Raw genomic sequence first — 47,215 nt, forward strand, 5'->3', positions numbered from 1 at the left:
CGCAAAAAAAGGCTCCAGTAAACTAAATCATATTTTCACAGGATAAAATCTAAAAATAAGAAATAAAAGTAAGATTTGTTTAAATAACATACTATATGCCCTCAACAATTTTGGTTTGGAACGAAGTCAAAGATTCGATTTTCACAAAAAGCATCCAACAATTGAAATTCTTCCCCTGTAAATAGTAAAGCCTTTGGAATTAGCGATTCCAAAGGCTTTTTCTATATGAAAAAAGTAACAAATTTAACACTCAACATGAATCAATTACAAAGTCTTTACGGTAAACCTTATATAGTCGCTACTCTGGATTTTTCACGTCTAATCGGAGCGGGCTTGACTCCCAGCGGAATCAGCGATTCATACTCTTCTCCACCTAATTGCTTTTTATGTTCAGCCTTTGCCTTTTTGATGAGTTCAGTGTTCTGCATTACTTCAATAGCTGAGGAAGCAATGACTTTTCCTGCTAACAACATGCCTTTGTGGGCAATGGAGGTTTTTCCTTGTGCCACCAATTGCCAAGTATGTGGCTGAGTTCTAAACGCACATGTCGTTACATAAATTTGCCCTGTAGGCACTATCCAGCTTACATCACCAACATCCGTAGACGCTGCAATAAAGTCAGGTTCAAGCAAATACTCGTTAACTTTATCCGATAGCACTTTTCCGTTATGATTACGGATTACTTTCTTTTCTTCTTCTGAAAAAGTAGCCTGAATAGATTTAGAGAAATCATTCTCTTCTTGGGTATAAGATTCAGCTCCGATTTGCTTGAAATGATTGTGCATTAAAGACCCCAAGGTGATGTTGGGAATCAAATCCGCAGAAGCCGAATCAATTTGAATGTCCACTTGTGTTCCTGTCATCATGGATGCTCCCCGGGCCACATCCATCTTTTATTGAGAGAGCTGCAAATATCTGCGCCATTCATATTTTGAATGAAAGAACTGCCATCGAAACGGAACATCGAATGAAAGGAGAATTGCTTGAAGAGATATTACGACAGCCACGTCAAGATTTCTATGTCACCAACAAACTTTCTTATCTAGGTTACAACCTCAATAAACCTCATTATGTGTTCGTTTTTCAATTACAGAATCAACATATTATGAATGAGGGTGACGACTCATTATCCAATGCTAGGAATCTGATTGCTGACATTCTGAAAAAACAGACAACCCATGCTGAAGAACATATTTTGGTTTCAAATCAATTTGTTCAGGTCCATGCGTTAATACCCGAAGATTTATTAGTAAAACGGAAACTAACTATTACACAATACGGAAATGAACTATTAGGAGAAATCAGGAGTCAAATTCCTTCTTTACAACTTTTTATTGGTATTAGTAACCTTTGTCAAGACATCAATAGTTTTCATCAAGGATTTAAGCAAGCAAACAAGGCCATCGAAATTGCACAAATTAAAAGACAAAAACAACGAGTGATCCTATTTTCTGAATTAGGTCACATATCAATCTTATTAGACGCAAGAAATCCAAAAGAATTAGAGAATTATGCCAATGGAGTCTTAGGTCCTGTCTTCGATTATGATACGCAAAATTCGACGGAGTTATTGAAAACACTATATTTTTATTTGAGTAACGAGTGTAATTTACATAAAACCGCACGCAAAATGAACTTATCAATAGGAGGAATGCGTTATCGCCTGACTCGACTAAAGGATTTATTCGGGATCGACTTAATGAATTCTTCTACTCGGAGTGAGGTTCAATTATCCTTAGACATCTATATCGCGTTTGGCAAAACTTCTTTTGCTAAATGAGAAAAACAAAAGAACTAATCCATTTGTTAAGTTGTATACGATAAAACTACATATATAGTAAACGCTCAAAAAAACAATACAGGCATCTTTATTTAGACCCGTACTATACCAGATGAAAAGTCACTTTCGTTGCAGCTAAAATGATACAATCTTGCCACCAACGATCATACTATTCCACCTTATGAGTGTTTAATCGCTGCTAACGCTAATAATATCCATATAACATAATTCGATCATGTACATGACTCGACTGGGATCTATCAACATGCAGATGATACCACGTACGAATTCTCTGGACCCTGACCTATGGATATATGTATACAATAACGAAGTTGATGCAATCAATGGAAAAACAAGACCATTATGATTGATTGGCTTCTCAAACATTAAACAAACAAATTAATGAACAATCAACTATTGATACTATACTAATTAGTAAAAAGCCGGCAATCCTATCAGAGGAAAGCCGGCACAAAGCGCTGTAATTTAAATCAGCCTATCCTAATATATTTATTTTGATTTATAAAGGCGTAATCGTTCTGAAAGATTAGGATTCTTTTTAAAAAAAGACTACCATTGGCAGCCTTAATGAATTTATTTATCATATGGTCAAACTAACCATTGCAACACTAGACTTTTGAGATCCATGGTGAATAGACCGTAATCAATGACGACCATTTCATCATTCTCGTTATATCCGACATTATCCAAACGCAAATCTATTGGTATAATACCGTACCTCAGGAATTTTAATCCCAAATTGATCAGTTTCGTATATTCCTTGATTGCTAACGGCACATTCGTGTCCACCTTCTTCATGATAATCCAGCCCGTCCCATGCTCCTTAACCGGACATATATACTTTTTGACTTCCTCATTACAGTTATTATATATATAGGCTTCATTTGCATTGCTTATTAATCCTACTTCTGACAATGCAATTTTTAAAATATAGCCATTATTTAAATCATAGACGACTCGGTTAAAACCATGCCCGATCATTTTATATTTGAATTTCAGAGTTTTTTTAGCAGTAACCATTTGTTGATCTGCCGTATTGAGAAATTGGAATGTCCCTATTTGAGATATCCAAGACTCAATGGCTTTTATCTCTTGCCGGGACAGCATTTTACTTTTATTCGGCTGGTATAGCCCTTCCTTACCAAGGTTAATAATTGGCCACATTCTCTAAACGTCTCCTTTTTAATTTTTTTTCTAGAGTGATGGATTTTCCAAGGAGATGAAAAAACAAGTACATGGAAGAATCAATAATAAGCAAAAGATTTTGATTAGGCTGTTATTGGAAATGAGTAATTGTATAGTTTTTAATGTCAAATAGTGGGAAAGATATTCTATTTGCCGTTCCCAAGTCACTTTCATCATCCACGGATTTATTAACAAGCATGTTCTCAGATTCTCAAGATTTTTCCTTCGATATATATAATATGACTTTCATATAAAAACGGCTTGTACTATAGCTGAAGATACTGGCAAAAAGTCTACACTTTATTCGAATGAAGGATGGAGAGAGAGAAAACGGCTTATTTTTGAAGTCTTCTTAAATAAATTCAAAAACCCCGGGGTGGTTTTTAAAGACCAGATCCGGGGTTTTCTTCTTTTCATTTTGTTTTCATTTTGTTTTCATTTTTGATAAGTATGCTTCAAGAATTATGCTAATAAGTCAACATCATTTGGTTGCTCCATATGTTTATTCTTTTTAATGGAAAGCGCAGCAATTATTGAAATTGCGGAACATGCGATTAAGAACCAAAAAGCCCCATTGTAGGATCCTGTAAGGGTGATGATAAAGCCCATGACAAGAGGTGATATGAAGCCTGCTGCCTGTGCCCCCATATTAATCACTCCCATCGCAGAACCGATAACCTTTTTAGACATGATTTTATGCGGCAAAGCAAATGCAACTGTAAAGGCAAAGCTCTTAAAGATCATACAAAGATTCAAATAAACCATTGCAGCTACTAAGGAGTTCGATGTAAACATCAAATATAGGAATATCCCTGACATAAGCATGCCAAATGCCGCATAATATTTTTCCAAATTATTAAAATACCGGTCAAGAAGCCAGCCACTGAACAACATAGCAACTCCCGTTGAGATACCCGGTAACGCTGCATATAAACCCATGGACAAGAGATCCATCCCTCTAGCTTCCATCAAATAGGATGGAATCCAGGAAGAAAGTCCCCAGTTTACTATTCCGGCAGCAAACCACATGACAGTTATTTTCCACAATCCAGAATTCACCAACAATTCCTTCATTGGCACGCTATTCTCTATTAATGCCTTGTTTGTTACAGTGCTTTCTTTTGGTTTAAAAAACACCCAGAATGCAATCGTTAATAATATTCCTAGCAATCCAATTACATAAAACATGTTTCTCCAGCCCATAAATAATATCATCGGCGCAGCCACCAATGGGGCAAGTGCCATCCCAAAATAATTGGAAGACATTAAGTAAGCAGAAGCCTTTGGCCTTTCATCCCGGGGAAAATAATCCGCAATTCCCTTTTGGGAAGCTGAAGGATACCCTCCTTGTCCAAGACCAAAGAGAAAACGTATGATAAGTAACGAAATAAGAGACCAAGCAAAACCAGTAAATACGGTAAAAACCGACCACACTATGATGGACCATATTAAGACTTTTCTCGAGCCCAGTTTGTCTGTCATCCATCCTCCTGGTATTTGCATGATCGCATAGGATAAGAAGAAGCTACTTAAAATTGCCCCGACAGCAGCAGCATCCAAATTAAATTCTTCCTTAATAGATACAACAGCCACACTCATGACCATCCGATCCAAATAATCAACCAGATAACCAACAAACAGTAAAAATAATATAAAGTGCTTATTTTGGGACACTCCAATGGAACGCTTCATCTTATTCCTCCCTTTTCTACTCATTTTTCGCAGGCAAATTAATTGGAATTATTTATCGACCCTGAAATGTTCCCACTGTATCAGTTTTTGAACTTTGAATACTTTTAATTACTTTGCCATCTCGTGCTCCTGTGTATTCCCCCTGGTAAACGGTTAATTTTCCGTTTATATAAACTGCAAGAATGCCTTCTGGCTCTGATAGCGGATTCTCGAATGTAGCTAGATCTTTAATTTTTTCGGGATCGAATATAACAATATCTGCCTGATAATCCGTTTTTATTAGCCCCCTATCCTTTAATCTCATCAGCTGCGCAGGAGCACCTGTCATTCGACGAATGGCTTGTTCAAGTGTCAAAGCACCTTCTTCCCTAACATATTTTCCTAATACTCTCGGAAATGTCCCATATAACCGAGGATGCGGCTTTCCACCAAAAATCCCATCAGATCCTACCATTTGCAGTGGATGACACATGCCCAGCAAAACATCTTCTGCAAAACCCCAATGAATAACCATGGCTACATTTCCCTTTTCCTCTATCAGAATATCAAATGCGGCATCTTCAGGGGGCTGCTGCCTGATTTCTGAAATTTCAATCAGATTTTTACCTTCTAAGCTTTTATTAGAAGTAGTTTGAACGGATGTAATAACGATATTTTTCCAGCCACAATTTAAAACCCAATTTTCATATTCTGTGTTTGTTTTAAATTCTTCCGTGATTCTTTTTCGGATTTCTGGAACACCCAATCGAATCAGCATTTCTTCCGTTCCCCCTGAATGCATCCAAGGCGGAAGTATGGCATGAAAAACGGTTGAAGCGGCTGAATATGGATATTGATCAAAGGTAATTTCAATCCCTTCCCGTCTAGCGGCATTCATCTTGTCCAGGGCTTTCTTAAATTTATCCCGATTTCCCTGGCCGATTATCTTAAAATGGGAAATATGTAATCGTACACCGGATTGTCTGGAGGCATCTATGACTTCATCCAAAGCTGTTAAAGAGTGAATGCTTTCATTGCGAATATGGACAACGAAACAGCCGTCATATTTCGCAGTACTCTTACATATTTCAATTAATTCTTCCTTATTGGAAAAAACGTTTGGGGGATATACCAAACCTGAGGACAAGCCTACTGCTCCTGAACGCATTCCTTCCTCGACCAGCAAACGCATTTTTTCCAATTCTTGTTTAGTAGCCGCTCTATCCTCAAATCCCATAACCAAGGAACGGACCGCGCCATGAGGTACTAGGTAAGCAGCGTTGCCTATCATCTTTGACTTTTCTAGAAATGAAAAATATTCATCAATGCTATTCCATGGCCACTCCCCTATATCGCCATTTAGTCCACTTAATTGTTTTTGCCATAACGGCTTTGTTTTTTCTGATACAGGAGCGACAGAAATGCCATCCTGTCCAAATAATTCTGTAGTCACACCCTGAAGTGCCTTGATTTTATGAACTTCCGGAACGGTGCAAAGCAAATCAGAATGGACATGAGGATCAATAAACCCTGGGGAAACTGCCAACCCATTGGCATCGATAGTTCGTACAGCTTGTTCACCGCTTAAATTCCCCATAAAAACAATTTTTCCATCCTCAATTCCAATGTCCGTTTTCGTCCAGGGGTTGCCTGTTCCATCATAAACCCTTCCATTTTTAATTATTACATCCAGCATTTGAACACATCCTTTATATGTTAGTTAGACTAATAGATTATTTAAAATAGAATCAAAAGGGTAAATAGGTCTGCTTATATTCTTGTAATCAAAGGTTGATAGCTTTGCACTGCTTAACCCTGGCGAGTCAACCGTTATAATTTCTTTAGCAATAGGCATGAAGGCTGCCCGGAAATGGTGAGATGATTTCAATCCAACAATACTTGATTTTTCAACATCTATTCCATGAAGGAGGAAAATTTGTTCGTCAAATGTCTGTGAATTTACAGAGCATATAACGATATCCACGTTTCCAACCACTAATCTTGCACTTCTCCCCAGGTTCACTTTGCTTCCTTTCCACATCGGTGAGGACTGAATAAACTTGCCATCAGATAGACTTTTTACATACGCTGATAATTGTAGAGGGTTGCCGTGTAATGTATCTGTTTTACCGCCTAATACGACTTGAATTAGGGAACCTACACCTTCTTTATGGGCCATTTCCGCTACTCCTGGATCAAAAATAAATCCAAAGCAGCTATTTGGAATGTTTGCTTCAATCATTTCCTGCAATAAAAAGGTGCCATCTCCTGGTGTACCCGCACCAGGATTATCGGAAGCCTCATTAATGATGATGGGCATTTCCTTCTGGGAGGAAGCATATGTAATGGCTTTCTTTGGTGAAGGCAATATAGGAAAAAATTCATCTTTCTTCTCAAAAATTCTAACAGCTATATCATCTGAAATTTTTTGTGCTAATGAGGGTTCATTGTTCGTAATGGCAATTACTGAAACTCCTGCGTGAGGGATATCTGAATATGGGAAGCCGTGAAATAAGGTACAATCAAGCACCTCAGGATGCTTTTCCCATTGCTGGCACCATTCATTGATTTCTTTAATTGGAGAATAGTAGGAAGTAGTAGTAGGAATAAGTAATGGTAATTTAGTTAGAGACATTTCCGGGTTAACTTTACCTTGAATGATACGAGCAGTAACATCAATCGCTTCTATCCCCCTTTCATAGGAATCCGTATGAGGGTAATCTATATTGCCGAGTAGTACATCTGCTTCTTTAACCATGGTTTCCGTAATATTACCATGCAGGTCCAAAGCAGCTACGATTGGTATTTCTGATCCCAAAATGCTTCTTAATTCCGATAAAATCTCACCTTCAATATCGTCAATTCCTTCTGCTACTCCTGCTCCATGAAGAAATAGACAAATCCCGTCCAGTTTGCCCGAATTCATAATGCTTGATATTAATAGATTTTTTGCTTTTTGAAACGTTTCCGGTGTTATCGTTCCTGATGGATTGGCCATGGCTGCAAAGGTCGGCACAATTTCAATCCCTATCTCTTCTCCCCGATGGATCATCCCACCCAAATAATCCAATACACCAGTGTGCCTATCGAGAAGTTCCTCTCCTTGGGTCCATTCCCATACTTTAAATAAGTCTACTGTCGTTCTTACTCGAGAAAACGTATTCGTTTCATGAGCCAACTGACCAATTGCTATTCTCATTAAATTACCCCTTTCTTCACAAGTATTAATAATAAAAATCCTATCTGACTGACTCCTTAAAAAATTGAAATTCATACAGCTGTCTTGGTCTCCCCCGGTGTATGGGCTGTTCCTCACCAACGATGACAGCTAGATTCGTATTCTCAAGAGTATTCAGGATTCTCCTTGCACTCCTAATGGTTAAACCTAGTCCGTTAGCAAGATCATTTGCTGTGATGCTTTTATTGCCGAAGCACTCACAAAAGGAAAGTAATTTGTTTATGGTTGCAATACTGAGTCCAGCTGTTTTTGCTAAATTCATTAGTTTTGGGTCATCACTCCGCAAGGAATATTTCAATCTCCCATCTTTTCCGACAGGACCAAATACGGTTCCATCCATGTCAACCACAAAACAGCTCGGTTTATTCACTTTGGCTTTCATAAGTGCCTTACGAGCACTCACTTCTGCTTCGTTTGCTGTATGTCCAAACCCAATCCCGATGGTGGTCTCTACACCAATTTTCATGGCTATCTCATCTAATAACGGAGCTTTTTTATATTTTTGGGTCGTACTTTCAATGGCGCCACGTGTGGTTATAAATCGAACTACATCTCGTTCTGACCAGTCAAAAATAGCCTGGGCCTCTTCGCAAAAATCTATAAGGAGGTTTTGCAGTTCAGCCTTTTTACGCTGTTCTCCATATTCTGATAAGGGCTTATTTATAGAAGAAAGCAAATTATTAAAATGGAGGATTCCGATGGCAATTTGTGTATCGCTTTGAAGCAAGGCCTTCCCCTCTAAAAGAACATTATTCAGACTACTTCGAATTGCAGACATAGTAGGGAGAACCCTAAATACTAGCACCCCTAGCCCTTTTAACGATTCGTATACGGAATTAACACACGTAACGGCCACTTGTGTTTGCTTATTCTTCCACAGTTCATAATGAAAATGGACCAATTCATCGGCTTTTTGACCGGTTTTAAGAAATATCTTTTCAGGATATATTTCTAAATCCTCAAGACATTCTTTTACTTCTCTATTTGGTAATGTGTCTATGCTGATCCTCAACGGTGCTTTTATTGGATTAAAAGTAGTTTCTGTAATAATCTTAAAAAGAGTCCGATATAAAGATGTGCCTGTCGATGGAATAAAAACCATTGGCTTAGTAATATTTTGATTCTTTGCTATTTGATATGGGATAATGCCTAAAAAGAATAAAACATCCGCCTCGTCGACTCTTTTATTAATCACATTCATTGTTTCCTGTTCATGATTGTAAGGAGCAGGTAACAAGGTAATGTCGGAGTATGATTGGCCGATGGAAATCACTAGTTCTACTAAATCAATAGGACCTATAACTAATACTTTTGTATTCATTCATCCTCCACCTTTATTTTCAAATAATACTGAATAGTAAGTTTTTATTATTGTTTATAACTTTAACTACCTAAATATTAAAAGTAAATGTCTGTTAATGGACCGAAAATACGTTTTTTTGAGCAGTCAGTTATTTATTTGACCTTTCTCCATTCCATTTCCACCAGAGGATACTATATTTACGTACGTTCAGTTCATTAATAGACCTGGACCCTTTTGGATCTATTATTCATATCATACGTTAATTGGGCGATATTGGAGAAAGCATGTCTATTTGCCACATATCATTGTTTATCAAGACCTAAATTCTTAAAATATAGATACATTAAAGGACATTACATTATTCTTACACAATCGCGCTCGATTGAGTAAGAATGCTTAAAGTAATTTATGGATTTGAATTTGTTGCCATACAATTTTATAATTGTGTGAAAAAAGGATGAGGATTGTGCCTATTAATTCGTTTGAAGATTATGCAATGACATGGAAGCCGACATTAAATCGAGAAGATAGACCGATTTATCAGGCATTAGCTAAGCAGTTAGAATGTGACATTAAAGAGGGACGCTTAGTTCCAGGCACAAAACTTCCACCGCAAAGAGAATTAGCAGACTATTTGGATGTGAATCTAAGTACAATCTCAAAATCATTTAAATTAGCTGAGTTAAAAGGACTGATTAGTGCAACCATTGGTAGTGGCACTTATGTTTCATATGATGCGATTTCGAACGCATACTTGCTTTCAGAAGAAAGGCCAAAACATTTAATTGAAATGGGCGCACTGCTATCAGATCGTGTATCATATGGACCTTTACATGACTTACTGCAATCCATGTTACAAGAACCCGATGGTGCGAGATGGTTTGGGTACAGCCGGCCAGGTGATTCAATTTGGCAAAAAGATGCAGGCGTCAAATTATTAAAATATGTCGGTCTTGAAACGACTAGAGAGCATATCTTACTGGCTAATGGCGGACAAAATGCCATCACTGCAACACTTGCAGGTCTTTGTCAGCATGGAGACCGGATTGGTGTCGATCACCATACATATCCAGGCTTAAAGACAGCTGCCGCGATGCTGGGCATCCAGCTTGTACCGATTCGGTCAGAAACTGATGAAATGAGTCCGGAAGCACTTCTTTATGCATGCAAAAATGAAAACATTAAAGGCTTATATATTATTCCGGATTACCAAAATCCGATGACGTATACAATGAGTGTTGAAACTCGCAAGGCTATTGCGGAGATTGCCATAAAGTATAATTTATTTATTATTGAAAATGGAATGTTTCATTTATTCCAAGATAAAGTATTGCCGCCCGTAGCAACATATGCTCCTGGGCAAACGATTTATGTCGCGAGTTTATCGAAATCGATGGCACATGGACTCCGTCTTGCTTATTTGACTGTACCTTTCAACTTCCTGGATGCTATTCGTAAAGCTCTTTATAACTTAAATATTTCCGTATCGCCACTATTTGCGGAGTTAGCAGCACGAGCAATTGTATCGGGTCAGTTTGAAAACATTGTTGCACTTCATAAAGAGGAAACTAAAGCTCGCAATCAATTGGTCAATCATTATTTAGATAAGGAAAATTGTTTAGGCGGAGAAACAGGGATGTTTCGCTGGTTACATTTGCCGAACCATTTTACAGGGGACCAATTTGAACAAGTAGCTGAAGCACAGGGGGTACAAGTTTATAGTGGTGGGCGATTTGCGGTAGGTAATGTTGCACCGGCAAATGCCGTGCGTTTAGCGATTTGTGCGCCAGAAACGAGAGCAGAACTTGAAAAAGCGCTTATTATACTAAAAAAAATAATTGAAACGTGAAAGGAATATTGTTTGCCATACAATTATAATATTGTATGGTTTTTTTATGCGTGTTATGATAATTCAAATTTAGTAGGAGGATATCGTGCATCGATACAGTAAAAAAAGCGAAACAGCTAATGATCGTTAAACATTATGATTAAAAGGAGCATTTAGACATGCGAAATCAATTTGCGAAGAGAGCTAGTTTGGTTAAATCTTCTGAAACGCGTGAAATCTTCAAGGTCACAGAAAGGCCAGAAGTGATTTCTTTTGCAGGAGGTTTCCCGGCTCCGGAACTGTTTCCGGTAGAGGAACTACATGTGGCATGTGAAGCCGTTCTTAAAGAAGATGGCCCTACTCCCCTTCAATACAGTACAACAGAAGGATATATCCCGCTTAGAAACGCGATCATTAAGCGGATGGATGCGATCGGGTATTCAAGCGCATTTACAGCAAATCTTGATTACGTCAGGTTCCCAGCAGGCTATTGACCTGACAGGAAGGCTCTTTCTTGACGAAGGGGATACCATCATTTGCGAAAGCCCCACATACCTGGCTGCGGTCAATGCCTTTAAAGTTTGCCTGCATCGATCAATTTTCCCCTGAGAATATCTCCTACAGCAAGCCGGAAGGCGGGTTATTTATTTGGGTAGAGCTTCTTGCTTCTGTTGATCCAAGTAAAATCTTTGTGGAGTGCTTGAAAAATAATGTGGCTATTGTTCCTGGTATTCCATTTTTTCCAAATGGTACACAAAAGAACACCTTGCGGCAAAATTACTCGAATACAACGAAAGAACAAATTAGGGAAGGTATAAAACGTATTGGTTAGGTCTTGCATCATGAATTAAAGAAAGTAACAATATCTTCTTAAGTATGACGAGGCAACCTAGCTTCTGTCTTTGCAGCGCTATATGAAGGAATGCTTTACTTGTCACTATCAAAATCCATTAATAGAAATAGGGGGAATTATGATGCCATCATCAAATACAAACTTAAATACTTGGAAGCCATTTTCAACATCACCGCCACCACCGTTTACTCGATTTGTTAAATCAGTACTGAATAAGCTTATATTTAAAACAGATTAAGAATCTGCGGAATATAAGCTGTTTCGCAGATTCGAAGGAGTAGACGATGAAATCTAACATTCAGTTTATATTATCCATGATAATCTTTGGTACGATTGGTTTAGTTCAAAGATACATTGATTTATCTTCGAGTGAAACAGCTTTACTAAGTAGTTCAATCGGATGTCTATTTTTAATGTTCGTATTTTTTATGATGAAACAATCCATTTCGTGGAAATTGGTGAAAGCTAATGCTTCCATCTTATTTCTTTCTAGTATTGCATTAGGAGGGAATTGGATTTTTCTCTATCAATCTTACGATTATACAACCATCACTAACGCAACATTAGGGTATTACTTTGCACCTGTGTTTGTCATGATTCTCTCACCAATTATCCTTAAGGAACAATTACCTATCAAAAAGATTGTTTGTATTGGTGTTGCGATATTAGGTATGTTATTGATTGTTGGAAATGGCATAAGTGCATCTGGAAAAGGTGATCTGCTTGGGATCTTATTTGGATTAGTTGCAGCTGCATTTTACGCTGCATTAATGTTATTAAACAAATTTATTCAAAACATGGCCAAGTTAGCGATTACAATCATCCAACTTGGAACAACTTCTTTACTTCTCTTACCATATGTGCTTTTTACTGAGGGATTTAGTATCTTGGAAGTACCAAGATCATCCATTCCCTTTATAATACTGTTAGGGATTGTTAACACTGGTATTGGATTTTGGTTATTTTTCTCAGGTATGCAAAAGTTAAAGGGACAGAGTATTGCTATGCTAAGCTATGTAGATCCATTTGTAGCTATACTAATTTCTGCTGTTATCTTGCAAGAGCAAATGACATTTGTTCAAATGCTTGGTGGTACATTGCTTTTAGGTTCAACATTTGTTAGCGAAAATAAATCTATAAGAAGGGCTATTATAAAAAATGATTTTAATCAATAAGTAAGGAAGAAGGTTTTTAAAATGGAGAATTATTTACTCTTTATCTTTACAGCCATTCTAATCATTATAATGCCTGGTCCAGGCTTTGCATTAGTAACAAAGAATACCCTTTCACATGGGAGAGAGGGAGGCTTCAAAACAGTTTTAGGTACAGTTTCTGGAATGATAATTCATACACTAATGGCAACATTAGGACTTTCTGCTATCCTGATGAAATCAGCTATGCTATTTTCTATTATTAAATATGCTGGAGCAGCTTATTTAATTTATCTAGCAATCAAATCAATTAAAAATGCTTTATCAAAAAGAGCTATCACATCAGATATAGAAGGTATAAAAACTAATGTAAGTGGTACAGCAAAATGTTTTAGACAAGGATTTATTACAAGCATTTTCAACCCGAAAACAACCGTTTTTTTTCTGAGCTTCTTACCCCAATTTATTTTAGATAATCAAAGTCACTTTTTCCAGTTTCTTTTATTTGGACTCACTTTTACATCACTTACAGGTATTTGGTACTTACTCTATATCGTACTAATACGACAGCTAAGAATGTACTTAAAAAGAGAGAGTGTTAATAGAGCTATAGAAGGTATTACGGGTACAGTATTGTTAGTATTCGGTGCAAGGTTATTCTTAGAAAAATAACGGTGATATTTATTAATTTGAGAAATAATCAATCTAATATATGGTTGATTATTTCTCTTTTACATTTAGGGTATCAGCATTCAAAACTTTCTAAGAAGGATAAGATATCATTATGAATCTCTTCTTTCTCTTGACCTACTATCATCAAATGTCTGAATTGGATAACCTTTTACACTTCTATGATGTGTAGATACCTTTATATATATTTAATTAGCACTTTCTCTTTATAATGTTTCATCTAACTCTCCATAATATGAAACAAGATACCAATCCAAGTAACCTATTACTTCAGTTCTTACTGGGGAAATTAATGCCTTCCTGGCATAAAAAATGCCCGATTCCAAGATTAGAATCAGACATTTTATTAAGCTATTAAAATTAAGGTAAAACTGTGCTGCTCTTTTGACATCAAATACAGCGTAGACACCTTCATTATTCGTTCTATAGTCGCCATAAGCTCTTTCAATGTTTCGTTTCCTTGGTTTTAAGTTAAATACGAGTAGCACGATCACAAAAACTTAATGGAATTTACCACTTAATCTAAAACCAATTTCTGCAACTAGAGTTGATAGTAAAAATGTTCCTGTATATACAACTAGAGAGATAACAACTATACGCCATCCTAATTTTTTAAATTCTTTCAAATCTTTCCCGAAAGAAAGGCCAGCATAAGCCAAAATAGGTGTTGCCAAGGCCATAAAATTAACTTGTTCTGTTACTTTAATGATTGATGCGTTTCCTGGAAAAATCGGAGTTGTAACCAATAAGGCTAACATAGAAACCCAAACAACAATTGGTAGTTTAATAGGGGAGATTTTTGCGAAAAAGAACCCTAATATCGTTACAGCAACAATAATCATCATACCTGGTAAGGCGTCAATTGGTGAAACATCGTATCCAACCCAATTTCCCATAATAGCTATTATACCAATAATTATAAAAGTCAATATTTTATCTTTCATATAAATTCTCCCCTTTATGTCCTATGCTCCAATATTTTTCATTTGATCTTTTTTTGACTTTCGCCCTAAAATAGGCTCAAATTTTTTGTATAAATAGTTTGTTAAAGGAAGAGAAAAGAATACACATATATACGTTCCTAAAATTGTTGTAATTAAGTTAGCAGCACCAGCAAAAACTGCGATATCCTTTGCGGATTCTGGGAATATAACAGCTAATGCTCCTGACATGGCAGCCATCATACTACCTGAACCTACACCCGCACCCATGGCTAGTGAAATTGGATGAAACCAACCAGTTTGAGCCAAAAAGCTTGCTAACACTGACAGATATAAAGCCCCAAACAAAGTACCACAAACATATACGCCTAGTGCTCCCCGTCCTTCTGGTGAATCCGAGCCATATTTTTCAGCAATAATGGCTAAGTTAGGTTCTCTATCGATTGAAAAAGTAGCACCGACTGCTTCTCTTTTCATTCCAAGTAATAAAGCAATTGGTAAACCTAATAGGATTGTCCCTGCGAAATGTCCCACTTCTTGTAATCCTAAAGAAATCCCAGCATCAAATATCTTCGGCAATGAAGGCCCCATTAACATTCCCAATTTGGCTACAAAAAGCATGAATGAAATTCCTAAAATATTGGCCGCTACATTCATTTCCTTCATTTTTAAAATTTTTAAAGAAGGTAAACTAATAATGGCTCCGATAATTAATGCATACAACATTGGAAATAATGCAATGGCTCCAATCCCAATGTTAAACGTTTTTACGCCAATAAATTCTGTAACACAAACTAATATCAAAACAAATAAATGAATTTTCCAATTACGCAGAGAATTTCCTTCCACTTTATTACACTCCTTTTCTACAAATTATGCTGATTCTAAAAGGAAAACCAACACTATTTTTGCTTAGTATTTTTAAATTTATTGAATTATTTCAGTCGTATTTATAGCTAGTCCTACGATAAGGGAAATCCCTTGGATCATCGCTTTTTCATCCGGTAAAAATACGTCACTATGCAGCTTCATCGGATCCTCTGGGTTTTCTCCTACTCCTAAGAAGACAAATGTACCCGGGACTTTTTCTAAATAGAAAGCAAAATCTTCACTTGCCATACTTGGTTTAGTCAACCACTGCACTGAGTTTTCTCCAAATAAATCAGTAGCAATAGCAGCAGCATGTTCATTAAATTTTGGATCATTCATTGTAACAGGATACCCCACTGTAAAGTTATAGTTTATTTCAACTTCTAATTTAAGTGCGGAAGCCACTCCTTCGATAATTCGTTGAATACTTGCAGCCACTTCCTTCCGAGTGTTCGCATTAAGTGTTCGTACAGTTCCTTTAAAACTTGCTTTTTCAGGAATAATATTATAGCCATCCCCTGCTTCAATTGTTCCGATTGTTATAACAGCAGAATCTACTGGATCTGTTTCTCTGCTAACAATTGTTTGTAGCGCTGTTACAACATGAGCAGCACCCACAATAGCATCTACTCCTTGATGCGGTGCTGCCCCGTGACCTTGTTTACCTTTTAATACAACATCAAAAGAATCCATACTTGCCATTATCGCACCATTTCTAAAACCATATGTTCCAGTAGCTAGTTCAGGCCAAACATGAAAAGCAAAAGCATGGTCAACGGGAGGGTTGCTTAACACACCTTCTTCAACCATCATTATTCCTCCGCCTTTCATCTCTTCAGCAGGTTGGAAAATGAATTTTATTGTACCCGAAATATGATGCTTATTTTGAGACAAAATATTAGCGGCAGATAGTAACATGGCGGTATGCATATCATGTCCGCAAGCATGCATAACTCCAGGATTTTTTGATTTGTAGCTTACATCTGTTTTCTCCTGAATAGGTAAAGCATCAATATCCGCTCGTAAAGCAAGCACAGGCCCCTCTTTATCTCCATGAAGAATACCCACTACTCCTGTCTTAGCTACTCCGGTTGTCACTTCTATTCCAAGCTCTTTTAAATAATTCGCAATTATTTCAGCCGTTTTATGCTCTTCAAATCCAAGTTCAGGATTTTCATGGATCATTCTTCTTAATCTCACAGCTTCTTCATATATTCCAGATGTTTGCTCTACTATTTCAGTTGACTTTATTGAATTTGACATTTTTTTGATACTCATCATCATTCATCCCCTAAAGAAAATTAAATACAAAATATTCTAACTATAATAATAATATTTCAGTTTGAAAAACTTTCATTATAATAAAAAAATGATTGTTTCGAAAAAACCTTATTATTTGAAAATTCTTAATAGATATTGTTATACTACCATTTCAAATATTGACTGTAAATATTGAAAATACAAAAAAATATTATTCTCTATTAGCGAGTGTTCCAGAAGAAGAACAAAGAGCCAAGATGTTCGAGGAACAATAGTCTTGAGGGCCGGATTTGCACAAGATAAGGAAAACTATGAAACCGATCCATCAATCATAGGAAAGTGTTTGCTTTTTGAGGAAGTGCACGACTTTAGCAGAAGATCATAAAAAAGCGACACTACGTTATTGAAGTATCGCACCTGTATGTTGAATTATGAAAAATACAAAAATGGAAGTAGAGATTATGGCAGTTGTAAATGGTCATGCGAATGGAGGTCGAAGCGTTTATTTAAGTGAAGATCTAGATCTAGATCAGTATGCATCATTCTTTAATCTTGAATAGTTTTCATCACCCTTCTCCTCCATAGGTAATACCTTTTTCTTTATCTACTTATTTCCATGTAAAAAAACCTGACCTTAATGTCCAGAAGTCATTTTAATGCCTACAGCCCCTGCAATAATACACATCATAAATAGGGTTAATCTTAAACTTCTAGGTTCATTAAAGAAGATCATTCCTGCTAAAACACTTCCAACAGAGCCAATACTGGTCCATATTGCATATGCAGTCCCCACTGGAATTGAAGTTAATGACAAAGATAGAAAATAAAAGCTTAAACTCCCCAAAAAAAGACAAGCTACAGAGGGAAGCAATTTTTTAAACCCGTTTGCACGTTTCAGGCTTATAACACTACCAATCTCGGCAAATCCGGCAATAAGAAGAAAAAACCAAGCCATTGAATCACCCCCTAACCTTAAATAAATCATTTCATTTCCTTTAATGTTTTGGTTGTGCTGGGTTGATTTTTATTCCAATTATCCCTAATATCATTAAAGCCATAAAAAATACTTTCAGTGGATTAATGGTCTCTCCCAAAAAAAGCATCCCAATTACTACCGTTCCCACCGTTCCCAATCCAGTAAAAATGGAGTAACCAGTTCCTAAGGGAATTGAATGTAAAGCTTTTGAAAGTAAAAAGAAACTAAAGATTATAATAACTACCGTTACTATACTAGGTATAATTTTGGTGAATCCGTGTGAATATTTAAGACCGATTACCCAGACGATTTCCAAAAGCCCCGCCATTATGATATATATCCATGCCATTTTATCGCTCTCTCCTTCGGCGTTGACACTTATTTTTGAACCACGAAGGTATCCATATATCGATAAATCGCATAAGCTACCCCATTCTCATCATTTTTAAGGGTTGTCGTTGTACAAACAGCTTTTATGACATCTTTCGCATTTCCCATCGCTACGCTGTATCCAACTTTCTGGAACATGGATAAATCATTGTTGCTGTCCCCGATTGCCATAGCCTGATCTAGGGAGCCATTCAGCAAGGAAGCCAATTTTTCAAGGGCCATTCCTTTTGAAGCTCTTTTACTAGTCATTTCAATGTTGTGATCAGCAGATGAAACAACCATCAACTCATCAAACTGTTTGAATTGGTTCCATGCTTCCTCTAATTTCTTTTTATCAAAAGAACATGCTAATATGTTATAGAATTCTTCCTCCTGTTTTAAGATATCATGATAGTTTTCAACTAAAACATATCCAAACTGGTCAAATTGCCTTTCCGCTACTTCAACTAATTCTTTCATATCTGTATTCAAATCGGCGCTTTTCAAACTTTTAATCTCATTATGGAAATGCTCTCTTCCCTTTTTAAGAGTATAAATGGCTTTATCAGTAAACACTTCGTAATAATAATTCCGTTCATCTAACCATTGGAGAATAGCTTCGACACGATCTTTAGTTATCGTAATAGAAGAAATGCACTTTCCACTTTTGGAATGAATAGTTGCGCCATTTGTCCCGATTACAAATGGGGAAATCCCGGCTTTTTCACAAATTGTTTGAACGTCAAAATAAGCCCGTCCTGTTGAAATAACTACTTCAAAGCCTCTATCTTGGGCATATTGAATCGCCTTTATATTTTCTTCACTAATTTCATTCTGGTCGTTTAATAATGTTCCGTCTAAATCTATCGCAATGAAACTCATGCTATATAGCCCCTTTTCTCATTCTATCTATTAAATTCTCTTTCTAGCTTTTATACCTGCTATCAATAAAAATCCAATCAAAAAGAGAGAGAACTCCCTCATCCAGCTCGATATGTCCTTTTATGGATTGACTATGCTTGAATCCAATTGATCTCCTCTAATTTCGAATGATTTCTCCATTCCTCTGGAAATGGTTGCTCGCAGACAATCACATCGACTTTTTCTAGAGGACAAACTTTACTAAATGTGTCGACACCAATTTTAGAGTAATCCGTTAGCAATATAACTTGCTTTGATACCTCGACCATCTTGCGTGAAACTAATGTTTCATGTAAATGATAATTACTAACCCCACTTTGAATAGAAACACCACCAGCTGAAATGAACGCTTTATCAATATTAAATTGATTTAACATTTGTTCAGTGAGACCGCCGCTTATAGATTGATGCTTTGGATCAATTTGTCCTCCTAGTAATAGAATTTGTCCTGTAAACTTATTTTCATTGAGCAATTCGGTTAACACAGACGACACAGGAAGAGAATTGGTTAAAATCGTAATGTCTATTTTATTTTCGATACACTGCGCAAATTCAAGCATGGTTGTCCCTACATCAATGGCAATCACATCTCCGTTAGAAATGAGTTCTACTGCTTTTTTCCCAACCTTAATTTTCGCTTCTTGATTCACCGTTGTACGCTGTGTAAATGGAGGCTCCTCAAATTCAAAGACTGTTTTAATCGCTCCACCGTAAACCCTCTTTAAAAGTCCTTTTTCTTCTAATATCATCAAATCGCGTCGAATCGTTTCCTCTGAAACATTAAATTGATTAACTAATTCCATTACTTTTACTTTTCCCATTTTGTTAAGTTCTTTTAAAATTTCATTCTTTCTTTCTTCTGGCAAAACAGACATATTTCTTCCCCCGTGATCATTAATAATTTATAAAATAATGCATTCTTTCTTCGGTACAAGAATTTGAACACGTGCTCCTTGCTCAAACATTTCCCCTCGGTGGTGAAGATAATCTACAAGGAAAGCGGACTCCTCTGTTTCTACTTCATATCTTAAAACATTCCCTGTCATAGAAACATCTTTAATAAACCCTTTAATTCCCCAGTTCTCTTGTATATCCAAGCTATCCTCACCAACAGAAACTAATTGTAAAACTTCAGGACGAATGGCGACTTCATTCCCTTTTAATTCTGTGCTGCGAACAAGTTTATGGAAAACTTCCATATTACAAACATTATAATTTCCGATAAATTTTGCAACAAATGTATTGACTGGAGAAGTATAAATTTCTGATGGAGAACCGGATTGTACAACTTTTCCTTTATTCATGACAAAAATTCGATCAGACATCGTCATTGCTTCTTCCTGATCATGAGTAACAAAAATTGTTGTAATATCTAATTCTTTCTGTATTCTCTTTAATTCTTTTTGCAAACTTTTTCTAATTTTAGCATCCAATGCGCTTAACGGCTCATCCAAAAGCAGTACTTTTGGCTCCATGACAAGCGCACGGGCAAGAGCAACCCTCTGCTGTTGTCCACCAGATAACTGATGAGGAAACGACTCTTCTTTTCCTATTAAATCAACCATATCAATCATATTTTTTACTTTTGATTTAACATTTTTCACCTTCTTCATTTTAAGGCCGTACGCGATATTGTCAAAAACGGTCATATTCGGGAAAAGTGCATAAGACTGAAATACCATACCGACTTCACGCTGACGCGGTGATAAATTAGTAATATCATGTCCATCAATTAAGATTCTTCCTACATCAACACCTTCAAGCCCCGCAATGGAACGTAATAATGTACTTTTCCCGCATCCGCTTTGCCCAAGAAGTGTAGCAAATTCTCCTTTTTTTAATGTTAAAGAAATGTCATTTAGAACGACTTGATTTTCATACCCCTTGGTCACTTGATTGATGGTTACATAACTCATTACTTTTCACCTTCTATAGCAGTATTTTTATTACAGTATTTTTTTTTAAAAAATGAAAGAATTCGCTTCTTATTTGACCCGACAGGATTTTTTTCGTTTCTAAACGTAAGTTTTAATACAATCCCCGTTAAAAGTAAAATCATTGAATAATAGGTAATAACAATTGCACTTGTTAAGTGACCACTACTGTTTAGTTTGTCGGCAAGATAAATTTGAATGGTTTCAAATCGGCCCCCGACAAGCAAATTAGCAAAAGCAAACTCACTAAATAAAAGAGCGACTGATAATAAGGTAGACACTAAAATACCAGATATAATATTTGGAAACACCACTGTGCGAAACGACTGGAATTTTGTAGCACCGAGTAATTCAGCTGCATCAACAAGCTGCACAGCATTAATCGTACGAAGACTGCTACGAATACCTTGATACATAAATGGCAGAATCGTTATGAAATAGGCACCGATTAAAATCCAAGGTGTTCCGGCAATTTGAATCGGTCCATCTGAATATACCTTGATTAATCCTACAGCTCCAACAATGGGAGGAATTCCATAAGGAAGCATAGCTGCTGCTTGAAGTAATCCTTCCCATTTACTGAAATATACCGTGATGATAAAGATAGTCGGAAGCATAATAACAACACTAAGACCTACAGACATGACAATTAAAAACAGCGTTCGTCGAAAAGCATCATAAAACCGTTCATCTTGAAATAATTCAATATACCAATCCATTGTATAACTCTCAGGTAAAATGGTATGATCCCATTTACCGGCAATCGAGAATAAAAATGTTCCTACAAGCGGAATTAATAAATACATAACTAGTAACCCAACAATCACTTTATGAAAAGTCAATGAAGATTTCATCGTAAATCCCTCCTTATGCGGCGCATCATTCGTTCATTGAACCACATCGCCCCTATCATTGTCGCTGCTAGAAGAACTCCCATCGCACTACCTAGCTGCGGCTTTAATGCAACGTCACTAGCAACTAGAGAGGCAATTTGCAATGACAATAAGTTATAGTTGCTGCCTACTAATGCATAGGCTGTAGCGTAAGCTCCCATCGAATTAGCAAACAAAATACTGAATGTACCTACAATACTAGGTAAAAGAACTGGAATCCCAATGTGAAGCCAAAATGATAATGTTGACCCTCCTAATAATGAAGAAGCTTCTTTCCATTGTTTCTTAATTCCTTGATAAGACGGGTAGATGAGCATAATAGCAAGCGGAATTTGAAAATATATATAAACAAGAATGAGGCCTGTCCATGAATATAAATTAAAATCCGCAAACACATCCCCACCAATCTTTGAAAAAAGCAACGTAAACAACCCATTGTTTCCAAGTAAAATAATAAATGAAAATGAAAGGGGAATCCCCTCAAAGTTCGACGTCATATTGGCAATCATCAGTAAGCGATTTTGTATTTTTTGTGAGAACTTTGTAATCGAATAGGCTGCAATGACTGCTATAATCACAGAAGTTACAGCAGAAAACAAAGAAATGACAAGGCTATTTTGAATGGCTTGTAAGTAAAATTCACTTTTAAATATGGTGATATATTGATCAATCGCAACTTGAATTCCATCGTCTGCATAAAAACTATTTTTAATCATTGCCACTAATGGGCCTATTTCAAATCCAATCACAAACATAATAAATGGCAGTAAAAGAGCTAATAAGTAAATTTTTTGTTTTTTTATTTTTCGCAAGACTTCTCGCTCCTCTTTGTTCTTTAACAATTTAGGAATTGGTTTAACAGTACGTTCGTTAAACCAATTCCCGTCAACTTTCATTCTTCATTTTAAAGTTGAATAGTGTATCTTTATTAAAGGGTATTTTTTCCTTTCAGACCTGGAAATTGATATGAAATCATTTTATTGGACGGCTCAATATTTAAAAGTTCACAAACGAGCGGTGCAAAAGCTAATTGCGGAACTACTTCACTGTAAACACCAGGCTCCACTTTTGGACTCATGATAAAGAGCGGTACATCACGCTCACCATCAGTTATGCCGCCATGGTTGCCATATTCACTCATGCCATGATCAGATGTAATTAAAATGTGGTAACCTTCTTTGATCCAAATTGGCAAAAGTTGTGCCAACAAGCTTCCCATTTTTAAGATTTGTTCACGATATTCTTTCGATTCCGAACCGAAAATTTCTCCTTTTACATCTACACCGAGCGGATGAATATATAAAAAGTGTGGGGCATACTTTCTGCGCAAAGCTTCTGCATCCATTAACACATGACTGTCTGGATAGTCATCATCCCAATAAAATTTTCCATATTGAATCGGCTTAGACTCATCCTCTTGCTCACGATCTTCAATAAAATGGAATGGCGCGCGATTATAAAGTTCGCTTACCCAGTAATAAGATACCGTTCCGTTTCTTAAGCCGTTTTCTTTCGTAAGATGAAAGAGACTTTTCTCAGTAGATAAGCGAACGGCTTGATTGGACGTAATTCCGTTCACTGATGCCGGTGTACCCGTTAGTAACACTTCATATAATGGACGGGAAAGACTTGGGAGTTCCGACTTTACTTTGTAAAGTGCTGCCTGATTTGTTTCAACTAGATGTTGAATAAATCCAAGAGCCTCACATGCTTTATCATATCTCATACCATCAACAATAATTGCTATTACTTTATTTGACATGGACTAACACCTCTTCTTGCCAAAGCTGTGGTAATTTCTTAGCCGTTTCTTCCCAAGCTTTGTAATCTTCAATTGGTTTTGCATTTGTGTACTGTTCTTCTGGAACCATTTTTTCAGCTACTTCTTTCGGTAGTTCTACATCGCGAATTGGACGGGCAAATCCTTTAGCTAAGTTAATTTGTCCTTCATCGCTTAAGATATATTCTCTAGTTGCCATCGCAGCATGCGGATGCTTTGCATTTTTGTTAATAATAGTTGCGTAGCCGCTTACTACTGAACCTTCACGTGGAATGGCGACGTCAAATTGATCGCGGTTAATTTGGTCAGCGTAACCAAGAGCATTGAAATCCCAAACAAGGGCAACTTCCACTTCCCCTTTTTCGATGTTTGCCGGCTTGGCATCAGTTAAGCTGAGGCGGCCTTGCTTGGCAAGCTTAGCAAAATAGTCAATTCCTGGTTGGAGATTTGTTTCATCACCACCGTAAGCCTTTGCGGCAGCAAGAACGGCCATTTGGTTCTGTGTACCACGCTGAACATCTCCAACTGTTACTTTATAATCTCCTTTTAATATGTCATCCCATGATTTTGGCGGGTTATCTACTAATTCTTTATTAGTTAAGAATGCAATCGTTCCTTGGTATCCAACAACCCAATCTCCATTGTCATCTTTTGCCCAGTCAGGTACCTCGTCCCAATAGGAAGTTTTATATGGCATCGTTAATTCTTTTTGTTCCGCGATGGGCCCAAAGGAAACACCTACATCGCCGATATCAGCTGTTGCATTCTTTCCTTCAGATTCCATTTTGGCAATCTCTTCGGCACTGGATAAATCTGTATCATTGTGTTCCAATGTATATTTTTTCATCACTTCATTCCACGTTTCTCCCCAGTTAGCCCATGAATCTGGCATACCCACACTATTAATTGTCCCCTCTTCTTTTGCCTTTGTTTCAATTTCTTTCAGGGTTAACGAACTTGGATCCTTAACAACTGGAGCAGCCTCCTCTTTAGTAGATCCACAAGCAGCTAATCCTAGTACACTCACTCCTAACATCACAGCTTGAATAGACTTGTAACAATTCTTCTTGAATGTGTAATTCATAAAAAGTGCCTCCATTTAATGTGGAATTTTTAATGTTTATTACGGTTTATTACGGTTTAATCATAATCAATCAATATAATCCCCACATTAATCCAATGTTAAGATTTTGTAAATCAGGTCTTTATTTGTCCAATTCATAAGCTTTTATTTTCATACAATTGAAAAGGATAGCTAATGGTTTCGCGGGATTTGGTAGGTTTACATTTTGCATCGCATCGATGGCAAGCTCCTTAGCTTGTTTTTTATTCAATGAGGTATGAGACCTAATCGATTAAACAAATTGATTGCCAATTGTAAAAACAGGCGTAAATGCATTCATCGGATTTTGCATAATAAAGGCGATGTCCTTGCCTAGAATTTCACGCATTTATCATCTAAGCCATTCAATTCACGTCCATGTATGGTAAATGCGGCCTTCTATTGTCGATGTTTTCCGGTCAAGTAGCTGAAAATGGACATACTTGTAACGGTTTTACCACTACCACTTTCCCCAACAAGACCCAGTCCCTTCCCTTGTTTAAGTTCAAAATTAATATCCTGAACAAGGGGGGACCTAAAGTTACCTGAATGGTAGCTGGCATACGAAATGTAGCCTCGTCCCAGTTAACCCCAAAAGTTAGACACTTCATTTCAATAAGCAGCCTTGAGGGCATGAACCTGGTAATCTACCGGGTCATGCCTTTTAATTTCCTCAGATACCCAACCCCACCATTTTCCGAAAAATGGTATATTATAGTTTATGACATCAATGGAGGAAGACAGGGAGTGATGAAGTATCCGTAATAGATGGATCATTTCAACAATTGTTGGATTATTGCTTATTTTTTTAAGTGTAATTGCCTTCAATTATTTCGAGAGCGATAAAACTGAAAAAGGGGAAAATGTGGAAGACAAGGAGCCCAAAATTCCTGAGGTGCAGGAATATGGAGGTACCCATCTTGAAAGAGTCGGCGATAAGGTTCGCCAAAAAAATTGGGGAACATTCACATTACTTGAAACGAAGTCTATTAATGAGTCATTTGAATTGGCACCCATGGTCATTACAATCAAGGATATCCGCCGGATTCGATTATCTTCACTCACAGATGAAGTAAAGGAGGAGCTCAAGCCCTATACGGGATTGAGTTTTGATGAGGCCTATTCGATATATTATAAAGAGAATTTATCCATGGAGGAAATCGATCAAAAGGCTGCGTTTTCTCAAACGGATATTGATGAAGCGGTTACTTATCTAGAGATAACTTATTCTATTGAAAATAAAGATTCGAAGGAACTTCAGTTCTTCAGCATGGAAAATGTTACTTTCAATAATGACCTTACATATGATGTGCCATCTAAAAATTTCATCCTTTCCGGAGATACGTTTATGGGGACAAAAAAAGTAAGTCGATCAGATTACCAACCAGGAGAAACACGAGAAGGCACAATTGGATTATTAGTTGATTCAGAAGAAAACATCGAGGAGCTCGATTCCTTTGCATTCACTACCGATGATATAGCGGATGGTGAGACACATGAATTATTGGTGGATGGCACTTCATTTGAAATTCCCCTAAAAGAAAAGTAGTTTTAACGAGTATGATAGAAAACCCTAAATAAGGGGAACCTCGAAAAAAGGTTTCACTTATTTAGGGTTTCATATGAGCTCCCTTAGTATAACTGATACTTATTTCTGCGTTACTTCCTCCATTAATATTCTACGCAATATTTTCCCTACAGCTGATTTTGGCAGTTGTTCCCTGAACTCAAAACTTCGCGGCACTTTGTATCTGGCCAATCGCTGCACGCAAAACTCCCTGATTTCCTGCTCCGTGACTGACTTTCCTTTCTTTAAAACTATGGCCGCATTAATCGTTTCCCCGCGGTATGTATCCGGAATTCCATATACACATGTCTCTTTTATAGCTGGATGCTGATAAATGATATCTTCCACTTCGATTGGATAAACATTATAACCGCTTGCTATGATCATATCTTTCTTTCTTCCTACTATATAAAAATATCCTTCTTCATCCATCGTCGCGATGTCCCCCGTGTATAGCCAGCCGTCACGCAAAGCAGTTACCGTTTCCTCAGGATTATTCCAATACCCCTTCATTACCTGAGGTCCTTTAATGATAAGTTCGCCTATTCCCCCTGTTGGCAATTCATCTGTCCCTGTTTTCAAATCAACGATTTTGGCATCAGTATTAGGATATGGAATTCCAATACTTCCTGGTTTTTTTTGTCCCATTACAGGGTTCCGGTGTGTTGTAGGTGAAGTTTCAGACATGCCGAACCCTTCCGATATCGAAATGCCTAATTTTTTTTCGAATTGATGGATGATTTCTATCGGGAGTGGGGCTGAACCGCAGCTGCAGTACTTTAAGCAACTTAAATCATCCGCCGTTAAATCCGGATGATTCAATAAGGCGATATACATGGTCGGGACGCCTGGGAAAATCGTTGGCCGATGTTTCCGAATTAAATCTACCACCTTGTTTATTTCGAATTTTTCTAACGTGATATAAGTCGATCCGGCATATATGGCACTATTCAATCGTCCATTACCAAACACATGAAATAATGGGGTCAATCCAAGCATTCGTTCGCCGGGTCTTTGGAGTTGAAGGGAATTTGCCGTAAAGGAAAAGTCTTGAAAAACATTGGAAACCAAATTAGAGTGCGTGAGCATGACTCCTTTTGATTTACCTGTAGTCCCACCTGTATATTGAAGTACAGCCAAAGCTTCCTCAGGGTCGATGGCCAATGCTGGAAGTACCATATCCACCCTGGATAAATCCGGTTCACTTTTTAGTATTGTTTCCGCAGAAATAAACGTTAACTTATCAGAAAAACCAGCCAGCACTAATTTATCCAGTTGTTCCTCACGGCCAATGAACCAGGTCGCTTCTGAATCACTTAAAATATATGCTAATTCACTTGACTGGTACATGGGGTTTACTTGAACGACCACACCACCCATACGATGTATGGCATAATAGGCAATGATATATTCTAGACAATTTGGCAGCATGATTGCTATCCGATCATTTAATTGAAATCCCTGATTGGATAAATCCACGGCAAAACGATCTGATGCATTCTTCAATTCCAAATAAGTCAGTTCCCTCTCTCCATCTATGACTGCTTTGCAGGTAGGGTAATGATGGGCCGAACGCTCTAAAAGTCCGTATAATGACAATGAGGGAATCTCCATTACAGAAGGGGTTCCTTTTGGATAAAATTCATGCCAAATTTTAGTCAATTTCTTCACACCTCATTCTTTCTGTTAAAATGACTCGTTTTTAACGCTTTTCTCTTTATTTTGTCATCCTTGCCTCATTTATCACGAATGATTTTGAATATCCCAGTGCCTTTTGCAATGATATTGCCTTCAGCGTCTTTTATCTCACCTTCAGTAAAGGCAATTTTGTACCCTTTTTGCAGGACCTTTGCTTCTGCAAATAATTCTCCGCTCGATATGCTGGCTAAATAATGTACATTTAAGCTTGTCGTCACAACTTTGGATTTAGTCACGGAGCGGGTCACCATTCCAAGTATGGTATCCAGCATGGTAGCATGAATACCACCGTGCAGGGTTCCATTAACATTAAGTAAATGATCTTCAATGTTTAGCTTTATAGTAACATTGCTTTCCTCAAACCGAATGATTTCAAACCCTATATGTGAAAAGAATGCACTACTTTCGAATTGGTTGCGTATATCCTCCACTTCAACAGGCAAATTATTCCTCCCCCTCACTTTTGCGCGATCCAATTTATACCGAAAGGAGCAGAACCGCATAGGGTTTCCACTCCTTTATATTCCTGGAGATCTATATCGTTTCAATCATGATCGCCATTCCCTGTCCCCCGCCAACACAAAGTGTAGCAATTCCATATCTTTCTTTCCTTCGAATCAGTTCATATATTAATGTCGTCACGATCCTTGCACCCGTAGATCCGACTGGGTGTCCGAGTGCTATGGCCCCACCATTTACATTAACCTTGTTTTCATCAAGTGATAAATCCCTGATTACTGCCAATGCCTGTGAAGCGAACGCCTCGTTTAATTCGAAAAGCCCAATTTCTTCTACTTTTTTCCCGGTGCGCTCCAAAAGTTTTCCGACGGCTGGTACAGGACCAATTCCCATCACTTCAGGAGAAACTCCCGCAGTGGCCCAATCGACAATCTTTGCGATTGGTTTTACTTGTAACCGTTCCGCTTCACTAGCTTTCATTAATACCAATGCGGCAGCTCCATCATTACGGCCACAGGCATTCCCTGCGGTGACGGTTCCATTTTCCCTGAATGCCGGTTTTAAGCTTGCAAGCTTTTCGATGGTGGTATCCGGGCGTGGATATTCATCCGTTTCAATGGTAACCGCAGACTTCCTGTCAGAGACCTGGACAGGAACGATCTCTTCCCTGAACTTTCCTTCTTCTATCGCTTTTGCCGCTCTTCTTTGACTTTCGACCGAAAAGGCATCTTGTTCTTCCCTGGAAATATTGTATCGCTGTGCGACATTTTCAGCGGTGATTCCCATCCCTAAACCTTTTCCATAAATTTCTTGAGGCTGTTGTCCAGCTTCAGTATTGGAATCTACAAGTTGGGTCCGATCTCCCCCAAATCGGGCACTTCTTAAATAAAGGGGGGCACGGCTCATACTTTCCGTTCCGCCGGCAACGACAATATCGGCTTGGCCGGAGCTTATTTGCTGTGCTGCTGAAGTGATGGCCTGCATTCCCGATGCACATAATCGATTTACTGTAAAAGCTGGAGCAGAATCGGGAATCCCTGAACGCAGTGCAGCCACTCTCGCCACATTTGAGGATTCAGTCGTTTGCCTAACCTCCCCAAAAATGACTTCATCCACTTGTTCAGCCACTATATGGGCCCTTTTGATTGCCTCCTTGATGGCAATACTCGCCAAATGACCGGAACTCAATTCCTTAAATGCGCCCCCATATCGTCCTATCGGTGTTCGTACAGCACTCACGATTACAATATCTTCTTTCATCTCGTTTCTCCCCCTTGAAGTTCCTTATACTAATTTCAAAGAATATCCTTCAACACGCTATGTAGAAACCGGTTAGCACTCTTCCAAGACATTCCTTGCAATGATTAAGCGTTGAATTTCATTCGTTCCTTCATATATTTTAGTTATGCGGGCATCACGATAAAAACGTTCAACTGGATATTCGGCCATATATCCCATGCCGCCATGAATTTGAACCGCCTTATCCGCTACCCGATTAAAAACGTCAGAAGCAAACAGTTTTGCCATTGATGCTTCCTTGATCACTTTTTTTCCTTCATCAATCTTTTGTGCCGCCATCATCGTCAATGCCCTTGCAGCTTCCGTTTCCGTCGCCATATCAGCAAGCATCCATTGAATCGCTTGGTTGTCTGCGATTGGTTTGCCGAATTGAATGCGCTCTTTCGCATATTTACCTGATAATTCAATCAATTTCCCGCATGATCCCACAGCTCTTGCAGCCAGCCCTACACGCCCTTCACCTAAAATTTTAAGGGCAGAGATATAACCCATGCCAACTTCACCGATAACATTTTCTGCTGGTATGATACAATCCTCGAAAATGACTTGTGAAGTATACGATCCTCTTAGCCCCATTTTTTTGTCCTTTTTGCCGACAGTCAAGCCTGGAAAATCCCTTTCTACTAAAAAAGCGGTAATCCCTCCTTTTGCCCCTTTGTCTTTATCCGTTAATGCGAATACTGTATAAACGTCGGCAACCGGCCCATTGGTGATGAAATGTTTCGTCCCGTTCATCACCCAATAATCACCCTTCTTTTCTGCACTTGTTGCCAAATTGGTTGCATCAGATCCCGCTCCTGGTTCAGATAAAGCAAAGGCTCCAATTTTAGTGCCTGCTGCCATTTCAGGCAAATATTTATCTTTCAAATATTCGGATGCAAGCTTAACTAGACCTGTACTGCCAATCCCTGTATGAGCACTGATTAATGAAACAAAACCATTATGGGTCCTTCCTAACTGCTCTAATACGGTAGCCTTTCCCACTGCATTTAAGCCAATCCCACCGTATTGTTCAGGAATGCTTATCCCGAATAAGCCAAGGTCTTTTGCTTTTTCCACCAAATGCTGCGGGATGGCATCTTCCTCTTCAATTTGTAAGGCGTAAGGCTCCACTTCCCTTTCGACGAAATTATGGATCATTTCCTTCATTTGCTGCATTTCCTTGGTTAACGTAATTGTCATGATTATTTTCCTCCTTAGGACTGTTCAGGTAAAGTGATACAATGGTAAGTTCATTCCGCACCATACAAGGGATTTCACTTGAAGACGTTTTATCAACTAATCATTCACGTATAATTGGATCGAATTTAATAGAATAATCTTCTAGTTAATTAGAGTTCCTACTTTTATCAAATCAGACTTCACGCTCAATTATCGTCGCAATTCCCTGTCCGCCTCCAATGCAGGCCGTGATAAGAGCAAATCTTCCTTCGGAACGCTTCAATTCGTACACCGCTTTCGTAATGAGGATGGCACCTGTCGCACCGAGAGGGTGTCCGTGAGCAATGGCTCCCCCATTCACATTCACTTTTGCGGGATCCAAATCAAGCTCCCTATTACAAGCAATCACTTGAGCCGCAAAGGCTTCATTAATTTCAACGATATCCATATCACTTAATGAAAGCCCTGATTTTTCCATTACCTTTCTAATGGCGGGCACTGGTCCTATTCCCATATAATTTGGATCTACCCCTGCAACAGCCGAAGTCTTAATCGTCGCTAGAGGCTTTATCCCCAATTCTTCCGCTTTGTCCCTTGACATTATAACCAAGGCAGACGCGGCATCATTTAATCCCGAACTATTGCCTGCCGTCACGGATCCGCCTTCTAAAAACGCTGGTGATAATTTGGCTAGCCCTTCTTTCGTTATTTGCGGGCGTGGATGTTCATCCACTTTAAATTCTATGGCCTCACCTTTTCTGACCGGAATGCTTACTGGTACAATCTGCTCAATGAAACGGCCCTCTTCCATGGCTCTTGCCATATTTTTTTGACTTTGGAAGGCGAATTCATCTTGTTCTTCCCTACTGACCTCATATTTATCAGCTAAGTTCTCAGCGGTGATTCCCATTGGCGGATCGCCAATTTCTTTTGGGGACAACTGCGACTTTCTGAACTGTTGGGGCCTCGCGCTGTAAGCTTTTTCCGGACGATCCATCAAGTAAGGCGCCCTGCTCATGCTCTCAACACCACCGGCGATATAAACATCTCCTTCGCCTGCCCAGATCGCCTGTGCAGCCAGATTGATAGCGTTGATGCCCGAACCGCACTGACGGTCAACTGTCAGTCCCGGCAGATGAATGGAAAGGCCTGTTTCCAACGCCGTTAATCTGGCTATGTTTCCACCACCGCTTAAGACGTTCCCCATGATGACATCATCTATCATTTCAGGTTCTACATTCGCTCGTTTTATGGCTTCTTTCACCACTTCCGCCCCAAATACGTGAGCGGGAACCGATGCAAGTGCACCTCCCTGTTTTCCAATTGCTGTCCGTACTGCAGAAACTATGACGGCATCTCTATTCATTTCTTCATCCGCTCCTTTTCCTTTTCTTTTACACCTTGAGGTTCCTTAATTATTGATGACCTTGACGTTAAGCTGGTCCGCCATACTTATGAGGACTTAAGATCAAAGTTCCCCGATTGTTTAATTTTCTGATTCCCTGTTGATTTAGCAGGTTTTACGAATATGGCAAATAGGATGCCAAAAGCCAAGACAAGGATGGCCATGAACAAAATAGATAGGTTATAGCCCAACAGTTTATTTCCTCCAGCTAAACTTATGATATAGCCTGTTAAAAGAGGGGCAATGATGCCTGCCATGTTCCCTGATGATGTTAGGATGCTCGTCATCAATCCACCCCGCTCTTGCATTTCATTGATCATGATGGTTGGTCCAATCGGTAAAATGGCATACGTCAGTCCCTTTGCTAAACACATGGCGCCGATCACCCAGATCGGATTTTGAAAGACCATGATTGATGAAAAAAACAATGCCCCCAGGATCATTGCGCCCGCGACGACAAATACCCTAGATGACCGCCAATTCTGATTCTTCTTGTATAAATGGTCAGACACCATCGAAACACCCATATAAATGCATACAGAGACGACTCCGATTATTGCTACACTGGTTCCCATTTGGCCGGGAGTCATTTTTACGGCTTCCACTAAATAAATCGGGAGCCAAACTGAAAACCAAACAACTAGGATATACGTTGAAAAATATGCCAGGGTCGTAAATAAAGCAGTAGGTGACGCCAGCAGCAACAGAAAGTCTTTCACTTTGAACTTTTCAAGTTTTGCTTTCTTTTTCTTTTGTACTTTTTCATATACTTCAACTGGATTTTCCTTTGTTAAAAATTGAAAGAGGAAGAACCAAACAAGGCTTGCTGCACCGAGAGTGGCAAAGGCAACCTTCCAACCGAATATCGTAATTAAGGAAACGAGGATGGGCGCCACGATCATTGCACCAACCGTTCCCCCGCCAACCACTACGGAATTGGCGAAGCCTTTTAGTTTCGGCGGAAACCACTTATCAGCATGACTATATGCAATTGGGCTATAAGGACCTTCGAATGCACCCAGTAAAATCCTGTATAGAATCAAAAATGGAAGCGCGGTAATGGCTAAAACACCGAATTGCAAAACAGTCCATGTCAGCATGATGAATCCAAGCACTTTTTTGGCCCCCAGGCGATCAGCCCATGCCGCCCCAAAAATTCCCGTTACTGGATAGAGCCAGTAATAACTGCTTCCGACAAGCCCCCACTCCGCATAGGAAAGGTCGAATTCTTTCATGATAGGAACAGCTGCCAGACCGACGATCGATTTATCCGCAAAATTAATGACGGCTCCAAAGAATAATAGAATCAGAACAACCCAACGCATATGAATCCCTCCTCTTTTCTTTATGTTTGTTCAATCTCGCATTTCATCAAATGTAATCATGGTCATGAAAATGAGCATTTCTTACATCGCATGTTGGAATGAGCATGCGAACCAACCACTTCCCTCTCTATCATTTTTCCTTTTCAAGTTCTTCTTTAACTAACAATCTTTTTAAAAGTTTACCCACTGTGTTTCGCGGCAGTTCTATTCTTACTTCAAATACTTTCGGAACCTTATAGGGCGTCAACTGTGAATAACAATATCCTTCTATTTCTTCAAGGTCTATTGAAGCGCCATCTTTCGGTACGATGAATGCTTTCACCACTTCACCTTTTTCTTTGTGGGGGATACCCACCACGGCTGCCTCTTTAATAGCCGGATGTTCATATAGAACCCCTTCCACCTCTTGCGGGTAAATATTGAATCCGCCAACGATGATCATTTCTTTTTTTCTGCCGACGATATAGAAATATCCTTCATCATCCATCACAGCAAGGTCACCGGTATATAGCCAGTCATTCTGTAAAGCCTTTTTGGTTTCGGCTTCATTATTCCAATAGCCCTTCATAATTTGCGGTCCTTTTATGAGCAACTCACCGACACCAGTGTTAGGTACTTCATTATTATCATCGTCGATGATCATACAGTCCGTTCCTGGAAACGGGATGCCGATGCTCCCTATTTTCCTTTTTCCAAAAGGCGGATTACGATGCGTGGAGGGGGAAGCTTCCGATAAACCGAAGCCTTCACCAATTTTTGCACCGGTCAGCAATTCAAATCGCTTAATCACTTCTACTGGAAGGGGGGCAGAGCCACAAGAACAACTTTTTAAACAATCCAGTCCATAGGTTTCAATTTCTGGGTGATTGACGAATGCGTTATACATCTTTGGAACACCAGGAAAAAAAGTCGGGCGGTATTTTTTAATGTTAGTAAGAACGTGTTGGAGATCGAATTTCGAAAATAAAAGAATGGCAGCTCCTATATAGATACCTAGGTTCATCGCACTTGTCATCGCATACACATGGTAAAGAGGCGTTGCTGCCAAAACGATTTCTTCACCAGGGACCATGGCATCCCCATACATTTCAAAGCTCTGTACGACATTGGAGGTCAAATTATGGTGAGTAAGCATGACTCCCTTCATCTTGCCTGTGGTCCCGCCTGTATATTGAATGACGGCAGTGTCTTCATACGGGTTGATGATTACAGGTTCAGTCAAGACCTTACCGGATTGAATCATTGATTGAAGCGAATGTGAACCATCTTGATTTTGAACATTTTCCGTTTTCATGCAGACCGCAAACTCATATATCGTTTTCGTTTCTTCGACCGTATTCGCGGCGGTTTGATCAAATACAATATACTTAGCACCCGAATCTATTAAAATTTGCAATAGTTCCCTTGGTTTATACATGGGATTCATCTGTACAACTATCAGACCTAATGCCTGGGCGGCATAATAACTGATTATGAAATAAGGATGGTTGGCCATCATCAGGCCAATTCGTTCACCTTTAACAAAGCCCATTTCACTCCATTTCCCTGCAAGTTTGTCTACCTGCATTTTAAGATTCTTATAATCCATTGAATCGTCTTCATAAATGATGGCTGTATGGTGAGGAAATTTACTTGCTGTTGTATCAAGCAGTGAATAGACGGATATTTCCGGTAGCTTCATAGATTTCATTCTTTCAACATACCATTGCTCCCATGGTTGATTTATCGTTTTTCGCACCATTTATCCCTCCACACATAAACGAATTTCATATCGTACATGTTTGATTTATACATATTATTATGCAACTTGCATGCCAAGTCCTCTATGTGTGTAAAACCGCTTAATATTAAGATCCTTTAATTCATTAATGAATTTTATTCACATATAAAGCCTTTCTATAGAGGATTCACCGAAATACCAATAATTCATTATTGAATTTTAAACAGGCTCTGGTTGGTTTTCAATCGATATTGAAAAGTAGGTTTTTACCATATTATAGATTATATCTACTCACGAATAGTGATTTTGATTTTATCCATGGTGTATTATAAAATTTAAAAAGCCCATCCAGCTAGGAATGGGCTTTTCGAATTTTATTGACTTACGGTTAAATAAAAAATCTATAGCTCTCTTTCCATTCCTGGATTTTTAGATTTTGCGCGTTCGTAGACTGATTTTGCCACCGCTGAATCCAAGAATCATCAAAGCCACACAACTGGTTCAATCGATCGGACCATCCTGTAAAGATCTAGATATCACGTTCTTTAAGAACATTATCCAACATGGCTTGAAGTTGACGTCCTTCATTTTGATCTTTGCTACTGACTCTTATGTATCCGAATTTACGAACATCCATTTTTTACTCCTCATTCTATTTCTTTCTACTATTCTACTAAAAACGTTCGTAAAAGTGTATGTAAAACAATGAACGTTCGTAAAGTGTTTTTAAACTTTAACGAACGTTAAAATAAGAGGATTTTATCGAAAATAGAACCGTTCGCTAAAGTGTACTTTTACGAACGGGATTTAAAATGATTATTTTGAGTAGAAAGAAGAGATTTTGCAGGAATTGAATGATAGTTCGAAAAACATGTCGAGTAATTAAAATCAGTTTGAATATCAATAATGACAAAGGTCTGGCGATTTTGAAACGCCCAATGTACGTAACTGGAACATTCTAATCCTCCTCTACCTATATCACGCCCGTTGAGTAGAAATAAAATTTAATACATGTCGTTTTCCAGGTGCTGCCTGAATAGCTCCTTTTACGGAAGCAGTGAGTGCTCCACTTGCATTTGCAAAAGTAAGTAATCGTTGATGATTTTCACTCACTCTTTCACATAGATTTTCATTAGATACTTCAAGTGACACTAGTTCGGATAAGAAACCTCCCATAAATGCATCACCTGCCCCTGTTGTATCCGAAACAATTACTTTAAATCCTTTGTCTTCATATTCCTCTCCATTTTTCAAATAAATATTTGCGCCATCGCTTCCTTTTGTATATACGACTACCTTCACGTTACCGACAAAAAGGGATTTAATCGCTTCTTTTTCCTTATTAATATTTGTTATAAAATATAATTCTTCATCGGATACTTTTACAATATCAGCTAGAGGCAAGAAGTTTAGTATGGTACGCCGACAGCTTTCTTCATCAGGCCATAAAGGAAGCCGGACATTAGGGTCAAAACTTACAATTCCACCTATTTTATTAAACCTGTCTATCACTTTTATATGAGTTTGTTTCATTGGACTTTCAACTAAATCCACTGAGCAAAAGTGAAGAAGATCTCCTTGATTAAACCACTCTGACTTCACCTCTTCTGGTGAAAGTAATAAATCAGCTGTATTCTTTCGATAAAAATTAAAACTTCTTTCTCCGAAATTATCTACAGATACAAATGCTAATCCAGTTTCTCCTTCATCGCTTCGAATAATATAGGAAGTGTCTACATTATTTCCTCGAAGCACGTCCATTAAATAATCACCAAAATTATCATTAGCTATCTTGGTTAGTATGGCTGAATTTCCACCATATTTTGCAATTGCAATCGCAACGTTCATAGGAGCTCCACCGGCAACACGTTCAAAACCAGTAACCTCTTTTAATGATTTTTCTTTTTGAATAGGAATAAAATCAATCAATGTCTCACCAAGACAAAAAACCTTTTTCAATGTATTCACCCCTAAACAAGAAACAAGGCTAGACACTTGTTCCTTGTTATTTTATTTCCAAATGTCTTTTAGGTTCCAATAAGTTATTTCCTTGACTTGTACATCACCCTTCACAGTAAATAACTCAATACCTAGTCTATCTTCATTCGGATAGATACGACTTGTCATGGTCGTTTGTCCATCATTCGCAAAGATTTCAATGGAAGATCGATCAATAAATACACGTAGGGAAAGCTCTTTATTTGTCTCAAGTATTGTGTTTCTAACACCATCTTCCACTTTTCCTGACTTGGAGCAATCAAGTGTTAGCTGTTGTTTATCTAAGTGATACGTTAATACTGTTTCTTCTTGGTTAACTCCACGAATCTTTAGACCTACAGATTGAGCACTACAATTAGTTAAGTCAAACACAGCTTTCACTTCAAGTAAATCCTCTTTCGTTTCTACCAAATAGCTTTCAGAAATGGATTGATTTGTACACTCATTGTGTTCAGAATCACGTAATAAGATTAATTCCTCAACAGGATTCATTAAAATCTTGTTATTATCCCCTAGCGTTATTTCGCGTGGTAATGTTAAGGCTCCACACCATCCATCTGTTTTTGTTGGCATGTTTGACTCCCACATATCCATCCAACCAATCGCAATTCGACGACCTTTATCATCTAATAGTGTTTGAACTGCATAAAAGTCATGTCCATTATCTAATTCAGTAAATGATCCATGAACAAACTCGTTTGTTTCGTAATTATAATCTCCAACCAAATAACCTGTTTGGAATAGATTATTATATAAATCTCCATTTGATTTAATACCTTGAGGTGAGATCAGTAGAATATATTTTCCATCTAATTCAAAGAAGTCGGGGCATTCCCACATATATCCAAGTGAGCCGTCACTTTGTGCAAGAACGCCAATGTATTCCCACTTCAGTAAATCATAAGAACGGTATAAAATAACTCTTCCGACATTCTCCTTCGTCGAATTTCCTAAAACCATGTACCAGGCATCATTGTGCTTCCACACCTTTGGATCACGGAAGTGATGTGCACTATCTATTGGTGGTTTAGCAATAACCGGATTTTCTCCAACTTTCTCAAATGTTATGCCATCCGTACTGACCGCAATATTTTGATTTTGATAGAAGAGATCTTTTTCTTTGTCTGTATAGTGATGTCCTGTATAGATTAGGGTTAGTTCACCATTATTATCAACGGCACTTCCTGAGAAACATCCATCTGTATCACAAGCATCCCCAGGAGCTAAAGCAATAGGCAAATGCTCCCAATGAATGAGATCTTTACTTTTTACATGGCCCCAATGCATTGGCCCCCAATTTGCATCATATGGATGGCATTGATAAAATGCATGGTATTCCCCTTTATACTGTGCGAAACCGTTCGGGTCATTAATCCAGTTAGCTGGGGCCATGATATGGTAACCTAATCGATAACGATTATTTATTTTCTTGTTTGCAATCTTCAGTGCCTCTTCAGCCTTTTTAATTCTATTAATTGTTAACATAATAACATCCTCCTATATTATCTTTCGTAACCTTTCCACATTGCCATTTAAGCCTTTGCTTTCTTTAGAACCTAATAAAGTAAAGATTGAAATAATGGTAAAACAGAAAACCATGATTCCCATGATGAGATAGGTATGACGAAATCCTACACTGTCGTATAATCTACCTGCGAGTGGTGAAAGAATAGATGCACCTACCTGAGAGGCAAATTGGAAACCAACTAGATAGAGCACAGAAGATAAACGTGTATCAAAATTCGCTGCTAAATATTTAAAAATAGCAATTAGCATAATAGGCAATTCTAGAGCATGAATTAATTTCATGGAAGAAATTCCGATTGGTCCAACAACAATTCCAGAACCGATGATTCGGAAGGACATTAAAAATCCTGCTAGAATTAAACTATTCTTTACACCAAACTTTTTTACGATAAACGGTGCAAGAAACATCATTCCAGCCTCTAAAAATACTTGAAATGAGTTTAGGTATCCAAATACTTGATTGCCTAACGCTTCAGTCGGAAATAAAGATGCGTAATAAAGAGGGAATTGCTGATCATAAACACTGTAGATGCATGTCACCCCAATAATGTACATCATGAAAAACCAGAAATCTTTTAATAGAAAAAGATGTCCAACGTCTTTTAGATTAATAGAGTTGGCTCTATTCATTTCTTGATCTGTCATTTCTATTTTCACAGACATAATAATGGCCACTAATATGATGGCCGAAACAGATGCAACCCAGAAATTGATATTTGGATTAATATTAAACAGCTGTCCTGCGAAAAATGTAGCTGCCGCCCACCCTAGAGAACCCCACATTCTTGATTTTCCATATTCGAAATCATATTTACGGCTAATCTTTTCAATATAGGATTCAATCGCTCCAATCCCTGCTAGAAAAGCAACTGCTAAATAGATTCCTCCAACAATTGCGCCCCAAAAGACATTGTATTTTAATAATGGTCCATAGATGAAAATATAAAATGGTCCTACAAATACGAGCAGCAAACTAATAAAAGTTAATACATTTTTCTTTAAACCTATTTTGTCAGATATATAACCATATAGTGGCTGCATACATAAGGCGAAGATAGCGTTTACAGAAAAGATAATACCTGTAGCTGACCCACTTAAGTTTATTTCTTGTCCTAACCAAATGGAAAATAAAGAGTAACTAGAAGACCAAGTAAAAAAGAAAAAGAAAAAATACGCACTTAACATCCAATACAGATTTTTCGGACTTTTCAATTTAATCGCTCCTTTTACTAGACATGTGAAAAGAAATGAATAACTAGTTAACGATATGAAAAAGAAGAAATAGAAATGTGAATTTAAGTCCATACATGGTTGTTAATGATGATACACCTCTATTTAATGCCTGTACCTGAACCGCCAATCCCCTCTAAAATATAACGTTGAGCCACAATATAGATAATAATCAATGGAACGGTGGATATCGTCAGTACAGCCATGACTTGATTAGTATAAACCGGATCTGTACTATTAATTGCTGTAATCGCTACTTGGATCGGAAATTTCGACTTGTCTGTCAAGACCATCAGAGGCCAGATATAATCATTCCAACTTCCGATGAAAGCCAATGTCCCAACAGTGGCAACGGCTGGTTTAGACATCGGTAGCATGACCCGCCAGAATACTTGCCATGTATTTGCCCCATCCAATTTAGCCGATTCAATAATCTCTGTTGGAATAGCCATAAAAAAGTTTCGGAACAAATAGATATTGAATGCCCCTGCCAACGTTGGCAAAATAACCGCAAGACGTGTATCCACTAATCCAATGCTATGAATAATGGTAAATTGAGAGATTAAGATGGTTTCAAATGGCACGATCAAAATAGCCAATAAAAGACCAAACAGCACTTTTTTTCCACTAAAATTAAGTTTAGCAAATGCATAGCCCGCCATCCCATTGATAATTATGGAACCAACTGCTACACACAAACCATAAAACAAACTGTTGCCGATATAAACTAGTAAATGAAATCGTAACAGAACTTGATTGTAGGATACAAACCAGTCTGATGGATGAAATGATGGCAGGAAAGCCTTAATGTTGCTCATATTGTTATAAATTTCCGCTTCTGGTTTCATCGAGGATGCGACCATCCAAAACAGCGGAAAAATAAATAGCACTGCGAGCAAAACCAGGCAAATGTATTCTAAAATCGTTAGAGGCCCGAATTTCCGTCTCATCAGTCTTCATCCTCCTTCACCAGTTTACGTTGCGTAATCGTAACCAATCCGATAATCGTCCCAAACAAGAGAGCAATTGAACTGGCATAACCAACCATGCGGTCCGTAAAACCAGTTTGATAAATATAATAGACAACCGTCATGGTGGAATTCACTGGTCCGCCTTGCGTCATAACCATTGGTTGAACCAACAGCTTGAATGCGCCAATTAATGTGGTAATAAATATAAAAATTGAAGTTGGTTTCAACAAAGGTAACGTAATGTAAATAAATCGTTGCCATTTATTCATTCCGTCTAACTGTGCCGCCTCATAAACATCACCAGGGATATTCTGCAGTCCTGCTAGAAAAATCAGCATCTGAAAGCCAGCTCCTTGCCAAGCCGAAACCACAACAATTGTAAATATCGCCTGCTTAGGACTTGTCAAAAACGGTTGCGCTGAAATGCCGAAGTATGTGAGTACGTTATTAATAATCCCTTCATTTGGGTTCAACAAATACAACCATAGAACAGAGATAACGACAAGTGACATGACAACTGGACTAAAGTAAGCTACTTTAAAAAACGTGTTTGCTTTCCGTTGTTTATTTAACAGGAGGGCCAGCCCAAGAGCTGCCCCAATCTGCAACGGAATCACCCAAACGACAAATTCTAGTGTGTTCACCAAGCTTTTCAGAAAAATTGGGTCCTGGAATAGATTGATGAAATTGTCCAATCCGACAAATGTACGCATATTGGGTGTTAATAAATAATAATCCGTAAACGCATAATAGACTGACATAATAGACGGAATAACAAGGAACATCGATAAAAGTAACAACGCCGGCCCCAAAAACGTATATGCAACAACATTTTCTTTCCACAGAATTTTATTCTTGATTCTCCCCTCTGGTCTCAGAAATGTATAGACAGTCCTATTTTCTTTCCATCCAATTTTACTCATAGTTCCTCCTTCTAATTGGCCTTATCGATAGCTGATTGCATTTCTTTCGCATGTGTATCCAATACTTTTTGGATATCTTTATTTTGATCATAGAAGCTGATGTCATCGATTGTTTGTTGGAAAGCACGCGTGACTTGCGGATAAGCCGGTGTAACGGGACGTGCGTGTCCTGTTTCTTTCAATTGTTTCAGGAAGACATTCATTTGAACTGAGAACTCTTTTACCATCACTTTTTCAGAAGAGTATCGTACTGGTAGTGCTCCAATTGTACGGCTCAGTTCCACATTCGAATCTTTGTTTGTCATCCAGTCAACTAATTTTGCAGCCCATTCTTTATTTTCGGACGTTTGTGTCATCGCAAATTGCCAACTACCTGAAGGAGAAACTAGTTTCTTTGTTTTTGGTGATACAGGATATGGCATAACGCCATAATCTACCTTTGGGTAGTTTGTTTTCATATCAGTTACTGTCCATACTCCACTAAACTTCATTGAATATTTTTCCGTTTCAAACGCTTGTTTAACTGGCGTTCGTGTCGTATAACCTTCTTTCAACATTGTTTGAATAAAAGTCATCGCTTCAACAGTAGTTTTTTTATTGAAGACACCATCTGCTTTCTTTCCATCTTTCGAGATGATATCCCCATCAGCTGACCAGACAAAAGGAGTTAGCGCATACGTCAACATTTCGTCTTTCGACTGTAATTGCATATCAATAGCTGGTTTGTCGTATTTTTCTTTCAACGTTTTACAAAGAGCAAGGAATTGGTCCCATGTCCAGGGATTGTCAACTGTTGGTAGCGTATTCAAATCTACGCCCGCCTCTTGTAACATTCTTTTATTGTAGTAAATCCCCACAGATGATTCACTAACACCAATTGCATACAGCTTGTCTTTATAAGTTCCTTGTTGCTTAATACTTGGCAGCAAATCCTCTTGATCTTTTACATACTCATCCAATGGTGCAATGACACCAGATTTCGCGTAAGCAGCTGTATTTGGTCCGTCCAAAGTAATAACATCCGGCAACGTGCTGGTTGTAAGGGCCGCGTTTACTTTGTCTTCATAACCACCGCCATTTCCGCTACGTGGAATAAATTCAATTTTAGCTTTGATATTGTCAGAAGAATACTTCTTATTGAAGGCTTCAACCCGTTTTTTATACACTTTTCCTTCTTCATTATCATCAGATATGTGTACCCACATCGTAATCGTCTTTTTACCATCACTATTTACGCTTTCGCTTTTGCTGCAGCCCACCGCAGCGAACATCAGTAATAAAGATATACTTACTACTAGCCATTTCTTCATACCTTTCACTTCCCCCTCATATGTCTTTCGTCTAAAAAAAACTTATAAAAGCGCTTTCAATAGTAGTTTATGTCAACCGGTTACATATGTCAACCGGTTGACAGTTATTTTTCGAAAAATCAGATATTAATTTTTGTGTATTTGACTCTAACTCTTGCACATATTAGTACTTTTCTCTAAAATAGGTGCGTGATCAGACTAATCTGAAATTATTTTATTATAGGGTTTTCCTAGTAGGTGACAGATTATGATATGCTATTAAACAGTTTATTATTGAATTTTTCATTTTTATCACCTTCGCTCTTTATACAATATTGATTCCAATGTTTAATATCTCTGTGAAACAACTGAGAAAATCTCAGTATCCAATCAATAGACAAAAACATGTAAACTTTATTCAAATGAGTAGTTAAAAAAGTTAAATAAAATGGATGTTTCTTAATAAGGTAGGAGGACATGAAATGAAGCCTAACATTCACGATGTGGCAAAAATAGCAGGTGTTTCATCAACAACAGTTTCCCGTGTATTAAATAACCGCGGTTACATAAGTGAAAAAACAAAAGAAAAGGTTTATAAAGCGATGGAAGAGATTAATTATTTTCCAAACGATTTAGCCCGTTCTCTATTTAATAAACGAACTAATTTAATAGGACTAATTATTCCAAATTCAAGTAACCCATTTTACGGTGAACTAGCCTTTCATATTGAAAGCATCTGCGCTTCATTAGGCTATAAATTGTTACTTTGTAACAGCTTAAACCGTATAGATAAAGAAGAAAAATATTTAGAAATGCTCATACGTAATCAGGTAGATGGAGTAGTCGTTGTGACATATAATCGAGGTATACTAAATTATGAGAAGCAGAATCTTTCTGTTGTAGCGATTGACCACTATTTATCGAAAAACATCCCTGTTGTTGGCTCTGACAATTATGGCGGAGGAAAACAAGCTACAGAATTATTATTAATGAAAGGTTGTCAGTATATTGTTCATATAAATGGACCAATTGAGCTTCAAACACCAGCAAACTTAAGAAGAATAGCGTATGAGGATGTTATGAAGGAACATGGTAGACTACCAATTACATATGAAGTTTCACCTCATCAAAATCATCAAGAAGTAATCTCTAAGCTTTTTGATGAACATCCAGAAGTAGATGGGATCTTTGCAAGTGATGATTTAATCGCGGCATCTGTTATAGCTGAATCTAAAAAACGGGGAAAGGATATACCAACGCAATTAAAAGTTGTCGGTTATGATGGAACAGAAGCCGTTCAAGTTATACTGCCAGAATTGACAACCATACAACAACCAATTGATTTAATTGCCAAGACAGCAATTGATATTTTATTAAAACAAATTGAAGGTGAATTTAACAATTTTCCGTTTGAGACCTATCTGCCTGTTAAACTTTTAGAAGGTGGAACGACTTAATTTATTGTATTTGTATGATGGTTTTGGAGGTGTCAAAACCGGTTTTGGTGCAAATACAAAGACGAATAGAAAAAAATTGTAGATTCACTCTAAATAGATAGTTATAAAAAAGAAACTGTATTACTTGAAGGGAGTCAGTTCACTTATTTTGTCTGAAAATGTGTACTTTTTCGAACAGGATAGACAGATCAAATTAATATTTTAACCCGTTAACGTTTTGAGTCTATTCTTAGCCTCGCCCTTTTTATATAGGAGTGGAGATAGTATAGTTTCATGGACACATTTTAGTTAAGTCCTTACTATGATTTTTGAGAGGATGTGTCCGTCTTGTATAGGTAAAAAATATAATAATGAATTCAAGTAGACTATAGTAGATCTTTATCACTTGGGTAATTCAGTCAAAGAATTAAGCGGCTAATATAGCGTATCAGAAGTTACCATTTATAAATGGGTTAAAGAATTTAATCCTATCGTTTTGGGGAAGAGTCCATGACTCCAAAGAAATGAAAAGCGGAAAATAAAATTGCTCCAACAGGCAAAGACCGAGGCTAGGAAAAAACTATGAATAAAGAGGAAAAGAAAAATAGAAGATGGGCAGCATTAATATTAAGTTAATTTTGAATGTAATGGCTTTTGTGTTAACCACATTTTCAGGTTAAAACGGGAGAGCAAACAAGGCTGCACCAGATTTTTTCCGTTTCGGGCAGCCTTGTTTGTTTATTCCCGACAGCCGGTAGTCGTCTGCCCGGCTTGTATAATAACGACACTCAGGTACCATCTAGATTAATAGTATCAGTATGTCCAAGATTTAGAGATTAATTGCTATTATTGAAGTTTTTGCACCAGAACCTCCGTGAATCATACGAAAGGTTTTCTTAGTTTTATAATTGCCCTATTAATTTATGGCTCTACCCTTAAAAACGGGAATTTGTCTAAAATTCTGGTTAATTAAATAACTGCCTTGTCATATCTCCTTTTATATTCTGGATGAGGATATCATACAGCTTAGTTTAATCAAAACCTCATTTACTTATGATATGGTTCACCACCATTAACCTTAAACTCAAACGCAATTTTTAGAAAAATACGATTCTTAATAAATCGATCACTTGAATTAGCAATTAATAGAATCCCAAATAGAACTAGGACACTATAAAATAAGAAAGTATTCATATACATTTAACCTCAACTTTATAGGGATTTTACATATTCGTATGGATTTGTTTTCCCGAATATATAGAATCGCTTTCCTTTTTTATTATAAGATTTGAATCACTCCTGCCCCTTTAGTTGCATAAAGAAAAAGAGGCAGCCCCGATTTCAGCTAACGTTAAATTGAATAAAAGCTTAAAATTCCAATTATCATAGCGATTATAAGAATTGATACTAAACCAATAAGTGTTTTCTTCCAAGTTTTCATTTAATCACCTACTATATTCAAAATTTAAAAAGATACCATCGCTAAACCAACTCTAATAATCATTGAATAATCAAAAATATCTTTAACGCCCTACCGCCTGCAATAGATGTAGTAGATAAGCATAACAATGAAACAGTTTTATTCTTCATAGTCCTCACTATCCCCAATAGATATTACCAAAAAATTAAATGAATTGTTGAACTCCCTCAGTTTAATTCGATTTACTCACAAATACTCGCTTATTCGCAGGATTTCATCACCCTTGAATTTAAGTTCATGGTTAAACGGAGTGATTCAGGACATGAAGATTTCGTGAAGGCATAGGGAAATAAAGGAGTTGTACAATACTCCATATTTTACCATATAATGCACATTCTCCACGCCGCCCCTGGAGGCTTTCCCTCCCATGTCTCAACGGGTCAATTGCCCTATCATTCCTTCGTCATGCCTATCCAAGGGGTGGAGGCCAGTTATGCTAACCTGATGGGTCGGTGCCCTTTTGTTCAAGAAATCTGGTACTCCGTACATATTTGAAATCCTACGAATAAGCCAACATTAGTAAAAAGAAAACTATGAACATTAGTTTTTAAAGGTTCCCTTCGAGAACCCTATTAAAAAATTCCCCTTTAAAACTACGCAACCAGTTCAGTTATAGGTTGAACTTTATCTGCACAATAAGACTCGTTTCTGCGTGCTATTCCAACAAATATCCTGGCTAGCTTACCCACCAATTTCATAATCGATTTCATTTTCTTCATTTTTTTCACCTTAACATTATGGGTGTGAATGGCTCGAAATTCCGTGTTATTCATCACAAGGCTCATGGTGGCTAAGTAAAGGAAACGCCTTAGCCTGGATCGTCCTCGCTTAGAGATGACAATTTGGCCTTTCCACTTTCCAGAGCTTGCTTCAGCCAGATGCAACCCAGCGTGCCGAAGTAAAGAATTACCGTGTGAAAAACCACTTAGATCTCCTGCTTCACCTAATATTCCGGCTAAAG

The 47,215-nt window shown here is 37.8% G+C and carries 40 protein-coding genes and 3 pseudogenes; 9 read left to right on the forward strand and 34 right to left on the reverse strand.

Translation table 11 applies throughout. The annotated features are described in order from the left end of the window. Positions 1-287: 287 nt before the first annotated feature. A complete protein-coding gene (locus LQ203_RS06360; RefSeq protein ID WP_230156651.1) occupies positions 288-863 on the reverse strand; it encodes a hypothetical protein in 576 nt (191 codons plus the stop codon). Positions 864-967: 104 nt separating this feature from the next. On the opposite strand from LQ203_RS06360, the gene LQ203_RS06365 reads away from it, so the two are divergent. Beyond that, positions 968-1,780, forward strand: coding sequence for a helix-turn-helix domain-containing protein (locus tag LQ203_RS06365; protein WP_230156653.1), 813 nt, complete (start codon positions 968-970; stop codon positions 1,778-1,780). 609 nt (positions 1,781-2,389) lie between these two features. Here the strand turns inward: LQ203_RS06365 and LQ203_RS06370 are convergent. The 5 genes from LQ203_RS06370 to LQ203_RS06390 form a co-directional block, all read right to left on the reverse strand. Continuing rightward, positions 2,390-2,965: a hypothetical protein gene (locus LQ203_RS06370; RefSeq protein ID WP_230156654.1), complete on the reverse strand. Its 576-nt coding sequence runs from the start codon at positions 2,963-2,965 to the stop codon at positions 2,390-2,392. Positions 2,966-3,448: 483 nt separating this feature from the next. Then, positions 3,449-4,678: an MFS transporter gene (locus LQ203_RS06375; protein WP_230156656.1), complete on the reverse strand. Its 1,230-nt coding sequence runs from the start codon at positions 4,676-4,678 to the stop codon at positions 3,449-3,451. A 52-nt stretch (positions 4,679-4,730) separates the two neighbouring features. After that, a complete protein-coding gene (locus LQ203_RS06380) occupies positions 4,731-6,353 on the reverse strand; it encodes a D-aminoacylase (protein WP_230156657.1) in 1,623 nt (540 codons plus the stop codon). A gap of 24 nt (positions 6,354-6,377) precedes the next feature. Further along, positions 6,378-7,856, reverse strand: coding sequence for a M81 family metallopeptidase (locus LQ203_RS06385; RefSeq protein ID WP_230156658.1), 1,479 nt, complete (start codon positions 7,854-7,856; stop codon positions 6,378-6,380). A 40-nt stretch (positions 7,857-7,896) separates the two neighbouring features. Beyond that, positions 7,897-9,216, reverse strand: coding sequence for a transcriptional regulator (locus tag LQ203_RS06390; protein ID WP_230156659.1), 1,320 nt, complete (start codon positions 9,214-9,216; stop codon positions 7,897-7,899). 448 nt (positions 9,217-9,664) lie between these two features. Between LQ203_RS06390 and LQ203_RS06395 the strand changes: the two genes are divergently transcribed. From LQ203_RS06395 to LQ203_RS06415, 5 genes are all read left to right on the forward strand, one after another. Then, positions 9,665-11,047 (forward strand): PLP-dependent aminotransferase family protein, encoded by a 1,383-nt coding sequence (locus LQ203_RS06395; protein WP_230156660.1) that lies wholly within the window; start codon positions 9,665-9,667, stop codon positions 11,045-11,047. A gap of 158 nt (positions 11,048-11,205) precedes the next feature. After that, positions 11,206-11,520 carry a hypothetical protein gene (locus LQ203_RS06400; RefSeq protein ID WP_230156661.1) on the forward strand — a complete coding sequence of 105 codons (315 nt, stop codon included), beginning with the start codon at positions 11,206-11,208 and terminating at the stop codon, positions 11,518-11,520. Positions 11,521-11,540: 20 nt separating this feature from the next. After that, on the forward strand, positions 11,541-11,858 hold the full coding sequence (locus tag LQ203_RS06405) for a hypothetical protein (RefSeq protein WP_230156662.1): 318 nt from the start codon (positions 11,541-11,543) through the stop codon (positions 11,856-11,858). Positions 11,859-12,163: 305 nt separating this feature from the next. Next, the gene (locus tag LQ203_RS06410; RefSeq protein WP_230156664.1) at positions 12,164-13,054 is read left to right on the forward strand and encodes a DMT family transporter; all 891 of its coding nucleotides are present in this window, start codon (positions 12,164-12,166) and stop codon (positions 13,052-13,054) included. Positions 13,055-13,075: 21 nt separating this feature from the next. Further along, complete coding sequence (locus LQ203_RS06415; protein ID WP_230156666.1) at positions 13,076-13,702, forward strand: LysE family translocator; 627 nt, start codon at positions 13,076-13,078, stop codon at positions 13,700-13,702. Between the two features lie 518 nt (positions 13,703-14,220). Here LQ203_RS06415 and LQ203_RS06420 read toward each other — a convergent pair. The 13 genes and pseudogenes from LQ203_RS06420 to LQ203_RS06480 all read right to left on the reverse strand — a co-directional run. After that, positions 14,221-14,664 (reverse strand): hypothetical protein, encoded by a 444-nt coding sequence (locus LQ203_RS06420; protein ID WP_230156668.1) that lies wholly within the window; start codon positions 14,662-14,664, stop codon positions 14,221-14,223. 21 nt (positions 14,665-14,685) lie between these two features. Further along, on the reverse strand, positions 14,686-15,510 hold the full coding sequence (locus tag LQ203_RS06425; protein WP_230156670.1) for a DUF3100 domain-containing protein: 825 nt from the start codon (positions 15,508-15,510) through the stop codon (positions 14,686-14,688). Positions 15,511-15,588: 78 nt separating this feature from the next. Further along, a complete protein-coding gene (locus LQ203_RS06430) occupies positions 15,589-16,809 on the reverse strand; it encodes a M20 family metallopeptidase (RefSeq protein WP_230156673.1) in 1,221 nt (406 codons plus the stop codon). 616 nt (positions 16,810-17,425) lie between these two features. Further along, entirely contained in the window at positions 17,426-17,746 is a 321-nt protein-coding gene (locus tag LQ203_RS06435) for a multidrug efflux SMR transporter (RefSeq protein WP_230156675.1), read from the reverse strand. Between the two features lie 40 nt (positions 17,747-17,786). After that, positions 17,787-18,116, reverse strand: a complete 330-nt coding sequence (locus LQ203_RS06440; protein WP_230156678.1) for a multidrug efflux SMR transporter — start codon at positions 18,114-18,116, stop codon at positions 17,787-17,789. Between the two features lie 29 nt (positions 18,117-18,145). Next, positions 18,146-19,018 carry a Cof-type HAD-IIB family hydrolase gene (locus tag LQ203_RS06445; protein ID WP_230156679.1) on the reverse strand — a complete coding sequence of 291 codons (873 nt, stop codon included), beginning with the start codon at positions 19,016-19,018 and terminating at the stop codon, positions 18,146-18,148. Between the two features lie 131 nt (positions 19,019-19,149). Beyond that, on the reverse strand, positions 19,150-19,932 hold the full coding sequence (locus LQ203_RS06450; protein ID WP_230156681.1) for a DeoR/GlpR family DNA-binding transcription regulator: 783 nt from the start codon (positions 19,930-19,932) through the stop codon (positions 19,150-19,152). 27 nt (positions 19,933-19,959) lie between these two features. Then, a complete protein-coding gene (locus LQ203_RS06455) occupies positions 19,960-20,973 on the reverse strand; it encodes an ABC transporter ATP-binding protein (protein WP_230156683.1) in 1,014 nt (337 codons plus the stop codon). Continuing rightward, the gene (locus tag LQ203_RS06460) at positions 20,973-21,845 is read right to left on the reverse strand and encodes an ABC transporter permease subunit (RefSeq protein WP_230156685.1); all 873 of its coding nucleotides are present in this window, start codon (positions 21,843-21,845) and stop codon (positions 20,973-20,975) included. Before LQ203_RS06460 ends, LQ203_RS06455 begins: the two co-directional genes overlap by 1 nt. After that, positions 21,842-22,696, reverse strand: a complete 855-nt coding sequence (locus LQ203_RS06465) for an ABC transporter permease subunit (RefSeq protein WP_230156687.1) — start codon at positions 22,694-22,696, stop codon at positions 21,842-21,844. Before LQ203_RS06465 ends, LQ203_RS06460 begins: the two co-directional genes overlap by 4 nt. A 116-nt stretch (positions 22,697-22,812) precedes the next feature. After that, a complete protein-coding gene (locus LQ203_RS06470; RefSeq protein ID WP_230156689.1) occupies positions 22,813-23,646 on the reverse strand; it encodes an alkaline phosphatase family protein in 834 nt (277 codons plus the stop codon). Beyond that, the gene (locus LQ203_RS06475; RefSeq protein WP_230156691.1) at positions 23,636-24,748 is read right to left on the reverse strand and encodes an extracellular solute-binding protein; all 1,113 of its coding nucleotides are present in this window, start codon (positions 24,746-24,748) and stop codon (positions 23,636-23,638) included. Before LQ203_RS06475 ends, LQ203_RS06470 begins: the two co-directional genes overlap by 11 nt. A 178-nt stretch (positions 24,749-24,926) precedes the next feature. Next, positions 24,927-25,351, reverse strand: a pseudogene (locus tag LQ203_RS06480) (ATP-binding cassette domain-containing protein); the annotation flags it as partial. 280 nt (positions 25,352-25,631) lie between these two features. Between LQ203_RS06480 and LQ203_RS06485 the strand changes: the two are divergent. Then, on the forward strand, positions 25,632-26,315 hold the full coding sequence (locus LQ203_RS06485) for a hypothetical protein (RefSeq protein ID WP_230156692.1): 684 nt from the start codon (positions 25,632-25,634) through the stop codon (positions 26,313-26,315). Positions 26,316-26,414: 99 nt separating this feature from the next. Here the strand turns inward: LQ203_RS06485 and LQ203_RS06490 are convergent, their stop codons facing one another. The 14 genes and pseudogenes from LQ203_RS06490 to LQ203_RS06555 all read right to left on the reverse strand — a co-directional run bounded on the left by LQ203_RS06490 (position 26,415) and on the right by LQ203_RS06555 (position 43,359). After that, the gene (locus LQ203_RS06490) at positions 26,415-28,004 is read right to left on the reverse strand and encodes a long-chain fatty acid--CoA ligase (protein ID WP_356713994.1); all 1,590 of its coding nucleotides are present in this window, start codon (positions 28,002-28,004) and stop codon (positions 26,415-26,417) included. A gap of 65 nt (positions 28,005-28,069) precedes the next feature. After that, positions 28,070-28,474, reverse strand: a complete 405-nt coding sequence (locus LQ203_RS06495; protein ID WP_230156693.1) for a PaaI family thioesterase — start codon at positions 28,472-28,474, stop codon at positions 28,070-28,072. A 91-nt stretch (positions 28,475-28,565) separates the two neighbouring features. Continuing rightward, entirely contained in the window at positions 28,566-29,750 is a 1,185-nt protein-coding gene (locus tag LQ203_RS06500) for a thiolase family protein (RefSeq protein ID WP_230156694.1), read from the reverse strand. 72 nt (positions 29,751-29,822) lie between these two features. Beyond that, positions 29,823-30,971 carry an acyl-CoA dehydrogenase family protein gene (locus LQ203_RS06505; RefSeq protein ID WP_230156695.1) on the reverse strand — a complete coding sequence of 383 codons (1,149 nt, stop codon included), beginning with the start codon at positions 30,969-30,971 and terminating at the stop codon, positions 29,823-29,825. 172 nt (positions 30,972-31,143) lie between these two features. Continuing rightward, on the reverse strand, positions 31,144-32,316 hold the full coding sequence (locus LQ203_RS06510) for a thiolase family protein (RefSeq protein WP_230156696.1): 1,173 nt from the start codon (positions 32,314-32,316) through the stop codon (positions 31,144-31,146). A gap of 86 nt (positions 32,317-32,402) precedes the next feature. Then, on the reverse strand, positions 32,403-33,680 hold the full coding sequence (locus LQ203_RS06515) for an MFS transporter (protein ID WP_230156698.1): 1,278 nt from the start codon (positions 33,678-33,680) through the stop codon (positions 32,403-32,405). A gap of 130 nt (positions 33,681-33,810) precedes the next feature. Then, a complete protein-coding gene (locus tag LQ203_RS06520) occupies positions 33,811-35,418 on the reverse strand; it encodes a long-chain fatty acid--CoA ligase (RefSeq protein WP_230156699.1) in 1,608 nt (535 codons plus the stop codon). Between the two features lie 514 nt (positions 35,419-35,932). Further along, positions 35,933-36,037: pseudogene (locus LQ203_RS06525) on the reverse strand (recombinase family protein); the annotation flags it as partial. A 341-nt stretch (positions 36,038-36,378) separates the two neighbouring features. Beyond that, the gene (locus LQ203_RS06530; protein WP_230156701.1) at positions 36,379-37,359 is read right to left on the reverse strand and encodes a carbohydrate kinase; all 981 of its coding nucleotides are present in this window, start codon (positions 37,357-37,359) and stop codon (positions 36,379-36,381) included. 51 nt (positions 37,360-37,410) lie between these two features. Further along, positions 37,411-38,874: a glycoside hydrolase family 32 protein gene (locus tag LQ203_RS06535; protein ID WP_230156734.1), complete on the reverse strand. Its 1,464-nt coding sequence runs from the start codon at positions 38,872-38,874 to the stop codon at positions 37,411-37,413. 21 nt (positions 38,875-38,895) lie between these two features. Then, positions 38,896-40,137: an MFS transporter gene (locus LQ203_RS06540; RefSeq protein ID WP_230156703.1), complete on the reverse strand. Its 1,242-nt coding sequence runs from the start codon at positions 40,135-40,137 to the stop codon at positions 38,896-38,898. 119 nt (positions 40,138-40,256) lie between these two features. After that, a complete protein-coding gene (locus LQ203_RS06545) occupies positions 40,257-41,105 on the reverse strand; it encodes a carbohydrate ABC transporter permease (RefSeq protein WP_230156704.1) in 849 nt (282 codons plus the stop codon). Beyond that, positions 41,105-42,049, reverse strand: coding sequence for a sugar ABC transporter permease (locus tag LQ203_RS06550; protein WP_148359563.1), 945 nt, complete (start codon positions 42,047-42,049; stop codon positions 41,105-41,107). Before LQ203_RS06550 ends, LQ203_RS06545 begins: the two co-directional genes overlap by 1 nt. 11 nt (positions 42,050-42,060) lie before the next feature. Then, a complete protein-coding gene (locus LQ203_RS06555) occupies positions 42,061-43,359 on the reverse strand; it encodes a sugar ABC transporter substrate-binding protein (protein WP_230156705.1) in 1,299 nt (432 codons plus the stop codon). 461 nt (positions 43,360-43,820) lie between these two features. Between LQ203_RS06555 and LQ203_RS06560 the strand changes: the two genes are divergently transcribed. Beyond that, entirely contained in the window at positions 43,821-44,795 is a 975-nt protein-coding gene (locus LQ203_RS06560) for a LacI family DNA-binding transcriptional regulator (protein WP_230156706.1), read from the forward strand. A 367-nt stretch (positions 44,796-45,162) separates the two neighbouring features. Then, positions 45,163-45,296 (forward strand): annotated as a pseudogene (locus LQ203_RS27460) (helix-turn-helix domain-containing protein); the annotation flags it as partial. Between the two features lie 1,551 nt (positions 45,297-46,847). Here the strand turns inward: LQ203_RS27460 and LQ203_RS06565 are convergent. Then, positions 46,848-47,215 (reverse strand): IS110 family transposase (locus LQ203_RS06565; RefSeq protein ID WP_230156707.1); only part of this gene is annotated, 368 nt, incomplete at its 5' end.

It is taken from the genome of Peribacillus sp. Bi96, assembly GCF_918698115.1.
Taxonomy (GTDB): domain Bacteria; phylum Bacillota; class Bacilli; order Bacillales; family DSM-1321; genus Peribacillus.

Bases quoted from the DNA above. Each gene is read 5' to 3' on its own strand.
- LQ203_RS06360 (WP_230156651.1), bottom strand. From the start codon at position 863: ATGACAGGAACACAAGTGGACATTCAAATTGATTCGGCTTCTGCGGAT.
- LQ203_RS06365 (WP_230156653.1), top strand. From the start codon at position 968: ATGAAAGGAGAATTGCTTGAAGAGATATTACGACAGCCACGTCAAGAT.
- LQ203_RS06370 (WP_230156654.1), bottom strand. From the start codon at position 2,965: ATGTGGCCAATTATTAACCTTGGTAAGGAAGGGCTATACCAGCCGAAT.
- LQ203_RS06375 (WP_230156656.1), bottom strand. From the start codon at position 4,678: ATGAAGCGTTCCATTGGAGTGTCCCAAAATAAGCACTTTATATTATTT.
- LQ203_RS06380 (WP_230156657.1), bottom strand. From the start codon at position 6,353: ATGCTGGATGTAATAATTAAAAATGGAAGGGTTTATGATGGAACAGGC.
- LQ203_RS06385 (WP_230156658.1), bottom strand. From the start codon at position 7,856: ATGAGAATAGCAATTGGTCAGTTGGCTCATGAAACGAATACGTTTTCT.
- LQ203_RS06390 (WP_230156659.1), bottom strand. From the start codon at position 9,216: ATGAATACAAAAGTATTAGTTATAGGTCCTATTGATTTAGTAGAACTA.
- LQ203_RS06400 (WP_230156661.1), top strand. From the start codon at position 11,206: ATGCGAAATCAATTTGCGAAGAGAGCTAGTTTGGTTAAATCTTCTGAA.
- LQ203_RS06410 (WP_230156664.1), top strand. From the start codon at position 12,164: ATGAAATCTAACATTCAGTTTATATTATCCATGATAATCTTTGGTACG.
- LQ203_RS06415 (WP_230156666.1), top strand. From the start codon at position 13,076: ATGGAGAATTATTTACTCTTTATCTTTACAGCCATTCTAATCATTATA.
- LQ203_RS06420 (WP_230156668.1), bottom strand. From the start codon at position 14,664: ATGAAAGATAAAATATTGACTTTTATAATTATTGGTATAATAGCTATT.
- LQ203_RS06430 (WP_230156673.1), bottom strand. From the start codon at position 16,809: ATGAGTATCAAAAAAATGTCAAATTCAATAAAGTCAACTGAAATAGTA.
- LQ203_RS06435 (WP_230156675.1), bottom strand. From the start codon at position 17,746: ATGGCTTGGTTTTTTCTTCTTATTGCCGGATTTGCCGAGATTGGTAGT.
- LQ203_RS06440 (WP_230156678.1), bottom strand. From the start codon at position 18,116: ATGGCATGGATATATATCATAATGGCGGGGCTTTTGGAAATCGTCTGG.
- LQ203_RS06445 (WP_230156679.1), bottom strand. From the start codon at position 19,018: ATGAGTTTCATTGCGATAGATTTAGACGGAACATTATTAAACGACCAG.
- LQ203_RS06450 (WP_230156681.1), bottom strand. From the start codon at position 19,932: ATGTCTGTTTTGCCAGAAGAAAGAAAGAATGAAATTTTAAAAGAACTT.
- LQ203_RS06455 (WP_230156683.1), bottom strand. From the start codon at position 20,973: ATGAGTTATGTAACCATCAATCAAGTGACCAAGGGGTATGAAAATCAA.
- LQ203_RS06460 (WP_230156685.1), bottom strand. From the start codon at position 21,845: ATGAAATCTTCATTGACTTTTCATAAAGTGATTGTTGGGTTACTAGTT.
- LQ203_RS06470 (WP_230156689.1), bottom strand. From the start codon at position 23,646: ATGTCAAATAAAGTAATAGCAATTATTGTTGATGGTATGAGATATGAT.
- LQ203_RS06475 (WP_230156691.1), bottom strand. From the start codon at position 24,748: ATGAATTACACATTCAAGAAGAATTGTTACAAGTCTATTCAAGCTGTG.
- LQ203_RS06500 (WP_230156694.1), bottom strand. From the start codon at position 29,750: ATGAAAGAAGATATTGTAATCGTGAGTGCTGTACGAACACCGATAGGA.
- LQ203_RS06505 (WP_230156695.1), bottom strand. From the start codon at position 30,971: ATGACAATTACGTTAACCAAGGAAATGCAGCAAATGAAGGAAATGATC.
- LQ203_RS06510 (WP_230156696.1), bottom strand. From the start codon at position 32,316: ATGAATAGAGATGCCGTCATAGTTTCTGCAGTACGGACAGCAATTGGA.
- LQ203_RS06515 (WP_230156698.1), bottom strand. From the start codon at position 33,680: ATGCGTTGGGTTGTTCTGATTCTATTATTCTTTGGAGCCGTCATTAAT.
- LQ203_RS06545 (WP_230156704.1), bottom strand. From the start codon at position 41,105: ATGAGACGGAAATTCGGGCCTCTAACGATTTTAGAATACATTTGCCTG.
- LQ203_RS06550 (WP_148359563.1), bottom strand. From the start codon at position 42,049: ATGAGTAAAATTGGATGGAAAGAAAATAGGACTGTCTATACATTTCTG.
- LQ203_RS06555 (WP_230156705.1), bottom strand. From the start codon at position 43,359: ATGAAGAAATGGCTAGTAGTAAGTATATCTTTATTACTGATGTTCGCT.
- LQ203_RS06560 (WP_230156706.1), top strand. From the start codon at position 43,821: ATGAAGCCTAACATTCACGATGTGGCAAAAATAGCAGGTGTTTCATCA.